This is a genomic window from Pseudomonas sp. MPB03, assembly GCF_046605385.1.
Classification (GTDB): domain Bacteria; phylum Pseudomonadota; class Gammaproteobacteria; order Pseudomonadales; family Pseudomonadaceae; genus Aquipseudomonas; species Aquipseudomonas zanjanensis.
Genome location: NZ_CP176770.1, coordinates 6,095,001 through 6,151,380, shown reverse-complemented (window position 1 = coordinate 6,151,380; position 56,380 = coordinate 6,095,001). Strand labels below are relative to the sequence as shown.

Annotated in this window: 51 protein-coding genes and 1 rRNA gene (2 of these 52 only partly in view); 25 read left to right on the top strand and 27 right to left on the bottom strand. The window is 60.2% G+C overall.

Translation table 11 applies throughout. From position 1 onward, the window contains the following. The 3 genes from rpoD to rpsU form a co-directional block, all read right to left on the bottom strand. Positions 1-669: the 5' end (the start) of an RNA polymerase sigma factor RpoD gene (rpoD, locus tag ACLH0I_RS26885; protein ID WP_250962129.1), read on the bottom strand. Its footprint begins 1,179 nt before the window's first position; the window shows 669 of its 1,848 coding nt (coding positions 1-669); it begins with the start codon at positions 667-669; its stop codon lies beyond the left edge, outside the window. Positions 670-736: 67 nt separating this feature from the next. After that, the gene (dnaG, locus tag ACLH0I_RS26880) at positions 737-2,695 is read right to left on the bottom strand and encodes a DNA primase (protein WP_024616738.1); all 1,959 of its coding nucleotides are present in this window, start codon (positions 2,693-2,695) and stop codon (positions 737-739) included. 478 nt (positions 2,696-3,173) lie between these two features. Beyond that, positions 3,174-3,389, bottom strand: coding sequence for a 30S ribosomal protein S21 (rpsU, locus tag ACLH0I_RS26875; protein ID WP_002551877.1), 216 nt, complete (start codon positions 3,387-3,389; stop codon positions 3,174-3,176). A 199-nt stretch (positions 3,390-3,588) separates the two neighbouring features. Here rpsU and tsaD point away from each other — a divergent pair, with 199 nt between their 5' ends. Next, a complete protein-coding gene (tsaD, locus tag ACLH0I_RS26870; RefSeq protein WP_186706959.1) occupies positions 3,589-4,614 on the top strand; it encodes a tRNA (adenosine(37)-N6)-threonylcarbamoyltransferase complex transferase subunit TsaD in 1,026 nt (341 codons plus the stop codon). Between the two features lie 8 nt (positions 4,615-4,622). Here tsaD and plsY read toward each other — a convergent pair whose 3' ends face one another. Beyond that, a complete protein-coding gene (gene plsY / locus ACLH0I_RS26865; protein ID WP_003206189.1) occupies positions 4,623-5,192 on the bottom strand; it encodes a glycerol-3-phosphate 1-O-acyltransferase PlsY in 570 nt (189 codons plus the stop codon). A 74-nt stretch (positions 5,193-5,266) separates the two neighbouring features. Here plsY and folB point away from each other — a divergent pair, with 74 nt between their 5' ends. Both folB and folK read left to right on the top strand, forming a co-directional pair. Next, positions 5,267-5,620, top strand: a complete 354-nt coding sequence (gene folB, locus ACLH0I_RS26860) for a dihydroneopterin aldolase (RefSeq protein WP_207965527.1) — start codon at positions 5,267-5,269, stop codon at positions 5,618-5,620. Then, positions 5,611-6,129, top strand: a complete 519-nt coding sequence (folK, locus tag ACLH0I_RS26855; protein ID WP_186729599.1) for a 2-amino-4-hydroxy-6-hydroxymethyldihydropteridine diphosphokinase — start codon at positions 5,611-5,613, stop codon at positions 6,127-6,129. The genes folB and folK overlap by 10 nt, the downstream gene beginning before the upstream one ends. A gap of 131 nt (positions 6,130-6,260) precedes the next feature. Here folK and ACLH0I_RS26850 read toward each other — a convergent pair whose 3' ends face one another. The 11 genes from ACLH0I_RS26850 to ACLH0I_RS26800 form a co-directional block, all read right to left on the bottom strand. Beyond that, on the bottom strand, positions 6,261-7,487 hold the full coding sequence (locus tag ACLH0I_RS26850) for a multifunctional CCA addition/repair protein (protein WP_411385791.1): 1,227 nt from the start codon (positions 7,485-7,487) through the stop codon (positions 6,261-6,263). A gap of 63 nt (positions 7,488-7,550) precedes the next feature. Continuing rightward, positions 7,551-9,116 (bottom strand): SpoVR family protein, encoded by a 1,566-nt coding sequence (locus ACLH0I_RS26845; protein ID WP_411385790.1) that lies wholly within the window; start codon positions 9,114-9,116, stop codon positions 7,551-7,553. Further along, entirely contained in the window at positions 9,113-10,384 is a 1,272-nt protein-coding gene (locus ACLH0I_RS26840) for a YeaH/YhbH family protein (protein ID WP_003206179.1), read from the bottom strand. Before ACLH0I_RS26840 ends, ACLH0I_RS26845 begins: the two co-directional genes overlap by 4 nt. Before the next feature lie 113 nt (positions 10,385-10,497). Continuing rightward, positions 10,498-12,420: a PrkA family serine protein kinase gene (locus ACLH0I_RS26835; protein WP_003177689.1), complete on the bottom strand. Its 1,923-nt coding sequence runs from the start codon at positions 12,418-12,420 to the stop codon at positions 10,498-10,500. A gap of 298 nt (positions 12,421-12,718) precedes the next feature. Then, positions 12,719-13,048, bottom strand: a complete 330-nt coding sequence (glpE, locus tag ACLH0I_RS26830) for a thiosulfate sulfurtransferase GlpE (RefSeq protein ID WP_250962136.1) — start codon at positions 13,046-13,048, stop codon at positions 12,719-12,721. Positions 13,049-13,080: 32 nt separating this feature from the next. Next, complete coding sequence (locus tag ACLH0I_RS26825) at positions 13,081-13,956, bottom strand: symmetrical bis(5'-nucleosyl)-tetraphosphatase (RefSeq protein WP_250962137.1); 876 nt, start codon at positions 13,954-13,956, stop codon at positions 13,081-13,083. Further along, positions 13,956-14,336: a Co2+/Mg2+ efflux protein ApaG gene (gene apaG / locus ACLH0I_RS26820; protein ID WP_250962138.1), complete on the bottom strand. Its 381-nt coding sequence runs from the start codon at positions 14,334-14,336 to the stop codon at positions 13,956-13,958. Before apaG ends, ACLH0I_RS26825 begins: the two co-directional genes overlap by 1 nt. Positions 14,337-14,452: 116 nt before the next feature. After that, positions 14,453-15,271 (bottom strand): 16S rRNA (adenine(1518)-N(6)/adenine(1519)-N(6))-dimethyltransferase RsmA, encoded by an 819-nt coding sequence (rsmA, locus tag ACLH0I_RS26815; protein WP_186706966.1) that lies wholly within the window; start codon positions 15,269-15,271, stop codon positions 14,453-14,455. Next, positions 15,268-16,257, bottom strand: a complete 990-nt coding sequence (gene pdxA / locus ACLH0I_RS26810) for a 4-hydroxythreonine-4-phosphate dehydrogenase PdxA (protein ID WP_411385789.1) — start codon at positions 16,255-16,257, stop codon at positions 15,268-15,270. The genes rsmA and pdxA overlap by 4 nt, the downstream gene beginning before the upstream one ends. Then, a complete protein-coding gene (surA, locus tag ACLH0I_RS26805) occupies positions 16,254-17,570 on the bottom strand; it encodes a peptidylprolyl isomerase SurA (protein ID WP_139197732.1) in 1,317 nt (438 codons plus the stop codon). The genes pdxA and surA overlap by 4 nt, the downstream gene beginning before the upstream one ends. Next, positions 17,551-20,349 (bottom strand): LPS-assembly protein LptD, encoded by a 2,799-nt coding sequence (locus tag ACLH0I_RS26800; RefSeq protein ID WP_411385788.1) that lies wholly within the window; start codon positions 20,347-20,349, stop codon positions 17,551-17,553. Before ACLH0I_RS26800 ends, surA begins: the two co-directional genes overlap by 20 nt. 130 nt (positions 20,350-20,479) lie before the next feature. On the opposite strand from ACLH0I_RS26800, the gene ACLH0I_RS26795 reads away from it, so the two are divergent. Genes ACLH0I_RS26795 through ACLH0I_RS26785 form a run of 3 tightly spaced genes read left to right on the top strand, consistent with a single transcriptional unit; the run spans position 20,480 to position 22,942 of the window. Continuing rightward, positions 20,480-21,505, top strand: coding sequence for an aminoglycoside phosphotransferase family protein (locus ACLH0I_RS26795; protein ID WP_250962142.1), 1,026 nt, complete (start codon positions 20,480-20,482; stop codon positions 21,503-21,505). After that, entirely contained in the window at positions 21,502-22,173 is a 672-nt protein-coding gene (murU, locus tag ACLH0I_RS26790; protein WP_250962143.1) for an N-acetylmuramate alpha-1-phosphate uridylyltransferase MurU, read from the top strand. Before ACLH0I_RS26795 ends, murU begins: the two co-directional genes overlap by 4 nt. Position 22,174: 1 nt before the next feature. Next, positions 22,175-22,942 (top strand): TerB family tellurite resistance protein, encoded by a 768-nt coding sequence (locus ACLH0I_RS26785; protein WP_250962144.1) that lies wholly within the window; start codon positions 22,175-22,177, stop codon positions 22,940-22,942. 77 nt (positions 22,943-23,019) lie between these two features. Here ACLH0I_RS26785 and ACLH0I_RS26780 read toward each other — a convergent pair whose 3' ends face one another. Continuing rightward, the gene (locus tag ACLH0I_RS26780) at positions 23,020-24,009 is read right to left on the bottom strand and encodes an alpha/beta hydrolase family protein (protein ID WP_411385787.1); all 990 of its coding nucleotides are present in this window, start codon (positions 24,007-24,009) and stop codon (positions 23,020-23,022) included. Between the two features lie 74 nt (positions 24,010-24,083). Between ACLH0I_RS26780 and ACLH0I_RS26775 the strand changes: the two genes are divergently transcribed. Then, a complete protein-coding gene (locus ACLH0I_RS26775) occupies positions 24,084-26,480 on the top strand; it encodes a PAS domain S-box protein (RefSeq protein ID WP_411385786.1) in 2,397 nt (798 codons plus the stop codon). A gap of 205 nt (positions 26,481-26,685) precedes the next feature. After that, entirely contained in the window at positions 26,686-27,315 is a 630-nt protein-coding gene (locus ACLH0I_RS26770; protein WP_003206156.1) for a response regulator transcription factor, read from the top strand. A 48-nt stretch (positions 27,316-27,363) separates the two neighbouring features. Here the strand turns inward: ACLH0I_RS26770 and ACLH0I_RS26765 are convergent, their stop codons facing one another. Then, complete coding sequence (locus tag ACLH0I_RS26765; RefSeq protein ID WP_250966064.1) at positions 27,364-28,311, bottom strand: IS110 family transposase; 948 nt, start codon at positions 28,309-28,311, stop codon at positions 27,364-27,366. Positions 28,312-28,835: 524 nt separating this feature from the next. On the opposite strand from ACLH0I_RS26765, the gene ACLH0I_RS26760 reads away from it, so the two are divergent. The 8 genes from ACLH0I_RS26760 (at position 28,836) to trpE (ending at position 37,811) form a co-directional block, all read left to right on the top strand. Beyond that, positions 28,836-29,960: an ABC transporter ATP-binding protein gene (locus ACLH0I_RS26760; protein ID WP_053125916.1), complete on the top strand. Its 1,125-nt coding sequence runs from the start codon at positions 28,836-28,838 to the stop codon at positions 29,958-29,960. A 49-nt stretch (positions 29,961-30,009) separates the two neighbouring features. Further along, positions 30,010-31,053: an ABC transporter substrate-binding protein gene (locus tag ACLH0I_RS26755; RefSeq protein WP_003206153.1), complete on the top strand. Its 1,044-nt coding sequence runs from the start codon at positions 30,010-30,012 to the stop codon at positions 31,051-31,053. A 202-nt stretch (positions 31,054-31,255) separates the two neighbouring features. Next, positions 31,256-32,503 (top strand): ABC transporter permease, encoded by a 1,248-nt coding sequence (locus ACLH0I_RS26750; protein WP_250962147.1) that lies wholly within the window; start codon positions 31,256-31,258, stop codon positions 32,501-32,503. A gap of 13 nt (positions 32,504-32,516) precedes the next feature. Beyond that, positions 32,517-33,341 carry an ABC transporter permease gene (locus ACLH0I_RS26745; protein ID WP_186706975.1) on the top strand — a complete coding sequence of 275 codons (825 nt, stop codon included), beginning with the start codon at positions 32,517-32,519 and terminating at the stop codon, positions 33,339-33,341. Between the two features lie 201 nt (positions 33,342-33,542). Then, the gene (locus ACLH0I_RS26740) at positions 33,543-34,691 is read left to right on the top strand and encodes an iron-containing alcohol dehydrogenase (protein WP_186706976.1); all 1,149 of its coding nucleotides are present in this window, start codon (positions 33,543-33,545) and stop codon (positions 34,689-34,691) included. A gap of 78 nt (positions 34,692-34,769) precedes the next feature. Beyond that, positions 34,770-35,444, top strand: a complete 675-nt coding sequence (gene rpe / locus ACLH0I_RS26735) for a ribulose-phosphate 3-epimerase (RefSeq protein ID WP_186706977.1) — start codon at positions 34,770-34,772, stop codon at positions 35,442-35,444. Further along, complete coding sequence (locus tag ACLH0I_RS26730; protein ID WP_186729591.1) at positions 35,441-36,259, top strand: phosphoglycolate phosphatase; 819 nt, start codon at positions 35,441-35,443, stop codon at positions 36,257-36,259. Before rpe ends, ACLH0I_RS26730 begins: the two co-directional genes overlap by 4 nt. Positions 36,260-36,329: 70 nt before the next feature. Then, the gene (gene trpE / locus ACLH0I_RS26725) at positions 36,330-37,811 is read left to right on the top strand and encodes an anthranilate synthase component I (protein WP_186706979.1); all 1,482 of its coding nucleotides are present in this window, start codon (positions 36,330-36,332) and stop codon (positions 37,809-37,811) included. 244 nt (positions 37,812-38,055) lie between these two features. Here trpE and estP read toward each other — a convergent pair whose 3' ends face one another. Beyond that, positions 38,056-39,963, bottom strand: coding sequence for an esterase EstP (estP, locus tag ACLH0I_RS26720; RefSeq protein WP_411385785.1), 1,908 nt, complete (start codon positions 39,961-39,963; stop codon positions 38,056-38,058). A gap of 407 nt (positions 39,964-40,370) precedes the next feature. Here estP and ACLH0I_RS26715 point away from each other — a divergent pair, with 407 nt between their 5' ends. Genes ACLH0I_RS26715 through ACLH0I_RS26700 form a run of 4 tightly spaced genes read left to right on the top strand, consistent with a single transcriptional unit; the run spans position 40,371 to position 43,561 of the window. Continuing rightward, positions 40,371-40,964 (top strand): aminodeoxychorismate/anthranilate synthase component II, encoded by a 594-nt coding sequence (locus tag ACLH0I_RS26715; protein ID WP_250962151.1) that lies wholly within the window; start codon positions 40,371-40,373, stop codon positions 40,962-40,964. Positions 40,965-40,973: 9 nt separating this feature from the next. Continuing rightward, entirely contained in the window at positions 40,974-42,023 is a 1,050-nt protein-coding gene (gene trpD, locus ACLH0I_RS26710; RefSeq protein ID WP_250962152.1) for an anthranilate phosphoribosyltransferase, read from the top strand. Next, positions 42,020-42,856, top strand: a complete 837-nt coding sequence (trpC, locus tag ACLH0I_RS26705) for an indole-3-glycerol phosphate synthase TrpC (RefSeq protein ID WP_411385784.1) — start codon at positions 42,020-42,022, stop codon at positions 42,854-42,856. The genes trpD and trpC overlap by 4 nt, the downstream gene beginning before the upstream one ends. 3 nt (positions 42,857-42,859) lie before the next feature. Then, complete coding sequence (locus tag ACLH0I_RS26700; RefSeq protein WP_411385783.1) at positions 42,860-43,561, top strand: biotin/lipoate A/B protein ligase family protein; 702 nt, start codon at positions 42,860-42,862, stop codon at positions 43,559-43,561. On the opposite strand, the gene crp is transcribed toward ACLH0I_RS26700, so the two are convergent. Beyond that, the gene (gene crp / locus ACLH0I_RS26695; RefSeq protein WP_186729587.1) at positions 43,558-44,202 is read right to left on the bottom strand and encodes a cAMP-activated global transcriptional regulator CRP; all 645 of its coding nucleotides are present in this window, start codon (positions 44,200-44,202) and stop codon (positions 43,558-43,560) included. The genes ACLH0I_RS26700 and crp overlap by 4 nt on opposite strands. A 235-nt stretch (positions 44,203-44,437) precedes the next feature. On the opposite strand from crp, the gene ACLH0I_RS26690 reads away from it, so the two are divergent. Beyond that, complete coding sequence (locus ACLH0I_RS26690; protein WP_003206127.1) at positions 44,438-44,860, top strand: OsmC family protein; 423 nt, start codon at positions 44,438-44,440, stop codon at positions 44,858-44,860. 129 nt (positions 44,861-44,989) lie between these two features. On the opposite strand, the gene coq7 is transcribed toward ACLH0I_RS26690, so the two are convergent. The 6 genes from coq7 to hemJ form a co-directional block, all read right to left on the bottom strand. Beyond that, a complete protein-coding gene (gene coq7 / locus ACLH0I_RS26685) occupies positions 44,990-45,637 on the bottom strand; it encodes a 2-polyprenyl-3-methyl-6-methoxy-1,4-benzoquinone monooxygenase (RefSeq protein ID WP_060740380.1) in 648 nt (215 codons plus the stop codon). A 75-nt stretch (positions 45,638-45,712) separates the two neighbouring features. After that, positions 45,713-46,051: a histidine triad nucleotide-binding protein gene (locus ACLH0I_RS26680; RefSeq protein ID WP_003316306.1), complete on the bottom strand. Its 339-nt coding sequence runs from the start codon at positions 46,049-46,051 to the stop codon at positions 45,713-45,715. An 83-nt stretch (positions 46,052-46,134) separates the two neighbouring features. Beyond that, complete coding sequence (locus ACLH0I_RS26675) at positions 46,135-46,923, bottom strand: SDR family NAD(P)-dependent oxidoreductase (protein WP_250962155.1); 789 nt, start codon at positions 46,921-46,923, stop codon at positions 46,135-46,137. A 62-nt stretch (positions 46,924-46,985) separates the two neighbouring features. Next, positions 46,986-47,951, bottom strand: a complete 966-nt coding sequence (locus ACLH0I_RS26670; RefSeq protein ID WP_411385782.1) for a DUF805 domain-containing protein — start codon at positions 47,949-47,951, stop codon at positions 46,986-46,988. Between the two features lie 51 nt (positions 47,952-48,002). Beyond that, positions 48,003-48,971 carry an NAD(P)H-dependent flavin oxidoreductase gene (locus ACLH0I_RS26665; RefSeq protein ID WP_411385781.1) on the bottom strand — a complete coding sequence of 323 codons (969 nt, stop codon included), beginning with the start codon at positions 48,969-48,971 and terminating at the stop codon, positions 48,003-48,005. 35 nt (positions 48,972-49,006) lie between these two features. Beyond that, positions 49,007-49,438, bottom strand: coding sequence for a protoporphyrinogen oxidase HemJ (gene hemJ, locus ACLH0I_RS26660; RefSeq protein WP_186706988.1), 432 nt, complete (start codon positions 49,436-49,438; stop codon positions 49,007-49,009). Between the two features lie 135 nt (positions 49,439-49,573). On the opposite strand from hemJ, the gene argC reads away from it, so the two are divergent. Together argC and erpA are read left to right on the top strand one after the other, a co-directional pair. Further along, positions 49,574-50,608 carry an N-acetyl-gamma-glutamyl-phosphate reductase gene (argC, locus tag ACLH0I_RS26655; RefSeq protein WP_122566710.1) on the top strand — a complete coding sequence of 345 codons (1,035 nt, stop codon included), beginning with the start codon at positions 49,574-49,576 and terminating at the stop codon, positions 50,606-50,608. A gap of 149 nt (positions 50,609-50,757) precedes the next feature. Continuing rightward, entirely contained in the window at positions 50,758-51,108 is a 351-nt protein-coding gene (gene erpA, locus ACLH0I_RS26650; RefSeq protein ID WP_003177727.1) for an iron-sulfur cluster insertion protein ErpA, read from the top strand. Positions 51,109-51,177: 69 nt separating this feature from the next. Here the strand turns inward: erpA and ACLH0I_RS26645 are convergent, their stop codons facing one another. Together ACLH0I_RS26645 and ACLH0I_RS26640 are read right to left on the bottom strand one after the other, a co-directional pair. Then, positions 51,178-52,269: an anhydro-N-acetylmuramic acid kinase gene (locus tag ACLH0I_RS26645; RefSeq protein ID WP_250962160.1), complete on the bottom strand. Its 1,092-nt coding sequence runs from the start codon at positions 52,267-52,269 to the stop codon at positions 51,178-51,180. A 2-nt stretch (positions 52,270-52,271) separates the two neighbouring features. After that, positions 52,272-53,690, bottom strand: coding sequence for a peptidoglycan DD-metalloendopeptidase family protein (locus ACLH0I_RS26640; RefSeq protein ID WP_411385780.1), 1,419 nt, complete (start codon positions 53,688-53,690; stop codon positions 52,272-52,274). Positions 53,691-53,902: 212 nt separating this feature from the next. Between ACLH0I_RS26640 and tyrS the strand changes: the two genes are divergently transcribed. After that, entirely contained in the window at positions 53,903-55,102 is a 1,200-nt protein-coding gene (gene tyrS, locus ACLH0I_RS26635) for a tyrosine--tRNA ligase (RefSeq protein ID WP_250962162.1), read from the top strand. 561 nt (positions 55,103-55,663) lie between these two features. After that, positions 55,664-56,380: ribosomal RNA gene (locus ACLH0I_RS26630) — 16S ribosomal RNA — on the top strand; it runs 820 nt beyond the window's last position.

The following is a 56,380-nucleotide window of genomic DNA, read 5'->3' as shown; positions in this document are numbered from 1 at the left end:
GAAACGCTGTGCGGCGATGACCGGATCCGGACCGCTTTCGGCTTCTTCCTCGTCGTCGCTGGCTTCGGCTTCGTCGTCATCGGTGTCGTCGTCGGCCTTGACGGCTTTCGCGTCGATCGGCGGCGGCACTTCGGCGGCAGGCGGCGCAATGCCGTCGTCCGGGTCGATATAGCCGCTCAGGACGTCAGACAGGCGGCCACCTTCGGTGGTGACGCGGGTGTACTCGGAGAGAATATGGTCAACCGTGCCAGGGAAGTGCGCGATTGCGCCCATCACTTCGCGGATGCCTTCTTCAATACGCTTGGCGATTTCGATTTCGCCTTCGCGTGTGAGGAGCTCTACCGTACCCATTTCACGCATGTACATGCGCACGGGGTCCGTGGTGCGACCAATGTCGGTCTCGACCGCTGCCAACGCTGCGGCCGCTTCTTCAGCGGCCGCCTCGTCGGTATCGGCGTCGGCCAGCATAAGGGCATCCTTATCTGGAGCAACCTCGAATACGTTGATCCCCATGTCGTTGATCATGCGGATGATGTCTTCCACCTGTTCCGGATCTGAAATATCCTCCGGCAGGTGGTCGTTGACCTCCGCGTAAGTCAGGTAGCCCTGCTCACGACCCAATAGGATCAACTCTTTGATACGAGACTGCTGTTGCGCTTTTCCGGACATAACACCCTATCCACTGAAGGTCTTGGCGGGCAAAAAACAAGCCGAGGATTATACCTGAGCTGTGACCTCACGCGCCAGTTGAGGTCGGGTTTGATGCGCAAACATTGCGGCTGAGTAAGTCGCGCAATTGGTTTTTCTCTTCGCTGGTCAACTCGCTCTGGCGAGCTTTTCGCAGAAGTTGTTCCAGGTTTCGCTCGCGTTGGCGGGCGGACAAGCTAGTAATGGTGTCGAAAAACTGTTGTTCAAGGTTGTCTCCCTCAATCAGCCATTCCTTCTCGGCCAGGGCCTTCAAGAGGCGTCCCTGCTCGGTACCGTGCCACCGTGCGATCAACTGGAAAGAGTTTAGCTTGGGGTTCTTCTGCACGGCTTCAAGGAGTGCCACCAGCAACTGTGTATTGCTGTGGTCCTCGGCAGCGAAGTGCCCTGCGTCCTCGACTTTCTCCGCCAGTTGCGGGTGATGCAGCAAGGTGCGCAGGGCGGCCAGTGTTGGTGGTTCGACGGCGGCCGGCACGCGCGGGGCACGTGGTTGGTCGCGATCGCCGCGCTTGCCGTTCTTGTCCCAGGGTTTCTTGTCCCATTTCTTGCCGCCACTGCCGGGTTTTTTCGGCGTCCATTCCTGTTGCGGCGCGTAATCCTGCTGGGGTTGATGATAGTCGGCGAAGTCGGGCATCGCGTCGTAATCGATGCCCGGGTCATACGCCGGCGGCGCCTCCTGGGGGGCGCTGTGCACCAGTTGGTTGACTGCTTCGCTGTTCAGGCCGGTGATCTCGGTCAGGCGCTGGCGCATGAGGGTGCGCAGGTTGGCGCCGGGCACCTTGTCGATCAGTGGCGCCGCGAGGGTGGCCATGTGGGCCTTGCCTTCGAGGGAGCGTGGATCGGCTTCTTCGGTCAGCTGCTGGAAAAAATAGTCGGCCAACGGTTGTGCGTGTTGGTTGATCCGCGCACGAAACGCGTCGGTGCCTTCGGATCGCACCAGGGTGTCTGGATCCTCGCCCTCGGGCAGGAAGAGGAAGCGTGCCCGGCGCCCATCCTGCAGGCACGGCAAGGTGGCTTCCAGCGCGCGCCAGGCGGCGTTGCGGCCGGCCTGGTCGCCGTCGAAGCAGAACAGCACGTTGGGCACGACGCGAAACAGGCGCTTCATGTGTTCTTCGCTGGTGGCCGTGCCCAGGGTCGCGACGGCGTTGCGCAAGCCTTGCTGGGCCAGGGCGATCACGTCCATGTAGCCTTCGACGACGATGATTTCGTCGAGGTTGCGGTTGTTCTTGCGCGCTTCGTACAGGCCGTAGAGTTCTTGGCCCTTATGGAATACCGGGGTTTCCGGAGAGTTCAGGTATTTCGGCTTGTCGTCGCCCAGCACCCGGCCACCAAAGGCGATGATCCGCCCGCGTGTGTCGCGGATCGGAAACATGACCCGGTCGCGGAAGCGGTCGTAACGCTTGCCGGTTTCAGCGTTTTCGATCAGCAGGCCGGCGTCGATCATGGCGCGTTGCTGCAGTGTATCGCTGCTTAAGTGCTTGTACAGGTTGTCCCAGCCAGGCGGGGCGAAGCCGAGGCCGAAGTCCCGGGCGATTTCGCCAGTCAGGCCGCGGCCCTTGAGATAATCCACCGCGGCCTTGCGCGCCGGATGGCTTTTGAGGGCCTGGCGATAGAAATCGGCCGCCGCCGTCAGTAGCGGGTAGAGCGGCGAATCGGTCGGTTGGCGCGGCTTGTGTTGTCGACCGCTTTCCTCCCGGGGAATTTCCATGCCCGCGGCTTTGGCCAGTTCTTCGACGGCCTGGGGAAAGTCCAGGTTGTCGTGGTCCATGATGAAGCCGAGGGCGTTGCCGCCAGCGCCGCAACCGAAGCAATAGTAGAACTGCTTGTCGGGGCTGACGCTGAAGGAGGGGGTTTTCTCTTTGTGAAACGGGCAGCAGGCGGTGTAGTTCTTGCCTGCTTTCTTCATTTGCAGGCGAGAGCTGACCACGTCGACGATGTCGGTGCGGTTCAGGAGGTCGTCAATAAAGCTCTGGGGAATCAGCCCGGCCATGGCGTTCTCATCATCACTGCGCGAAATAAGGACCCGAAATCGGCAGGCGTAACCGGGTCTGGGTTTGAGGCACGCTGAATCGGTGGCTCGACCGGGTCGTCTGCATCATCGCTGTCGGGAAGTGTATCTGCCGATAATCCACTGACGTTAATAACTATCAGTATTCGACTGTTTGAATGTGTTGCGCTGAGTCCGGTAACGGCCGGTCGGGCCGCGGATAGCTCATGAAGCGGGCACGCACGCAGGTGCCTTGGGCTGATCGTCGTTAGAGGAATCAGGGTGTGCTCGTCGGTAGCCTTGGAGGGCTCGTCAGGAAAGACGTGCACCGCTGGCAAAAGAGCCAGGTCTGACGCGGTGAAGCGGTTGTCTTGGTCGCGTCTGCGGCTTCGACGGTGAAGCATCAAGCGTTATTCCGCAAATGCCATAAGCCCGGCTTGAAGGCCGGGCTTGGCAGAAGCTTGCTACGGACGTCTGTGTATTAGTACAGACGTACGGCGCGGCGCTGTTCGCGCTGAACTTTCTTGGCGTGACGCTTAACAGCGGCTGCTGCCTTGCGCTTACGCTCAGAAGTCGGCTTCTCGTAGAATTCGCGGCTACGAACTTCAGCCAGAACACCGGCTTTTTCGCAGGAGCGCTTGAAACGACGCAGAGCTACGTCGAAGGGTTCGTTCTCTTTTACTTTGACGGCTGGCATCCAGAGCTACCTTCATTCATTACCGGGGTCAACATCCTCGCGGCAAAAGAGCACTTGAAGACGTCGGTTTTTAAGGGTTGCGGATGTTAACCCCTCAACGCTCGGAATGCAAAGCCTCTGATCGAAAACCGCTGGTCGGGGCACAAAGCGGCGACTATTATGCGCGCCTTCGAATTCAGCCTCTACAAGGCGCAAACCCATGCTAGTACTGGGATTAGAAACCTCCTGCGACGAAACCGGCGTCGCACTCTACGACAGTGAGCGCGGCCTGCTGGCCGATGCGCTGTTCAGCCAGATCGACCTGCATCGCGCCTATGGCGGGGTGGTGCCCGAGCTTGCCTCTCGCGATCACGTCAAGCGCATGCTGCCCTTGATTCGCCAGGTGCTGGCCGAGGCCGGCTGCGTGCCGACCGAGATCGACGGCATCGCCTACACCGCCGGCCCGGGCCTGGTGGGCGCGTTGCTGGTAGGCGCTTCCTGTGCCCAGGCGCTGGCCTTTGCCTGGGGTATTCCAGCCTTGGGCGTGCACCACATGGAAGGCCATTTGCTGGCGCCGATGCTGGAGTCGCAACCACCAGAATTCCCGTTCGTCGCTTTGTTGGTTTCGGGTGGCCATACGCAGCTCATCCGGGTCGATGGAATCGGCCAATACGAGCTGCTCGGCGAAACCCTCGACGATGCTGCCGGCGAAGCGTTCGACAAAACCGCAAAAATGATGGGCCTCAATTATCCGGGCGGGCCGGAAATTTCCCGGCTGGCGACGCAAGGGGTCGAGGGGCGTTTCGTGTTCCCGCGGCCGATGTGCGACCGTCCCGGCCTGGATTTCAGTTTCAGTGGGCTGAAGACCTTCGCCCTGAATACTTGGCAGCAGTGCGTCAGCGCCGGGGACGACAGTGAGCAAGCCCGTTGCGACATCTCGCTGGCGTTCCAGCAGGCCGTGGTGGAGACTTTGACCATCAAGTGCAAGCGTGCCTTGAAGCAGGCCGGGCTCAAGCGCTTGGTCATTGCCGGCGGCGTGAGTGCGAACAAGGCCTTGCGGACATCGCTGGAGAAAATGCTCGGCGACATGAAGGGCGACGTTTACTACGCCCGGCCGGAGTTCTGCACAGATAACGGCGCGATGATCGCCTTTGCCGGCTGCCAGCGTTTGCAGGCCGGCCAGCAGGAAAGCCTGGCGATCAGCGTGCAGGCGCGCTGGCCCATGGAGCAGTTGGCACCCTTGTGAAACGTTATTTAAAAATGCCGTTCGCGCCCGGCGAACAGGTCGCGTAGATTGCCGCGGTGACGCCAGACGATCAGGGCAACCAGCGCGGTCATTGGCAGCAAGGCCGCCGGTTCCTGCCAGGCCAGCAACGGCAGGGTCAGCGGTGTGGCGATCAGCGCGGCCAGGGAGCTGGTGCGGGTCAGGTAGAACGTCAGCAGCCAGGCACAGACAGCCAGCAGGGCGGCGGGCGGGTACAGGCCCAGCAACATGCCGGCGGCGGTGGCGACACCCTTGCCGCCACGAAAGCGAAAGTACAGCGGGAATAGATGGCCGATGACGGCACAGACGCCGATCCAGGCCTGTTGCTGCAACGAAAGCCCTGCAAGGCTGGCGATCAATACCGGGACAAGGCCTTTGCAGAGGTCGCCCAGCAGGGTCAGGATGGCGAGTTTGCGTCCGGCCAGGCGCAGCATGTTGGTGGCGCCGGCATTGCCCGAGCCACTCATTCGCGGATCCGGGCGACCGGTCAGGCGGCTGAGCAAAATGGCGAAGGACAGCGAGCCGAGCAGGTAGGCGAGAATCGCCAGTAACCAAAACATGCTAACTATTCCGGGCGAGGACGCCCTGATTCTAACGGGGCATCGCGCCCTTGTCGTGCTGCGGAGAAGAGTGCTTGGACAGAGTGTTTATCGAGGGCCTGGAAGTCGACACGGTAATCGGTGCCTACGACTGGGAGCGAGGCATCCGACAGTGCCTGCGGCTTGACCTGAGTTTCGCCTGGGACAACCGCCCGGCCGCCGCAGGCGACGACCTGACCCTGGCGCTCGACTACGCCAGCGTTTCTTCGCGCATCCAGGTGTTTGCCGAGCAAGCGCAGTTCCAGTTGGTCGAGACCTTTGCCGAACGGCTGGCCCAGGCACTCATGGACGAGTTCAAGATCACCTGGCTGCGTCTGAAAGTGACCAAGCCTGGCGCCGTACCGGCGGCCAGCGGCGTTGGCGTGGAGATCGAGCGCGGATGTCGCTGACTCAGGTTTTTCTCGGGCTCGGCAGCAATATCGAGCGCGAAACCCATTTATGCGCCGGTCTTGAGGCCTTGGCTGGATTTCTCGTGGACATGCGCTGTTCAGCCGTGTTCGAGAGCCAGCCGGTGGGGATCAAGAGCGGGCCGTTCTTCAATTTTGTCGTCTCGGCCTTCACGGATCTGCCGTTGATGGAATTGGACCGTCGCCTCAAGTTCATCGAGGCGGACAACGGTCGCTATGCGCCAGACCGCAAGGGATTGCCGCTGGATATCGACGTGTTGTTGTATGGCGAACAGGTCGGCAACTTCGACGGGTTGATCCTGCCGCGCGCGGAAATTCTCAAGAACGCCTTCGTCCTGTGGCCTTTGTCGTTGATGGCGCCGGATCGAATTCATCCGGGCGTGGGCAAGAGCTTCGCCACGCTGTGGGAAGAGGCGCAGATCGACCAAGTGCTGGCACCGGTGGCTTTCGAATGGCGAGGCCAGCCGCTCACACCATCGAATCTGTTGTGAGACGGCTGCCGTCATCGCGAGCAAGCTCGCTCCCACATTAGGATTTCAGCGTGCACCTATCTTGTGCTCAACGAGATCCACTGTGGGAGCGAGCTTGCTCGCGATGACGGCGGTTGACCTGAAAACGCCTGTCAGTTCGCCGCTTCCTTGTAGGCTTTCAACGCCCTGAGGCGCTCACGCTTGATTGCCTCTCCCAACTGAGGCCCCTTGAAACCCTTCTCCAGCAAAGGCTGCACCGCCACCGCGCGGGCCGCTGCCGCAGCGCCCCGCAGATACTCAGCCTGTGGATAACTTCGCTCTTCGAGCCCCTTGCGCCCCCGTGCATCCATCTCGCATGCCGCAATGAATTCCTCAAAGCGCTGGGGCCGACGGTAAACATCGAAACTTTGCAGCAGCTCAAGCAAAGTAGAGGCCTTCAGCTCAAGCGCACGGTGGCCATGGGTGTGGTACTGGCCAACCAGTAACGCCAGTTCCTGACAGTCTCGCGGTGCCTTGAAGCGTTCGCTGACGGCTTTGATCAGTTTCAGCCCCGTGTGCTCATGGGCGATGTGGCGCGGCCATTCGTGTTGGGGTGTCAGGCCTTTACCCAAGTCATGGAGCAGGCAGGCCCAACGGACCGTTAGCGGCTGTTGATGCAGTGCCGCTTGTTCCAGCACGCTCAAGGTGTGGACGCCGGTATCGATTTCCGGGTGATGGGTTTCAGGCTGCGGCACGCCGAACAGCGCGTCGACCTCGGGCATCAAGATCTTGAGCGCCGTGCAGTCGCGCAACACCTGGATAAATACCTGTGGTTGTTTTTCCATGAGGGCGCGGGAAATTTCTTTCCAGCTGCGCTCGGCCGTCAACGCCTCCAATTCGCCGGACTCACTGAGCTGGCGCATCAGTTCGAGGGTTTCGTCCGCCACCTTGAAACCCAGCGGCGCATAACGTGCAGCAAAGCGGGCAACCCGCAGGACTCGGAGCGGATCTTCGGCGAAAGCGGGGGAAACGTGGCGCAGCACCCGGGCTTCCAGATCGCGCTGGCCGTGGTACGGATCGGTCAGGTTGCCATGGTCATCTTCAGCCATGGCATTGATGGTCAAGTCCCGGCGAATCAGGTCTTCTTCTAAGGTCACTTCAGGGCTGGCATGGAACACGAAGCCGCCATAGCCGCGGCCGCTCTTGCGCTCAGTGCGGGCGAGGGCGTATTCCTCGCCAGTCTTCGGGTCGAGGAATACTGGAAAATCGGCCCCCACAGGGCGAAAACCCTTGGCGAGCATTTCCTCGGCAGTCGCCCCCACCACGACCCGATCGACGTCGGTGACGGGAATGCCCAGCAGGCGATCGCGAACGGCGCCGCCAACTTTATAGATCTGCATAAAAAACCTCCGTTGGTCCGACAGGATAACCTTTGCGTCGGACCTCTGGAGGCGAAAACGGGATCAAAGATGAATGACGGCCAAGTCCAGGCGGCCATAGTCGCCTTCGGCTTGTTCGCTTCTGGGCGGCACATGATGGGTTTTCATCACTTGGTCGCCTTGCAGGGTTTCCAGATGAATATCGAAACCCCAGAGCCGATGCAGGTGCTTGAGCACTTCATCGGTGGAGTCACCAAGAGGCTTACGGTTGTGGGCCTGGTGGCGCAGGGTCAGCGAGCGGTCTCCGCGGCGATCGATGCTGTAGATCTGCACATTGGGTTCGCGGTTACCCAGGTTGTACTGCGCCGCCAGGGTTTCGCGGATGATGCGGTAGCCGCTCTCATCGTGAATGGCAGGAACCACCAAGTCATCTTTCTGATCGTCATCAAGGATGCTGAACAGTTTCAGGTCGCGGATCACCTTGGGTGAAAGGTACTGCAGGATGAAGCTCTCGTCCTTGAAGCTGCTCATGGCGAATTTGATCGCGGACAACCAGTCCGAGCCGGCGATCTCAGGGAACCAGTGACGATCTTCCTCGGTAGGGTCTTCGCACATTCGCCGGATGTCGCGGTACATGGCGAAACCCAGTGCATAAGGGTTGATGCCACTGTAGTACGGGCTGTCGAAGCCCGGTTGGAACACCACGCTGGTGTGGGACGTCAGGAACTCCATCATGAAGCCGTCGGTGACCAGGCCTTCGTCGTACAGGTCGTTCATCAGCGTGTAGTGCCAGAACGTGGCCCAGCCTTCGTTCATCACCTGGGTCTGGCGCTGTGGATAGAAATACTGGGCAATCTTGCGCACGATGCGCACGATTTCCCGCTGCCACGGCTCCAGCAACGGCGCATGTTTTTCAATGAAATAGAGAATGTTCTCCTGGGGCTCGGCCGGGAAACGGGCATTGTCTTTTTCGTTGTACTTGTCGGCACCTTTGGGAATGGTGCGCCATAGATCGTTGATCTGTTTTTGCAGGTGCTCTTCGCGGTCCTTCTGGCGCCGACGTTCCTCCTCGGCGGAAATCGGATACGGCCGTTTGTAGCGGTCCACACCGTAGTTCATCAGGGCGTGGCAGGAGTCCAGCAGGTCTTCCACTGCGTCGATGCCGTGGCGCTCCTCGCATTGCATGATGTACTGCTTGGCGAACACCAGGTAATCGATGATCGAACTGGCATCGGTCCACGTGCGGAACAGGTAGTTGCCCTTGAAGAAGCTGTTGTGCCCGTAGCAGGCATGCGCCACCACCAAAGCCTGCATGCAGATGGTGTTTTCTTCCATCAAGTAGGCGATGCACGGGTCGGAATTGATCACGATCTCATAGGCCAGGCCCATCTGGCCGCGGCTGTAGGATTTCTCGGTACTGAGGAAATGCTTGCCGTAGGACCAGTGGTGATAGCCCAGCGGCATGCCGACCGACGCGTAGGCGTCCATCATTTGCTCGGCGGTGATCACCTCGATCTGGTTCGGGTAGGTGTCCAGGGCATAACGGTCCGCGATACGGCTGATTTCGCGGTCGTAGGCCTTGATCAGCTCGAACGTCCATTCGGAGCCGGTGGAAATGGGCTGGCGCTTCTGCTCTTTTTTGGCGGTCATGTCACTAACCTGCGCTGGAAGAGTTCACGGAAGACCGGGTAGATATCCCCGGCCGAGACCAGTTGCTGTTGGGCAAACGTGTCGGAAAATGCTTCGGCAATCCGTTCGTATTCGTACCACAAGGCCTGGTGTTCCCGTGGGGTAATTTCCACATAGGTGTAGTACTGGACGAACGGCATGATTTGGTTGATCAGGATGTCACGACAGATCGGTGAATCGTCGTTCCAGTTGTCACCGTCCGACGCCTGGGCCGCATAGATGTTCCATTCGTTGGCGGGGTAGCGCTCGGCCATGATTTCCTGCATCAGCTTCAGGGCGCTGGACACAATGGTGCCGCCGGTTTCCCTGGAGTAGAAAAACTCCTCTTCGTCCACTTCCCGGGCGCTGGTGTGGTGGCGGATGAACACTACGTCGATCTTGTCGTAATTCCGTTTCAGGAACAGGTACAACAGGATGAAGAAGCGCTTGGCGATGTCCTTGGTCGCCTGGGTCATGGAGCCGGAAACGTCCATCAGGCAGAACATCACTGCCTTGGAACTGGGGTTTGGCTGTTTCACCAGCAAGTTGTACTTGAGGTCGAAGGTGTCGAGGAACGGGACGCGATGGATGCGGGCGCTAAGCTTCTCGATTTCCGCTTCAAGGTCTTGGATATCGCCAAAATTGTCCGGTTCTTCGCGTTTGAGCCGAGCCAGTTCTTCCTTGGCTTCGCGCAGTTTTGCCCGGCTGCTGCCCGACAGCGCGATGCGCCGGGCGTGGGCGGAGCGAAGGGTGCGGATGATGTTGATGCGTGATGGGTTGCCTTCATTGCTGATACCAGCACGCACGGTCTTGAAGGTGTCGGTGCCGGTCAGGTTGCGCTTGACCAGGTTCGGCAGCTCCAGGTCCTCGAACATGAACTCCAGGAATTCCTCCTGGGTGATCTGGAAGACGAACTCATCCATGCCTTCCCCGGAGTTGCCGGCCTTGCCGGGGCCTTTGCCGCCACCTCCGCCCTGGGGACGGGGGATGTGCTCGCCACTGGTGAACTCCTTGTTGCCAGGGTGCACGACGGTCTGCTTGCCGCCGCGCCCATGGTGCAGCACCGGCTCGTCGATGTCGCGGCCGGGGATGCTGATCTGTTCGCCGTGTTCCATGTCGGTAATGGAGCGCCGGCTGACCGCCTCTTCAACGGCCTTCTTGATGTGGTCACGGTAACGCCGCAGAAACCGCTGGCGGTTCACCGTGCTTTTGTTCTTGCCATTAAGGCGTCGGTCGATCACATAGCTCATAGGCCCCTCCGGGGGAGCTTCAAGTCGTAAGCCTCAAGCCGTAAGAGGCGTGGCGTCGAGCCTTGGGCTCAACGCCGTTCCCTTGCAGTCTGTAGCTAGAAGCTTGCCGCTGCTTATTGCGATTTCCGGACCCGCAGGTACCACTCGGAAAGCAGTCGTACCTGTTTGTCGGTGTAGCCACGTTCGACCATGCGTGTGACGAAGTCGTTGTGTTTTTGCTGGTCCTCCTTGCTGGCCTTGGCGTTGAAGCTGATAACGGGCAGCAGGTCTTCGGTGTTGGAGAACATTTTCTTCTCGATGACCACCCGCAGCTTTTCATAGCTGAGCCAGGTTGGGTTCTTGCCGTTGTTGTTGGCCCGGGCGCGCAGCACGAAGTTGACGATTTCGTTGCGGAAGTCCTTCGGATTGCTGATGCCGGCGGGTTTCTCGATTTTTTCCAGTTCCTCGTTGAGGGCCACGCGGTTGAGTATCTCGCCGGTTTCCGGGTCGCGGTATTCCTGGTCCTGGATCCAGAAGTCTGCATACAGCACATAGCGGTCGAAGATGTTCTGGCCGTATTCGCTGTAGGACTCCAGGTACGCCGTCTGGATTTCCTTGCCAATGAACTCGATGTAGCGCGGCGCCAGGTACTCCTTCAAGAAGCGCAGGTAGCGTTCGCGGGTTTCGGCCTGGAATTGCTCCTGCTCGATCTGCTGTTCCAGCACATACAGCAGGTGAACCGGGTTGGCCGCGATCTCGTGTGGGTCGAAGTTGAAGACCTTGGACAGGATCTTGAACGCGAAACGCGTGGACAGCCCGTTCATCCCTTCGTCCACACCCGCGTTGTCGCGGTACTCCTGGATCGACTTGGCCTTCGGATCGGTGTCCTTGAGGTTTTCACCGTCGTACACGCGCATCTTCGAATAGATGTTGGAGTTTTCCGGTTCCTTGAGGCGCGACAGCACCGTGAACTGGGCCAGCATTTTCAAGGTGTCGGGGGCGCAATGAGCCTTGGACAGCGAACTGTTGAACAACAGCTTGTCGTAGATCTTCACCTCATCGCTCACTCGCAGGCAGTACGGCACCTTGACGATATAGATCCGGTCGATGAAGGCTTCGTTGTTCTTGTTGTTGCGGAAGGTATGCCATTCCGATTCGTTGGAGTGAGCCAGCAGGATGCCGGTAAACGGAATGGCCCCCAGGCCCTCGGTACTGTTGTAGTTGCCTTCCTGGGTAGCGGTCAGCAGCGGGTGCAGTACCTTGATGGGCGCCTTGAACATTTCGACGAATTCCATCAGACCCTGGTTGGCCCGGCACAGCGCACCCGAATAGCTGTAGGCGTCGGCGTCGTTCTGTGGGAATTCTTCCAGTTTGCGGATATCGACCTTGCCCACCAGGGCCGAGATGTCCTGGTTGTTTTCGTCGCCTGGTTCAGTCTTGGCGACCGCGATCTGGTTGAGGATCGAGGGGTAGAGCTTGACCACCCGGAACTGGCTGATATCACCGCCGAACTCGGCCAGGCGCTTGGTCGCCCATGGCGACATGATGGTATTGAGGTAGCGGCGTGGAATGCCGAAGTCTTCTTCGAGGATCGCGCCGTCCTCGGTGGCGTTGAACAGCCCCAGGGGCGATTCGAACACCGGCGAGCCCTTGATGGCATAGAAGGGCACTTTTTCGATCAGTTGTTTGAGTTTTTCGGCCAGGGACGATTTACCGCCACCCACGGGGCCGAGCAGATAAAGGATCTGCTTCTTCTCTTCCAGGCCTTGGGCGGCGTGGCGGAAATAGGACACGATCTGTTCGATGCATTCTTCCATCCCGTGGAAGTCCGCAAAGGCCGGATAGCGGCGAATCACCTTGTTGGAAAAGATGCGCGAGAGCCTCGAGTTGGTCGAGGTATCCAGCAGCTCCGGTTCTCCGATGGCCAGCAACAGACGCTCCGCAGCCGACACATAGGCACTGCGGTCCTGCTTGCAGAGTTCGAGGTATTCCTGCAGCGAGTATTCCTCTTGCCGCGTGGACTCGAAACGTTGCTGGAAGTGGCTAAAAATACTCATGACGTCACCTCGCTCGATACGTGGAGCCGGTGTCGGATCAATCAGTCGATGCTGGACAGCCCCTGGGGACCCAGTTGCCGTTTACCCCCCAGAATGCTTTCAGAATGCAGGTTCCTGAAAGCTGACTCCCGATGACCCGCGCGCCGGTGTACCGGCTCTCCCCTGTTTTGGATGGCCTGAGGCTAAGGATAGTTCGGAATCGCGGAGGTAAAGGTGGAATACGTAATTAGTTGTGGCAGACCGTTCGTCTGCCATCGCTCAAGCCCACGGTTCACGCGGGCTTGGCCGAGATAAAAAATTATTCGTGGGTGCCTTGGGCTGTTTCTGCAGGATAAGTCGTACGCCATAGCTCAAATCCGCCGTCGAGGCTGTAGACGTCGCTGAAGCCCTGGCTGATCAGATAAGCGGCTGCGCTCTGGCTGGAATTGCCGTGATAGCAGACCACGACGGTGGGCGCATCGAGGTCGGCGGCACGGATGAAATCGGCGAGGGAATGGTTATCCAGATGCTTGGAGCCACGGATATGCAAAGCGGCAAAAGTGGCCGGGTCGCGGACATCGACGACGACCGCGCCTTGCTCGCGCAGGGCTTGGGCCTGTTCCGGGGGGATGCGTTTGAATTCGGTCATGAGGGACTCCTGTAGCGTGGGCGCAACGCCGGTCAAACGGCGGTGCCGGCCGGCGATGGTGCTGTGACTGGGTGGTGGGTTCTGGCGTGGCCCTGTTCGTCGCAATCGCAGCGCAGTTGCTCGCCGGTGTCGATGTTCATCAGCGTCAGGGCGTTGCCCCACACGCAGCCGGTATCGAGGGCGAAGACGCCGGGTTCGTCGCATTGGCCTTCCAGCGCCGCCCAGTGTCCGAAAATGATCTTCAGGTGACGGGTCTTGCGCTCACTGTGCTTGAACCACGGGGCATAGCCGGGTGGTGCGGTCTCGATGCCTTCCTTGCCCTTGAGGTCTAGCTTGCCATCTCGGGTGCAGAAGCGCATCCGCGTGAAGTAATTGGTGATGACGCGAAGGCGGGCGCTGCCGGTGAGGTCGTTGTCCCACTTGACCGGCTCGTTGCCGTACATGCCATCCAGGTAGGGCGCGAACAAATTGTCGTCGCGTAATGCCTGTTCCACCTCGGCGGCGCACTTGAGCGCCTTGCGCAGGGACCACTGGGGCGGGATGCCGGCATGGACCATCGCCAGGTTGCGCTGCTCGTCGTAGTGCATGAGCTTTTGCTGGCGCAGCCACTCCAGCAATTCAACGCAATCGGGGGCGGCGAGGATTTCGCTCAAGGTATCGGATTTTTTCAGGCGCTCGATGTTCTGCCAGGTGGCCAGCAGGTGCAGGTCGTGGTTGCCGAGCACGCACACCACCGACTGGCGGATACCGTGGAGAAAGCGCAGCGTCTCAAGGGACTGCGGGCCCCGGTTGACCAGGTCACCCACCAGCCACAGGGTGTCTTTTTGCGGATCGAAGGCGACGCGCTCCAATAGACACTTGAGCGGCTCGAGGCAGCCCTGCAGGTCGCCGACCGCGTAGGTGGCCATTAGTGCAAGGCCCCGGGCACAGCCAGGCGAAAGGGCTTGATGACAGCATCGAAGCGTGTGCCGTCCTCGGCCAGCATCTGGTAGGTGCCCTGCATGGTGCCGACCTTGGTGGTCATCACCGTCCCGCTGCTGTAGCTGTGGCTTTTACCGGCGTCGATCAATGGTTGCTGGCCGACCACGCCTTCACCACGTACTTCTTCGACGTGACCGTTGCCGTCGGTGATGACCCAGTGCCGCGACAACAGCCTGGCCGGCAACGAACCGTTGTTGCTTACGGTAATACTGTAGGCGAAGGCGAAGCGGTCATGTTCGGGTTGCGACTGTTCTGCCAGGAAACGGGTGGTGACGCTGACGTCGACTTGGTAACGAGGATCAGACATGCAAATAAGGCCTTAAAAACGAAGCGGGACGCGGGCGCGACTCAGGAGATGAGTCTAGGCCAAGTATCGGGTAGTAGACCAGACTGGCGTACTGCCCGATAGCGCTCGACCTCTGTTCAGTTGGCGTCGGCTTGCGGGGCGGCCTGTTCGCTGAGCTTGTCGGCCAAGCGTACGAACGCCGCCAGGTCCAACTGCTCGGGGCGCAGGCTGCCATCAACGCCGGCGGCTTCGATTTCGGCGCTGCTGAGCAACAGTTTCAAGGTGTTGCGCAGGGTCTTGCGGCGCTGGTTGAACGCTTCGCGCACCACTCGCTCCAGCAGGCGATGATCCTTGGCCGGGTGCGGCAGGACGGCATGAGGCACCAGGCGAACGATGGCCGAGTCGACTTTCGGCGGCGGGTTGAATGCACCCGGGCCTACGTTGAACAGGTGTTCGACCCGGCAATGGTACTGGACCATGATCGACAGGCGACCCCAGTCGCCACCGCCAGGGCCGGCGGCTAGACGTTCGACCACTTCTTTTTGCAGCATGAAGTGCATATCGCGGATCAGGCCGGCATTGCTCAGCAGATGGAAGATTAGCGGCGTGGAGATGTTGTACGGCAGGTTGCCCACTACCCGCAGGCTGTTCGGCGCGGCGTTCAGGCTATTGAAGTCGAACTTCAGCGCGTCGCCCTGGTGCAGGTTGAAGTTGCTCTTGCCGGCGAACTGCTGGTTGAGGATCGGGACCAGGTCTTTATCCAGCTCCACCACGTCCAGTTGTGCGCCGCTGTCGAGCAGGCCCTCGGTCAGGGCGCCCTGGCCCGGCCCGATTTCCAGCAAGCGGTCGTCGGGCTTGGCCCGGATGGAGCGCAGGATGCGATCGATCACGCCGGCGTCATGCAGGAAGTTCTGGCCGAAGCGCTTGCGCGCGCGGTGTTGGTATTGCTCGGTCATAAATGGGTCTCGGCCATCTGGTAGGCGGTTTCCAGCGCGACTTGCAGGCTGCCGGTATCGATCTTGCCGCTGCCGGCCAGGTCCAGGGCGGTGCCATGGTCCACGGAGGTGCGGATGATCGGCAGGCCCAACGTCACGTTGACTGCTGCGCCGAAGCCTTTGTACTTCAGCACGGGCAGGCCCTGGTCGTGGTACATCGCCAGCACCGCATCGCAGTGCTCCAGATATTTGGGGGTAAACAGAGTGTCGGCAGGCAGCGGGCCACGCAGGTCCATGCCCTCGCTGCGCAAGCGCTCCAACGTGGGTTCTATGATGTCGATTTCTTCTCGGCCCAGGTGTCCGCCTTCGCCGGCATGGGGGTTGAGTCCACAGACCAGGATGCGCGGCCGGGCGATGCCGAATTTTTCCTGGAGGTCGGCGTGCAGGATGCGCGTGACCCGTTCCAGGCGTTCCGGGGTGATGGCGTCGGCGATGTCCCGCAAGGGCAGGTGAGTGGTCACCAGGGCCACGCGCAGGCCACGAGTGGCGAGCATCATCACCACTTGCGCGGTGTGGGTCAGATCCGCCAGGAATTCGGTGTGCCCGGAAAAGGCAATCCCGGATTCGTTGATCACGCCCTTGTGCACCGGAGCGGTGATCATGCCTGCGAACGCCCCATCCAGGCAGCCTTGGCCGGCGCGGGTCAGGGTTTGCAGGACGAACGCGGCGTTGGCCTGGTCCAATTGCCCGGTGACGACCGGGGCGCCCAACGGCGTATCCCAGACGTACAGGCTATTGGCGGGCGCTGGAATATCCGGCCAGGCCTGCGGCGTCACCGGCAACAGGTCGACGACCACCCCCAGTTGCGCGGCCCGCTCAAGGAGCAGGTCGCGACTGGTGATGGCAATCAGGGGATGCGGCTGGGGTTGCGAGGCGAGCAGCAGGCACAGGTCGGGACCGATGCCGGCTGGTTCGCCGGGTGTCAGCGCGAAACGCTTGGGTTTCACTGCGCTGCCTGGTCTGCACCAGGAAGTTTGATTTCAACGTAGGCTTCGTCGCGAATCTGACGCAGCCAGGTTTGCAGCTCTTCGTCGTATTTGCGGTTACGCAATACGGTCATCGCCTGCTGTTCGCGCGCCTGGGTGGTGCTGTCGGTGGCGCGACGGCCGAGGACTTCCAGTACGTGCCAGCCATAAGGGCTCTTGAACGGCTTGGACAGCTGGCCTTGCGGCGTATCAGCCATGACCTGGCGGAACTCGGGAACCAGGGCGTTTGGGTCCACCCAGTTCAGGTCGCCGCCGTTGAGGGCCGAGCCCGGGTCTTCCGAGAAACTCTTCGCCAGTTCGGCGAAGTCTTCACCCGCTTCGATGCGGTCGTAGAGTTTCTCCGCCAGACGCTTGGTCTCGGCTTCGCTGCGAATCTCGCTTGGCTTGATCAGGATGTGGCGAACATGGACTTCGTCACGGACCTGGGTTCCACCACCGCGTTTTTCCAGCACTTTCAGGATAATGAAGCCACCTGGGGTACGTGCTGGCTGGGTGATGTCGCCGACGGCCATGGCGCTCAGCTCGCGGTCGAACGGAGGCGGCAATTGAGCGGGCTTGCGCCAGCCCATGTCGCCGCCTTCCAGGGCGTTGTCGCTGCCCGATTTGGCAATGGCCATCTGGCCGAAGTCGGCCCCTTGCTTGAGCTGCTGGTAGACATCCATTGCCTGGCGATAAGCACTTTGGATGGCTTCGGAGTTGGCGCTTTCCGGGGTAGGAATCAGGATGTTCGCCAGGTGCAGCTCTTCGGAAAGCTGCATCTTGCCCAAGTCGGAGGCGAGGAAGTTTTTCACTTCCTGTTCCGACACCTGGATGCGTTCGGCGACACGGCGCTGGCGCACACGGCTGATGACCATTTCGCGGCGGATCTGATCGCGGGCGTCCTCGTAGGAGAGGCCGTCGCGAGCCAGGGCGGCGCGGAACTGGTCGATGCTCATGTTATTGCGCTGGGCAATGGTGCCGACGGCCTGGTTCAGTTCTTCATCGGTGATGCGGATGCCGGAACGTTCGCCGATCTGCAATTGCAGGTTTTCGACGATCAGGCGTTCGAGCACTTGCTGGTCCAGCACGCCTGGAGGCGGCAGGCCTCCGCCGCGCTTGGCGATGGTTTGCTGCACTTCATGGACGCGCTGGTCCAGTTGGCTCTGCATGACTACGTCGTTGTCGACGATGGCCACTACCTTGTCGATGGACTGTACCGCGGCGTTGGCTGCGGTACCCAGGAACAGCGCGCCCAACATCAGCGGGCGCAGACAATCAGAAAGCTTGGTCTTCACGTTCACGATAACCTTGGATGCCTTTGTCGAGGAAGCTCTCTACCTTGGCGCCGGTCAGGCCGCCGAGTCCCTTCAGAACAATTTGGAGGAAGATGCCGCGGTCGCCTTTTTCGTTTTCCGGGGCGGCTTGACTGAACTCTTCGTAGTCGACCCAGTAACGGTTGATCAGGCGCAGTTTCCAGCAGCAGTTGTCGTATTCGAAACCACCGAAGGCTTCCAGGGTACGGTTGCGGTTGTAGTCATACTGCCAGCGGCTGATGAGGTTCCACTGTGGCACGATCGGCCAGATGACCGAGAAGTCGTGCTGCTTGATCTTGTAGTAGTCCTTCACGTAGCCAGGTGTGCCTGGCGTGCCGTAGTCGCCACCGCCCACGGACCATTGACCCGTAGTCTGGTCGTAACGGACCTGGTCGTTGCGATAGCGATAACCGGCGTTGATGACCTTGTTCGGGTTGTCTTCTGGCTGGTAGTGGAACATCGCGCTGCCCGAGCGAGGGCTGTGGGTGTCCGGATCCCAGTTGTAGGTAGCCGTGGTGCGCCAGTCACGGTTCCAGCGGAATTCGTACTCCAGTGCGTATGGAGATACGTCTGACTTGGCATCTTCACGCGTGTTGAAGTCGATGCCTGGCAGTTGAACTTCGCGGTCCTTGAAGTAAAAGGCCTGGCCGACACTGACGCGCTGGCGCTCGAAACCGTTTTCCTGGATCCAGCGACTGGTCACGCCCAAGGACAGTTTGTTCTCGTCGCCGACACGGTCGGAGCCGGAGAAACGGTTGTCCCGGAACAGCGAGGAATAGCTGAAGGTGGATTCGCCGGTGTCGAAAACCGGAATGTCGCTTTGATCTTTCTCTGGGACATAGAGGTAGAACAGGCGCGGCTCCAGGGTTTGACGGTAGTTGCTACCAAACCACTGGGTGTCCCGGTCGAAGTACAGGCCGCTGTCGATGCTGGCGATTGGAACGCCGCGGCTCTGGCTGCCACTGTAGGTGCCCCGCAGGCGATCAGTCTCGGCATCTTGGTTCGAGATGTCGAGCTTGCCTCGACTATCCAAATCCAGGTCATATTGAGTGTACTGATATTTGAGCGACGGCTTGATGAAGCCATAGCTTGCTTCCATCGGTAGGCTCATAACCGGCGCCAGGTTCAGGCGATTGCCGTTAGCCCGTGCCAATCCGCTAACCTTGGTGTCCAGCCGGTCCTCGGTATTACCATCTTCGTCAGTGTAGACACCATTCCGCAAATTCCGATCAAACCGCACCAACTCCGTCTTGTAAGCGAAGTCCAGGCCATATGGGTGCTGAGGTAGCTGACCGATGAACGTGATCTGCGGCAAACGATTGTACGGCGTGATCTTCGAAATCGTCGCCATCTGGTAAGCCTGGGCATTCACTCGCGCCGTGTAGTTGTCACCGCGATAGCTGACCGCGCCTTGCTGGTTGACGTAGTTACTGGACTCGATACCAATCTGATCGCTTTCAAGGTCCTGGAAATAGTACGGATCGCTGATCTTGGTGTAGTCGACTTCCGTCAGCACGCGCGAATCGAGGCCGCCCTTGTGCTGCCAGTTGTACATGTAGCGAGTCTTGTCGTAGTCGCTCTGCCCGCTGCGCTCATCGTCTTCGTCGTTGAGGTATGCAGCACCGAACTGGCCTTCGCTGGACTTGGTCAGGTAGCGGAACTCGCCTTCCATCAGCAGGCCGCGCTTGGCCATGTAGCGCGGGTACAACGTGGCGTCGTAGTTCGGCGCCAGGTTGAAGTAGTACGGGGTGACCAGCAGGAAGCCGGTGTCGCTGCTGGTGCCGATGGTCGGCGGCAGGAAGCCGGACTGGCGACGGTCGTCGATCGGGAAATAGATGTACGGCGTGTACAGGACCGGGAAGTCCTTGACCCGCAGTGTCACGTTGGTCGCGGTACCGAAACCGGTGGCCGGGTTCAGGGTGATGTTGTTGCCCTTGAGTGTCCAGGCGTTGCTGCCCGGCTCGCACGTGGTGTACGTACCGTCCTTGAGGCGGATGATCGCGTTCTCGGCGCGCTTGGCGTACAGCGCGTTACCGCGGATGCGCGATTTGTGCATCACGTATTCGGCGTTGTCGACCTTGGCTTCGCCGGTGTCCAGCTGCACATCGGCGTGGTCGCCGACAATCAGCGCACCGTTGTCGCGAACCCGCACGTTGCCGCTCAGCTCGCCACGGTTCTCGGCCTGGTACAGGCTGGCCTCGTCGGCCTCGACCTGCATGCTGCCCTGGCGCATGACCACGTCGCCGGCCAGGGTCGCCACCTGTTCTTCCTGCTGATAGCGCGACGCCTTGGCGCCGAGGAAGGTGGGCGCATCGCTCTTGGCCGTCTTGTCATCCATGCCAGGACGCGTCGGCTCGATATAGGCACCCGCGCAGTAAGGACCAGTTTCAGCCAGTTGCGCCGGGGTGAGGTTCTCGCGTGGAACCCAATCCAGGTGGCTGTAGTCTGCACTTCGCGACTTCAGGCCACGGCCCTTGGCTTCGGTAACAAGCATCGGCTTTTCGCCGGCTTCCTCGCCCGAGCCGCTGTCGGCCGGAGCAGCGCCGCTGTCGGAAACCGCACTGCCATCATGCACGGGACGCGGCGGCAACGCGGCGGCCGGTGTCTTGGGTGCACAGTCCCAGGCACCCGAAGCGGAGACGGAGCAGTCATACTGCTGCGCCGCGACGACGAATGAAGAGGCCAGGGGTTGCAGGGCCAGCAGACTGCCGGTGACCAGCAACGGAAATTTTTTACGAAACGCGGGGGATTTCAATGCCATCTTATTAGTCCGGGCTTCCTGCGTGCCATCTGCCCGCGGTGTGGGCCGCACGCCTCTCGATGGTCTGAAAAAGATGCTGGATAATAAAGCATGACCCGCTTGACGGCTAGCGCCGTCGGAGACCCTTGCAATGCCCGACCAAGATGTACGCTTGCAACACCTGAAACTTTGGCTCGATGAACAGCTGCCGATCCTTTTCACTCAACAGGGCTGGGGGGCCGTACCCCCGGCCACGTTGACCGCCGCCAGCAGTGACGCGAGTTTCCGGCGGTATTTCCGCTGGGAAGGCGAGGGCCGCACTATGATCGTGATGGATGCGCCGCCGCCCCAGGAAAACTGCAAACCCTTCGTGGATATTGCTTTTTTGCTGGCGAAATCCGGCATCAACGTGCCGAAAATTTATGCCGAAGACCTTGAGCGCGGCTTTCTTTTGCTCAACGACCTGGGCAACCAGACCTATCTGGACGTGATCGACGGTGAAAATGCCGACGATTTATTCGCAGATGCCCTGCAAGCCTTGTTGGCTTTCCAGCAACTGCCAATGGTCGCGCCGCTGCCGAGCTACGATGTCGCGTTGCTGCGTCGAGAGCTGGAACTGTTTCCCGAGTGGTACGTCAAGCGCGAGTTGGGCATCGAACTCGATTCGGCCCAGCAGCAACTCTGGCAGCAAGCCACCGAGCTGCTGATCGACAGCGCCCTGGCCCAGCCCAAAGTGCTGGTGCACCGCGACTACATGCCGCGCAACCTGATGCTCAGCGTGCCGAACCCCGGCGTGCTGGACTTTCAGGATGCGGTCTATGGCCCGGTGACCTATGACGTGACCTGCCTGTTCAAGGATGCCTTCCTCAGTTGGCCCGAGGCGCGGGTGCGCGGTTGGCTGGAGCGTTACTGGCAGCAGGCCGGCGCCCTGGGTATTCCCGTCCAGCCGGATCTCGAGGATTTCCTGCGGGCCAGCGATTTGATGGGCGTGCAGCGTCATCTCAAGGTCATCGGGATCTTCGCGCGCATTTGCCACCGTGACGGCAAGCCACGTTACCTCGGCGATGTGCCGCGTTTCTTTGCCTATATAGAAGCGGTCATCGCCCGTCGTCCTGAGCTGGCACCGCTCGATGAGCTGTTTGGCAGCCTGCGGCAATCGGCCGGAGAAACGGCATGAAAGCGATGATCCTGGCCGCAGGCAAGGGCGAGCGCATGCGTCCCTTGACCTTGACCACGCCAAAGCCGTTGATTCGTGTGGGTGGCGTGCCCTTGATCGAATACCACTTGCGGGCGCTCGCCAAGGCCGGGTTCACCGAGGTCGTGATCAATCACGCCTGGCTCGGCCAGCAGATCGAAGATCACTTGGGGGATGGTTCACGGTTTGGCGTGAACATCCGTTTTTCCCCCGAAGGCGAGCCGCTGGAAACCGGCGGTGGAATCTTCCGGGCCTTGCCGCTGCTGGGCGATGACGCGTTTGTGGTGGTGAACGGCGATGTCTGGACCGATTACGATTTCAGCGTATTGCGCGGGCCGCTGGAAGGGCTGGCGCACCTGGTGCTGGTCGATAATCCCGAGCATCACCCGGGCGGCGATTTCACCCTGGTCGACGGAAAGGTTCACGATGGGCAAACACCTGCCGACAACCTGACCTATAGCGGCATCGCCGTCCTGCATCCGCAATTGTTCAATGGTTGCTCGGACGGTGCCTTCAAGCTCGCACCGCTGTTGCGCACGGCCATGGCCGAGGGGCGCGTCAGTGGCGAGCACCTGAAAGGGCATTGGGTCGATGTCGGTACCCATGAACGTTTGGCGCAGGTCGAAACCTTGATAGAAGCGAGCGGTTGATATGTGGTGGCCAGGGACTCTGATTGGAGCCGGGGCGGGCTTTGCCATAGCCAGCATCCCGGGGGCCATGCTCGGCGCGTTGTTAGGGCAGGCGCTGGACCGGCGCCTGAACCTGCAGGGTTGGGCGCAAATACGTGAGCGTCTGGGCGGACGCCCGGCGTTACGCAACGATGAATTATTGTTTGTGTTGCTCGGACGCCTGGCCAAATGCGACGGGCGTGTGGTCGATGGCCATATCCAGCAGGCTCGCCAGGAGATGCGGGCGCTGGACTTGAGCGAGTCGGCGCAACGCCGGGCCATCGCGGCGTTCAACCGGGGCAAGTCCGGCAACGATCGCTTGCGCGGCTATATGCGTCGCCTGGCCGCTCAGCCCCATGCGGCTGAAGGGGTGTTGCGCGCCTGTTGGCGGATGGTCTGGGCCGACGGACGCGCCGGTGTCGACGAGCGAGAACTGGTGACCCAATGGGGCCGCTGGTTGGGCTGGACGCCGCAACAGGTCCAGGCGTTGGCGGCTGACTACGAACCGCAGAAACTGTCGCGGCCCAACGCCGGCGTGACCTATCAGGAGGCCTTGCGCCTGCTGGGGGTTTCGGCCACCAGCGAACCGTCGCAGATCAAGCGCGCCTATCGGCGCCTGCTCAGTCGGCATCACCCGGACAAGATTGCCGGCAGCGGTGCGACGCCCTTGCAGGTGCGTGAAGCCACCGATAGAACCCGGGAATTGCATAACGCCTATCGGTTGATTCGGGAGCGACGGGATTTTCGCTAGCCGCGCAGGGAACAATTGTGGCGAGGGGATAAATCCCCTCGCCACAACAGTGCTTCACTTGAGGTGTGAGCCGGCCCTTACTCCGCCTTCTGCGGATCCAACCAACCCCGCACCCGCCGAAACAGCTGTTCCTGCTCCGCCGACCGGTTCGGCAGGGCCTTGAGGGACACTTGGCTGAATGTGGAACCTTTCAAGCGTTTGCTCCCCTGCAAGCGCTCCAGCGCCGCGTTGCGATCCAGCGCCTTATCCATGTAGAAAATATCGGCGGTCGCCAGTTTCAAGGTCGGGGTCAGTTCGGCCAGGCCAGGCTTGGCGGTGACTGGCGTCTGGGCGGCCACCATCACGAAGCGTTCGACTTGCGAGGGCTGTTTTTCACTCAAGTAACGCGCGGCCCAATAGGCGCCGGTGCCATGGCCCAGCAGCACGATGCGGCGTGCGCTTTGCTGTTCGGCGTAGGCCAGCGCCGCGTCGATGCGGGCGAAGATGCGCTCGGCGTCAGCGCTGGCGTGTTCTTCATCGGTGCCTGCAACGACTGGGTCCACTGCATCGGCTTCGCCGCCGGCGACTTGTTCGATCGGTGCCGAAGTGGTCGCGTCCGGTGCCGCTGCAACGGCGTCGGCCGGTTTGGTCTCGGGCGGCGCTTCCACCACGCGCGGTGCAATGACGTCGCTTTGCAGGTCCGGCAGGGTGATACTCAGGCTGCTCCACTGCGCGTCGGGCAGTTTTTTACGCAGTGGGCCGACGACTTGAGGCCAGTCAGCGGTTTCGCCGGCACCGGGGATTATGATGACCGCACCCCTGGGGTCACTGGTATTGGCCGGTTTCCACAGCGCCAGGAAGGTGTCGCTGCCGGTCTGCAACTGTTGCTGTTCCTGGGGCGGAACCTTTCGTTCAAGTGCCGCCGCTTCCTCCTGGCTACGCTCGAGCAAGGGCTGGCGCTCGACGGGTTTCTCCTCGGCAGGTTGCTCGGCGACGGGGGCCGTTTCGCTGGCCTGGACAGAAAAGGCACTTGGCAGGATCAGCGACAGGCACAATGCTGGCAATGCCAGGCGATAAACAAAGGGCATCGGATATTCCATGACCAGAAGTATTTCCGGCAGCCTAATGGGTTGGTCAGTATTTGTCAGTGCATGAGACTTCGATGATGCGTTTTTGCTGCCTGTGGGTTATCGGCTGTTTATGGCTTCCCTTGATGGCGTGGGCCGCGCCCGCGCCGTCGGCGCCAGGGGTGCAATTGAATGCAGGGCAGCGCCAGTGGCTGATGCAACATTCACAATGGCGGGTCGGCCTGGTCTTGCAGGCGCCTTATGCGCAATACGACCGGCGCTTGCAGCGGTTGTCCGGCACCAACGTCGAGTTGATGCAATGGCTGGGCAAGGCATTGAACGTCGAGCTGACCTGGCGCAATTTCCAGGACGTGGCGCAACTGGAAGCCGCGGTGCGCGCGGGTGAGGTGGACATCGCTCCCGGCCTGACCCAGTCCCCGGGCGGGCTCAAGCTCTGGCAGTTCTCCAACCCCTACATGCGTGTGCCGCAATTGATCGTCGGTGCGCAAAAGGGCGCCGAGGGGGTGGAGTTGGAAAAACTCGACGCCCAGGCCCGCGTCGCCGTGCGCATGCCCAGCGCCACGGCTGATTACCTGCGCAGCAACTACCCGACGCTGAATCTGCAAGGCGTGCCGCTGGAGCGCGAGGCCCTGCAATTGCTGCTGACCCAGCAGGCCCGATACGCGGTGGTCGACGAGGCGCAACTTGGACGACTGATGGTCGAACCCGAATTCGCCGAGCTGGCGGTGGTGGGCGACATTGGCCTGCCGCAGCTGCTGCGGGTCGCCACACGCCGGGATTGGCCGGAACTGGGCGAGATCATCGACAGCGGTTTGCAGGCAATCCCGGCCAAGGAGCTGGAGCAACTGCACAGCCGTTGGCTCAAGCCCAAATACCCGCGCCTGACCGAAACCCCGGGTTTCTGGCAGAACCTGACCCTGTTGATCCTGGCCTTGCTGCTCAGCAGTGTCGCCATCGTGTTCTGGCAGCGCCGCCAGCAACGCGGCCTGGAGCGCCGATTGCGTTCCGCGCGGGAAGACATCGCCCAGCGTACGGCCAGCGAGGAGGCCTTGCGCCTGACGCAGTTCTCCATCGACCAAAGCACGGTGGGCATCCTCTGGGTCAATTGGGACAGCCACGTGCGTTATGCCAACCGAGCGGCCGAAACCATGCTCGGCTACGCCTCGGGCGCCATTATTGACCGGCCCCTGATTGACTTCGAACCGGGCTTGCACATGGATCGCTGGCTGAACCTGTGGAAGCGCGCCCGGGCCAGTGAAGACGGACCGCAGAGTTTCGAGACCGAATGCGTGCGAGCCGATGGCAGCATCCTGCCGGCCGACGTTTCCCTGAGCTTCCTGCGTTTTCGCGACGCCGAATATTTGGTGGTCTACCTCAACGACGTGACCGAACGCCGACGTGCGCTGGCGGCGTTGCGCGAAAGCGAGGCGCGGTTGCAAGGCATCGCCGCCAATGTGCCGGGCCTGGTCTTTCGCCTGGAGCGGGCGCCGGTGACCGGCCAGATCGACTTCGCCTACATCAGCGAAGGCAGCGAAAGCCTGGTGGGCTATTCCCCTGCAACCCTGGCCCGCAGCGACACTGGGCTGCGCAGCCTGGTGCACCCGCAGGACAAGGCCGACTACCACCGTACCCAGGACCAGGCGCTGGATACCGACAGTGACTGGTCCTGGCAGGGCCGTATCCTGACCCGCGAAGGCCAGGAGCGTTGGGCCGAGATCAAGGCGATCACCCGTCGCCTCGAAGATGGCGCCTACGTCTGGGACGGTATCGTCTGGGACATCACGAACAGCAAGCGCATCGAGCTGGAGCTGGCCAGCTCCCGGGAGCAATTGCGCGAATTGTCGGCACACTTGGAGAGTGTGCGGGAAGAGGAAAAGGCCCGTATTGCCCGGGAAGTTCACGATGAGCTGGGTCAGATGCTGACGGTGTTGAAGCTTGAAACATCCATGTGTGAGTTGGCCTATGCGCAACTCGACCCGGGTCTGCAGGAGCGGCTTAACAGCATGAAGCGCCTGATTGCCCAGTTGTTCCAACTGGTGCGGGACGTGGCGACGGCGTTGCGCCCGCCCATCCTGGATGCGGGCATTGCTTCGGCCATCGAATGGCAGGCCCGGCGCTTCGAGGCGCGTACGCAGATTCCTTGCCTGGTGCAGGTGCCGGACAACCTGCCAACCCTGAGTGACGCCAAGGCCATCGGCCTGTTTCGGATTCTTCAGGAGGCGCTGACCAACGTGATGCGCCATGCCCAGGCGCATACCGTGGAGTTGACGCTGGTCCAGCAAGGTGCTGATTTATGTCTGACGGTCAGCGACGACGGTGTAGGATTTATTGCCGATACGAGCCGGCCCACATCCTTTGGTTTGGTCGGCATGCGCGAACGGGTGCTGATCATGGGTGGGCAATTGACCTTGGACAGCGAGCCGGGGGAGGGCACGACCCTGTCGGTGCGGGTGCCGTTGCAGGAGGCCTGATGGTCTTGGGTTGCCTGGGCTGGCGCCTTCGCGAGCAAGCCCGCTCCCACCTTGTATCGGGGTGGATTCAAGATGTGTGTTTACCGCCGATCCATTGTGGGAGCGGGCTTGCTCGCGAAAGCGGTGTATCGGCTTGCAAGGATGTCGAGCGTAAAGTAGCCATTGCGAACCCGTTCGCGATGAGATCCTGAATCTGGAGAGCAATGTGATCCGTGTACTGGTAGCCGAAGACCACACCATCGTCCGCGAAGGCATCAAGCAGTTGATCGGCCTGGCCAAGGATCTGGTGGTGGTAGGGGAGGCGAGCAATGGCGAACAATTGCTCGAGACCCTGCGTCACGTGCCCTGCGAAGTAGTGCTGCTGGACATTTCCATGCCGGGGGTCAACGGCCTGGAGGCGATCCCACGGATCCGGGCGCTGAACAATCCGCCGGCTATCCTGGTGCTGTCGATGCATGACGAGGCGCAAATGGCTGCTCGCGCGCTGAAAGTCGGCGCCGCCGGCTACGCGACCAAGGACAGCGACCCGGCCCTGCTACTCATGGCGATTCGCAAGGTAGCGGCCGGTGGACGCTACATCGACCCGGACCTGGCCGACCGCATGGTCTTCGAAGTCGGCCTCACCGATACGCGGCCGCTGCACTCGCTGTTGTCCGAACGTGAATTCTCGGTCTTCGAACGCCTGGCCCAGGGGGCCAACGTCAACGACATCGCCCAGCAACTGGCCCTGAGCAGCAAGACCATCAGCACCCACAAGGCGCGGCTGATGCAAAAGCTCAACATCACCTCGCTGGCCGAGCTGGTGAAGTACGCCATGGAGCACAAGCTGCTCTAACCCTCCACACGTTCCCCTGTGGGAGATTCTATGGTTGAGGGGAAGCCCTCAAGCCGCTTTTGGTTGGTATTCGCTTTGCCCTTTCAGCAGAGCGAATACGATCCGAGCAAGCTTGCGTGCCAGTATCACTAGCGCCTGGGTGGTAGCGAAGCCTTGAGCTCTTAGTTTTTCATAAAAGCCTTTCCAGGCAGGCGTACGGCTAGCCGACATGGCTGCGTTGTGCAAAAGCCGACGAACTTCCGGATCGCCTCGTTTGCTCAAGCTTCGGCGGTCGTCTTTTTGTCCTGATTGGGACACTCGCAAATCCATCCCCAAGAAGGCAATGAAGGCGTCTGCGTTTTTGAAGTCGCCCCGCTGAAACGCCGTAAGTAAGCGGGCTCCGGTCAGAAATCCGATGCCCTCGACCTTCAGGCAATGGTTCAGTTGACCTAGCAAACCAGCATTTTTCAGATGATCCTTGATCGTCTTCTCGATCAATGTCTCAAGCCTCTGCATGGCGGCGATTTGCTCGGCGAAAGCGGTCTTGAGCAGCGGCTCATTGGCCCAGCTTTGTACCAGGGCGACTCGAGCCTGAACCAACGCAGCGCGACGGCGGAAAAGGCTTAGAAGCTGGCGATACAACGGAGATGGCGGCGCCCATGGATGAAGCTCATGCCCTTCGTTCTTCAGGTAACGAGCCAGCAGCTTGGCGTCCAGCGCGTCGGTTTTGGCGCGTACTTTTACGCCTTTGCGGTAATGGTGAAGTTCATAACCGCCCACCATATAGATCGTGCAACCGGCCTCATAGGCCAGATCAGCAAAATCCAAGTGATAGATATTGGTCGACTCAATGGCGACATCGACGGGCCCCGGCAGTACTTTCAACCACCTTTTGATGGCCGCCTTGTCGTTGGGAATCGCTTCCAACACATCAAGCTCTGCGTGATAGATCACCAGCTCGTTCTTGGCGACATCCACGCCCACGATCGGCTTTGTGACAGAAACCGGCATTGCCATTGAAAATCCTCCGGGCTAAGGTTTGAACACTTGAAGGGGTCACCCAGAGGCGCAGGCTTGTCTCTATCGTCGATCCAGGCCGAAGCATTCTTTATCGGCGCTTGGGTGAAAGGAGGAGGGGCGAAATCTCCCACGGTCTGTACTGCGCGAACAGTCAGAATCGAGCCTTGTCCCTCCTCCTCCCTTCAAGTCCTACCATACAAGCGAGCTTGCTCGCGATTGAATCGGCCCATTCTGCATTGATGTTGGCTGATCTACCGCTATCGCGAGCAAGCTCGCTCCCACAAGGAAATGCGCTGACATACCTATTTGCGACACGCCCCAATACCGCGTTCGCCCCTGCTTGCAGCTCGCCGTTTGAAACTCGCCACTGTCCTTATCCAATCCCGCCATCCTTGTAGGGCAATCCCTACCCCGACTCTTCCATCCGGCTGAGGCGATTCTCTCCTGCCCCCCGATTTGCGCGGCCCCCAGGCTCCACTAGGCTTGATTCACAAGCAGTCATCAAAACAAAAGGTGCGGGTATGAGCCAGGTCGATTCAAGCGCGGGGGCCAGTGATGTGCTGGTCAGCTTTCGTGGTGTGCAAAAGAGCTACGACGGCGAGAACCTGATCGTCAAAGACCTCAACCTGGACATTCGCAAAGGCGAATTCCTGACCCTGCTCGGGCCCTCCGGCTCCGGCAAGACCACCAGCCTGATGATGCTCGCCGGGTTTGAAACCCCAACCGCCGGCGAGATCCTGCTGGCCGGGCGCTCGATCAATAATGTGCCGCCGCACAAGCGCGACATCGGCATGGTGTTTCAGAACTACGCTTTGTTCCCGCACATGACCGTCTCCGAGAACCTCGCCTTCCCACTGACTGTGCGTGGCTTGAACAAGAGCGACGTAAGCGATCGGGTCAAGCGCGTCCTGAGCATGGTCCAGCTGGACAGCTTCGCCCAACGCTACCCGGCGCAATTGTCCGGCGGCCAGCAGCAGCGGGTGGCCCTGGCCCGGGCGCTGGTGTTCGAACCGCAGCTGGTGCTGATGGACGAACCCCTCGGCGCGCTGGACAAGCAATTGCGCGAACACATGCAGATGGAAATCAAGCACCTGCACCAGCGACTTGGCGTGACCGTGGTCTACGTGACCCACGACCAGGGCGAAGCCTTGACCATGTCCGACCGCGTGGCGGTGTTCCACCAGGGCGAGATCCAGCAAATCGCCCCACCACGCACCCTGTATGAAGAGCCGAAAAATACCTTCGTCGCCAACTTCATTGGCGAAAACAACCGTCTCAACGGTCGCCTGCACAGCCACACCGGCGATCGTTGCCTGGTGGAGTTGGCGCGCGGCGAGAAAGTCGAGGCCCTGGCGGTGAACGTCGGCCAGCCTGGCGAGCCGGTGACCCTGTCGATCCGTCCGGAGCGGGTGAGCCTCAACGGTGTCAGCGAACAATGTGTCAACCGCTTCTCAGGGAGGGTGGCGGAATTCATCTATCTGGGCGACCACGTCCGGGTTCGCCTGGAAGTCTGCGGCAAGAACGACTTCTTCGTGAAACAGCCGATTGCCGAGCTCGATCCCGCGCTCGCCGTCGGGGACGTGGTTCCGCTTGGCTGGCAAGTCGAGCATGTGCGTGCGCTCGATCCCCTTTTAGAGGCGAATTGATCGCCCCCTGCTGTACCAACACCAACCCTGCACGTGGAGAGAACAATAAATGTTGAGATCCCTGAAGTTCACAGCCCTGACACTGGGCATGATGGGTGCGGCAAGCGCGATGGCGGCGGGCCCGGACCTGACCGTGGTGTCTTTCGGCGGGGCGAACAAGGCGGCTCAGGTCAAAGCCTTCTACGCACCGTGGGAAGCGGCCGGCAACGGCAAGATCGTGGCTGGCGAGTACAACGGCGAAATGGCCAAGGTCAAGGCCATGGTCGATACCAAGAGCGTTTCCTGGGATTTGGTGGAAGTCGAGTCTCCGGAATTGTCCCGTGGTTGTGACGAAGACATGTTCGAGCAACTCGACCCGGCCCTGTTCGGCAAGGCCGAGGATTACGTCAAGGGCGCTATCCAGCCTTGCGGCGTAGGTTTCTTCGTATGGTCGACCGTGCTGGCCTACAACGCCGACAAGCTCAAGACCGCACCGACCAGCTGGGCGGACTTCTGGGACACCAAGCAATTCCCAGGCAAGCGCGGCCTGCGCAAAGGCGCCAAGTACACCCTGGAATTCGCCTTGATGGCCGACGGCGTTGCACCGAAGGACGTCTACAAGGTGCTGGCCGGCAAAGATGGCCAGGACCGTGCGTTCAAGAAGCTCGATGAGCTCAAGCCGAACATCCAGTGGTGGGAAGCCGGCGCCCAGCCGCCGCAGTACCTGGCATCGGGTGACGTGGTCATGAGTTCGGCCTACAACGGCCGGATCGCCGCGGTACAAAAAGAAAGCAACCTGAAAGTGGTGTGGAACGGCGGTATCTACGACTTCGACGCTTGGGCCATTCCTCGCGGCCTGGACAAGACCCGCGCGGAAGCGGCGAAGAAATTCATCGCCTTTTCGGTGGCACCGCAGCAGCAGAAGACCTACTCGGAAAACATCGCCTACGGCCCGGCCAATACCCAGGCAGTGCCGTTGCTGGCCAAGGATGTCCTGAAAGACATGCCGACCACCCCGGAAAACATCGCCAACCAGGTGCAGATCGACGTCAGCTTCTGGGCTGACAACGGCGAGCAACTGGAGCAGCGCTTCAACTCCTGGGCTGCGAAGTAACCCGACGGTCTGAAACTGGACGAGATTCATGTGGGAGCGAGCTTGCTCGCGATAGCGGTCTGTCAGGCACATCAATTTTGAATGTGCCGCAGCCATCGCGAGCAAGCTCGCTCCCACAGGCTCTTTCATCGACCCGGGTGTTTCAAAAGAACAGAGGCGGCTCGCCGCCCCTGTAACGATAAAAAGATTTGCGGAGTTCGCCATGGCCATCGCCGTTCCACTGAACGCGGGCACCAGCCCCACCCTCAAGCAGCGGCTCAAGCATGCCGAGCGGGTCAACCGCTGGAAGGCCCAGGCCTTGATCGCGCCGCTGGTGCTGTTTCTGTTGCTGGTGTTTCTGGTGCCAATCGTGGCGCTGCTGTTCAAAAGCGTCAGCAACCCGGAAGTGGTGGGCGCCATGCCGCGCACTGTCGTCGCTGTCGCGGCCTGGGACGGACGCGGTCTGCCGGGCGAGCCGGTGTACAAGGCTGCCACTGAAGACCTGGCCGAAGCCCGCAAGAATCAGACCCTGGGGGATTTGTCCAAGCGCCTGAACATGGAATTGGCCGGCTACCGCAGCTTGCTGACCAAGACCGCTCGGGCGTTGCCGTTTGCCACCGAGCCGGCTTCCTATAAAGAAGCCCTGGAAAACCTCGATGAGCGTTGGGGCGACCCGGCGTACTGGCAGGTGATCCGCCGCAACACCAGTAACGTTACCCCGTATTACCTGCTGGCGGCCGTCGATCACCGCATCGATGACCTCGGCGAACTGGCCCCGGCCACCCCTGACCAGTCGATCTACCTCGACATTTTCGCCCGCACCTTCTGGATGGGCCTGGTGATTACCGCGATCTGCCTGGTACTGGCCTATCCGTTGGCCTACCTGCTGGCGAACCTGCCATCGCGCCAGAGCAACCTGTTGATGATCCTAGTGCTGCTGCCGTTCTGGACGTCGATCCTGGTGCGGGTCGCGGCGTGGATCGTGCTGCTGCAATCGGGTGGCTTGATCAACAGCGCGCTGATGGCCATGGGTGTCATCGATAAACCCCTGGAACTGGTGTTCAACCGCGTCGGTGTGTACATCTCCATGGTTCACATCCTATTACCGTTCATGATCCTGCCGATCTACAGCGTGATGAAAGGCATCTCGCCTACTTACATGCGGGCGGCGATTTCCCTGGGCTGCCACCCGTTCGCCAGTTTCTGGCGGGTGTACTTCCCGCAGACCTACGCCGGTGTCGGCGCCGGTTGCCTGTTGGTGTTCATCCTTGCCATTGGCTACTACATCACGCCGGCGCTGCTAGGCAGCCCGAACGACCAGATGGTCAGCTACTTCGTCGCGTTCTACACCAACACCAGCATCAACTGGGGCATGGCCACGGCGCTCGGCGGGCTGCTGTTGCTGGCGACCATCGTGCTTTATCTGATTTACAGCTGGCTGGTGGGCGCCAGTCGCCTGCGCCTGAGCTAAGGGGAGATCGAAAATGGTGAGTCCTTACATGTCCCCCATTGAGCGGGTGTGGTTCTACAGCCTGCGCATACTCTGCGGGTTGATCCTGTTGTTCCTGATCCTGCCGGTGCTGGTGATCATTCCGCTGTCGTTCAACTCCGGCAGTTTCCTGGTGTACCCGCTGCAAGGCTTCTCGCTGCAGTGGTACCACGATTTCTTCGCCTCGGCCGAATGGATGCGGGCGCTGAAAAACAGCATCATCGTGGCCCCGGCGGCGACCTTGCTGGCGATGATCTTCGGCACGCTCGCGGCCATCGGCCTGACCCGCGGCGACTTCCCCGGAAAGGCGCTGGTGATGGCCTTGGTGATCTCGCCCATGGTGGTGCCGGTGGTGATCATCGGCGTGGCCAGTTATCTGTTCTTCGCACCGCTGGGGATGGGCAACAGTTTCTTCTCGCTGATCGTGGTCCATGCGGTGCTGGGTGTGCCGTTCGTCATCATCACGGTGTCGGCGACCTTACAGGGGTTCAACCACAACCTGGTCCGCGCCGCCGCCAGCCTTGGAGCATCGCCACTGACGGCGTTTCGTCGGGTGACCCTGCCGTTGATCGCCCCCGGCGTGATCTCTGGCGCACTGTTCGCCTTCGCAACATCGTTCGATGAAGTGGTGGTGACGCTGTTCCTGGCTGGCCCTGAGCAGGCAACCCTGCCACGGCAGATGTTCAGTGGTATCCGCGAAAACCTCAGCCCTACCATCGCTGCGGCGGCGACGTTGCTGATTGCGTTCTCTGTGGTCCTGTTGCTGACCCTGGAATGGTTGCGCGGGCGTAGCGAGAAGCTGCGCACTGCCCAAGTCTGACGGCCCGCGTTGATCCCTGTGGGAGCGGGCTTGCTCGCGAAAGCGGTGTAACAGTCGACACAGATGTTGGATGTTCCACCGCATTCGCGAGCAAGCCCGCTCCCACATTGGGTTTGCGTGTATTCATAAGCTGAATGGCAGACAACCCTCAATACCGAGCTATCCTTGTGCCAGCCCACACTCGAATAAGAGGCCGCGCACATGAGTCTTTCCTCATTCAAGATCGCCCATAAACTGATCACCGGGGCCGCTGCCATCGAGCAACTGGCCGCCGAGCTGACGCGACTGGACGTCGACAATCCGCTGATCGTGACCGACGCGGCGCTGGTCAAGTCCGGCACCGTGGACTTGGCCCTGCAGCACCTGGGCGGGCGCGACTACGAGATTTTCGACCGGGTCATGCCGGATCCGGAAATCGCCATCGTCGAAGACTGCATGCAAGCCTACCGCGACGGCGGCCACGATGGCCTGATCGGCCTGGGCGGCGGCAGTGCTATCGACATCGCCAAATGCGTGGGCGTCTATGCCGGTTATCACGGTGAATTGCAGGACATGTTCGGCGTCGATCAGGTGCCGCGCAAAGGCCCGCCCATGATTGCCATCCCCACCACGGCCGGCACCGGTTCGGAAGTCACCAACGTGGCGATCCTCTCTGACAAGGCCGCGCAGCTGAAAAAAGGCATCGTCAGCGATTTTCTGTTGCCGGACGTGGCGCTGGTCAGCCCGCAAATGACCCTCACCTGCCCGCGCAGCGTCACGGCCGCCAGTGGCGTCGATGCGCTGGTGCACGCCATCGAGGCCTACCTGTCGCTCAATGCTTCGCCGATCACCGATGCCCTGGCCATCGGCGCAATCAAACTGATCACCCGCGCGCTGCCCAAGGCCTATGCCAATCCTAACCATCTGCAAGCCCGAGAAGACATGGCCACGGCCAGCCTGATGGCCGGCATGGCCTTCGGTAATGCCGGGGTCGGGGCGGTGCATGCGCTGGCCTATCCGTTGGGCGGGCGCTTTCATGTGTCCCATGGTGTCGCCAACGCCTTGTTGCTGCCGTATGTGATGGCTTGGAACAAGATGGCCTGCGTCGAGCGCATGCGTGATATCGGCGAGGCCATGGGCATCCGGACCGCTCATTTGAGTGATCTTGAAGCGGCCGACGAAGCCGTGGAAGCCATGGTTGCGCTGTGCGCCGCCGTGCAGATTCCCCAGGGCCTGAGCAGCCTGGGGGTGACCGAGGACGTGATCCCGTCCATGGCGGTGGAGGCGGCGGGGATCGAGCGCCTGATGCGCAACAATCCGCGTCAACTGAGCGCCGCCGATATCGAGAAGATCTACCGCGCGGCGTATTGATCGACTGTCACGGTGGGCGCGCCAAATCTTGAGGTATACAATGCGCGCCATCGTGATTTCGCTCAAAACAGGTGCGTCATGCAGCCCTTCGCTATTGCTCCGTCGATTCTCTCCGCCGACTTCGCCCGCCTGGGCGAGGAAGTGGACAACGTTCTGGCCGCCGGGGCCGACATCGTGCACTTCGATGTCATGGACAACCACTACGTGCCCAACCTGACCATCGGCCCGATGGTCTGCGCGGCGCTGCGCAAATACGGCATCACCGCGCCGATCGACGCGCACCTGATGGTCAGTCCGGTGGACCGCATCGTCGGTGACTTCATCGAGGCGGGCGCCACCTACATCACCTTCCACCCGGAAGCCACGCTGCATGTCGACCGCTCCTTGCAGTTGATCCGCGAAGGCGGTTGCAAGGCTGGCCTGGTGTTCAACCCGGCGACACCCTTGGACGTGCTCAAGTACGTGATGGACAAGGTCGACATGATCCTGCTGATGAGCGTCAACCCTGGCTTCGGCGGGCAGAAGTTCATCCCGGGCACCCTCGACAAGCTGCGCGAAGCCCGTGCCCTGATCGACGCCTCGGGCCGTGACATCCGCCTGGAAATCGACGGTGGCGTGAACGTGAATAATATCCGTGAAATCGCCGCGGCTGGCGCCGACACCTTTGTCGCCGGCTCTGCGATCTTCAACGCACCCGACTACCAAGAGGTGATCGCAAAAATGCGCGCCGAACTGGCCCTGGCGCGCCCATGAGCGGCTTCGAGCAGCTCTTCCCCGGCAGCTTGCCGCGTCTGGTGATGTTCGACCTCGATGGCACCTTGGTCGATTCGGTCCCGGACCTCGCGGCAGCCGTGGACACGATGCTGCTCAAGCTTGGACGCCCGCCCGCCGGCATCGACGCGGTGCGCCACTGGGTCGGCAACGGCGCGCCCATGCTGGTGCGCCGGGCCCTGGCCAACGACATCGATGCCCAAGGCGTCGATGAGGCCGAAGCCGAGCAGGCGCTGGCGTTGTTCAATGAAGCCTACGAAGACAATCACCAGCTGACAGTGGTCTATCCTGGCGTGCGCTCTACCCTCAAGTGGCTGAAAAAGCAGGGCGTGGAAATGGCACTGATCACCAACAAGCCGGAACGCTTCGTGGCGCCGCTGCTGGACCAGATGAAAATTGGCCGCTATTTCCGTTGGATCATCGGTGGCGATACCTTGCCACAGAAAAAACCTGACCCGGCCGCGCTGTTCTTCGTGATGAAAATGGCCAACATCCCGGCTTCCCAATCTTTGTTTGTCGGCGACTCGCGCAGCGATGTGCTGGCGGCCAAGGCGGCGGGGGTCAAGTGTGTGGCGTTGAGTTATGGCTACAACCATGGCCGGCCCATCGCCGAAGAATTCCCGACGCTGGTGATCGACGATTTGCGCCTGTTAATTCCCGGTTGCCTGGACCCGGCCGCTGAGATAACGTTGCCCGACGCTGTTCAATCCTCTTCTGGAAACGCCATCGTGGTGGTCACTCGCAAACTCTGGATGAAAGTCATGAAGGCCTTGGCCCGCTGGCGTTGGCGCACCTGACATGATCCTGGCCGGTTATCCGGCGCGTTTGCATACCTGACTGTCAGCTCCTCTTGCCACGAGGCATCCCATGATCCGTGAAGAATTCCTGCGTCTAGCCGCTGCCGGCTACAACCGCATCCCCCTTGCCTGCGAAACCCTGGCCGACTTCGACACACCGCTGTCGATCTATCTCAAGCTCGCCGACCAGCCCAACTCCTACCTGCTCGAATCGGTACAGGGCGGCGAAAAGTGGGGCCGATATTCCATCATTGGCTTGCCGTGCCGTACGGTGCTGCGGGTCCATGACCATCGCATCAGCGTGACCCACGACGGCGTCGAAATCGAAAGCCTCGAAGTCGAAGATCCGCTGGCCTTCGTTGAAACCTTCAAGGCCCGCTACAACGTGCCGACCATCCCCGGCCTGCCGCGTTTCAACGGCGGCCTGGTGGGGTATTTCGGCTACGACTGCGTGCGCTACGTGGAAAAGCGCCTGGGCACCTGCCCGAACCCCGATCCGCTGGGCGTGCCGGACATCTTGCTGATGGTCTCCGACGCGGTGGTGGTCTTCGATAACCTCGCCGGCAAGATGCACGCGATTGTCCTCGCCGATCCGTCCCGGGAAGATGCCTACGAGCAAGGCCAGAAAAGCCTGCAGGCGCTGTTGGAAAAACTCCGCCAGCCGATCACGCCGCGCCCCGGCCTGGACTTCAGCAAGCAGTCGGCGGCCGACCCGGTGTTCCGTTCCAGCTTCACCCAGGACGATTACGAACGGGCCGTCGACACCATCAAGGAATACATCCTCGCCGGCGACTGCATGCAGGTGGTGCCGTCGCAACGAATGTCCATCGACTTCAAGGCCGCGCCCATCGATCTCTATCGGGCGTTGCGTTGCTTCAACCCGACGCCCTACATGTACTTCTTCAACTTCGGCGACTTCCATGTCGTGGGCAGTTCGCCGGAAGTGCTGGTGCGGGTCGAAGACAACCTGATCACCGTGCGCCCGATCGCCGGCACTCGCCCTCGTGGCGCCACGGAGGAGGCTGACCGGGCGCTGGAAGAGGACCTGCTGTCGGACGACAAGGAAATCGCCGAGCACCTGATGCTGATCGACCTGGGGCGCAACGACACCGGGCGGGTCTCGGAAATCGGCTCGGTGAAGCTCACCGAGAAGATGGTCATCGAGCGCTATTCCAACGTGATGCACATCGTCTCCAACGTCACCGGCCAATTGAAGGCCGGGCTGACGGCGATGGATGCCTTGCGGGCGATCCTGCCTGCGGGCACTTTGTCCGGCGCGCCGAAAATCCGCGCGATGGAAATCATCGATGAGCTGGAGCCGGTCAAGCGTGGGGTATACGGCGGGGCGGTGGGGTATTTCGCCTGGAACGGCAACATGGACACCGCGATTGCCATTCGCACCGCGGTGATCAAGAACGGCGAACTGCACGTGCAGGCCGGCGGCGGTATCGTCGCCGACTCGGTGCCGGCATTGGAATGGGAAGAAACCCTGAACAAGCGCCGCGCGATGTTCCGCGCCGTGGCGCTGGCCGAGCAGACCTCGAACGACTAACAGGCCTGCAATAAACAACTGTGGCGAGGGAGCTTGCTCCCGCTCGACTGCGCAGCAGTCGCATCTATTTGATGGGCCCGCTTCGCAGGCCAGCGGGAGCAAGCTCCCTCGCCACAGGTCCTTCAGACAACTCGATCAAAAATGTGGGAGCGAGCTTGCTCGCGATGAGGCCGTCACCTTCAACAAATAGGTTGGCTGACAGTCCGCTATCGCGAGCAAGCTCGCTCCCACAGGTTCCCCTCGATCAGAAGTCCAGGCTGACCCCCAGGCTCACCCCTTGCTGGGTCATGTCATCGTCCTTGCGCAGTGTATAACCGCCCCGCAACGCCAGGTCCTGCGTCAACTTGTGGCTGACCCCCAGGCTCAGGCGATTCAGGTGGCTCTGTGGTGTGTAGCCTTCCAGTGTGAAGTCATTGGCCGGCAGGCTGTTGAGGGCGATGTTGACCTTTTGCGTGTCGTCTTCGTACTCCCGTTCGTGGGCATATTCGCCAAACACCTGGGTCTGCCGGGTGATGTTGTATTTGCCCTGCAAGCCAATGCCCAGGCGTTTCGAATCGCGGGTCTGGTCATCGAAGGTCAGGGCCGTGGAGCGGTTGCTCTTTTCCGAATAACCATCCACTTCCACCTTCGCATAATCAGCGCTGATAAACGGCGAGAGGTGCCATTCGCTGCCCGGCTGGGCGATGTCGTAGCCCACCCGCGTGCTGAATGCCCAGAGATGGCCGTCCGTATCGCCTTTCTCCTGCGCTTCGTTGACGCCCAGGTCGAACTTGCGCTCCAGGTTGTCGTAGTCGAGCTTGCCGCCGGTCAGCGCCGCGTCGGCCCACCAGCGGTTTTGCTGGAACTGGGCAAAAGCCGTCGCCAGGTAGCTGTTGAGCTTGTACGTCGAATCGTTATCGCCTGCGTCCATGTCCTGGCGGTAGAAGCCGGCGGCGACACCCACGCGCCAAGCCTCGTTGAGGCGATAGCTGCCGCCCACGTTAAGGCTGTAGCCGCTGCCGTCGGCGCTGGCGCCGCTGCCTTGGCTGTCCATGTCCAGGTGCTGGCCGCCACCGGCGACGATGGCTCGCCACTGGCCGATCGCCTGCCAATCTTCCCAGTCCGATTGCCACTGGCTGCGCAATTCATCCTGGTGAGCACGCAAGGTCGAGTGGGCCATTTCCGGCAGCAGCGTCAGCTCCCAGGGCGCCGCGAGCAGGGAAAAAGCGTAGTCGGCGATCAGTTTCTGCCCGGTTTCGGTGGGATGGACCGCGTCGTTGTAGATCAGCTTGCTGGGATCCGGCGTGGCACTGTTGATGCCATAGGTGGCGTTCTCCGTACAGCCGTTGCCACTGAAGCAGGTTGCGGTGAGGTTCTCGCCGGTGGCGAGGCCGAATCGTGCCGGGTCGGCGAAGCTTTCCTTCAGCAAAAGCGGAATGTTCAACGGAATGATTTCGGCGTCGATGCCTTGCAGTCGCGTGATCAGTTGTTGGTTGAACTGGTTGCCCAATTGCGAAAAGGTGTCCTGCAAGGGGCCGCCATTGAGAGCCGGGGTCAGACCCAGGTCGGGCAGCAGCCAGACCATCACATAGCGGGCACCGGCCGTTTGCAGCACTTGCACGCTGTCGGCCAGGCGGTCGGCGGCGGCGTTTGCTTGGGCGGTGTTCAATACCCGGCCTTGAAGGAAGTCGTTACCACCACCGGAAAGGTAATACAGCGCATTTGGATCGGCACGCAGGCCATTGGACTGCAAGTAGCCGGGACGGCTGCGCTCGCCGGTGTCGGACACGCCAGTGATCGATTCGAGGATCTGGTCGGTGCGATACCCGCCTACCGCCCAGTTATTGCCATCTGCCAGCCCCTCGCCGGCGCGGACCGCCGACGTGGAAGCGGCGGTCTCGTCGGCGGAATAGCCCAGGCGCCCACCGAGCAATTGGGTGGAGTTGGCCGAATAGGCTTCGCCGCTGCCGTCGGTGTAGATCGGACCGGTTCGGTTGGTGTAGCGCTCGGTCGAGCCGGGTGGGCCGTTCGGGTCGGCGAACTGGCCGGCGTCGTTGAGGCTGTCGCCGAACACGATGAACTTGGAATACGGGTTGGGGGCGGCGTTCGCCTGGGCGCAGGCGAGCGCGAGCAGGCAACCGGCAATCGGTACGAACAGCGTCTTCTTTATCATATGAAAGTCCGTTTTGATCTTATTTTTGTTAGAAAACGAAACGACAGTACCAAAATCTTTCGGCGTTTTGCCATCTATCCGGAACGTCGTGATTGTTTCAAAGCCCTTCGGGATCGCTCATATTGCGTGCTCCGCCCAGCTAAGCTACTGTGCCGGGACGTATGAACGAGACTTCCCCTGTGTCGATTGTCAGCAAACTTCTGGATCAAATGATCAAGGCACACGCCCGTTGGCGTTGGCGCGCCTGACGATTCTCCGCCGGCCTCGCCGGACCTGTACCGATTTGCCTTCTTTACCCGCTGTAGAACCGCTTCGCCGGGGCAATCACCTCGCCAAGCGCAGCAGCGTGCGGGTCACTCGCTGAAGGCTGTGTTTAAAGTCAGTGAATTCAATAGGTTGCTTACGCCATGTTGCTGATGATCGATAACTACGACTCTTTTACCTACAACGTTGTGCAATACCTTGGCGAGCTGGGCTCCGAGGTCAAGGTCGTGCGCAACGACGAACTGACCATCGCCCAAATCGAAGCCCTCAAGCCTGAGCGCATCGTGGTTTCCCCTGGCCCTTGCACGCCGACCGAAGCGGGCATTTCCATCGACGCCATCAAGTACTTCGCCGGCAAGCTGCCGATCTTGGGCGTCTGCCTGGGGCATCAGTCGATCGGCCAGGCATTCGGTGGCGATGTGGTGCGCGCCCGGCACGTCATGCACGGTAAGACTAGCCCGGTATTCCACGAGGACAAGGGCGTATTCGCGGGATTGAATCATCCGCTTACCGTCACCCGCTACCACTCGCTGATCGTCAAGCGCGAAACGCTGCCCGACTGCCTCGAGTTGACGGCCTGGACCCAGCTTGAAGACGGCTCGGTGGATGAAATCATGGGGCTGCGCCACAAGACGTTGAATATCGAGGGTGTGCAATTTCATCCCGAGTCTATTCTCACCGAGCAGGGGCACGAGCTGTTCGCCAACTTCCTCAAACAAACCGGCGGCACGCGCTAAGGACTTTTCATGGATATCAAGACAGCCCTGAGCCGTATCGTCGGCCATCTCGACCTGAGCACCGACGAGATGCGCGACGTGATGCGCGAAATCATGACCGGCCAATGCACGGATGCGCAGATCGGCGCGTTCATGATGGCCATGCGCATGAAAAGCGAGAGCATCGATGAGATCGTCGGTGCCGTTTCGGCGATGCGTGAGCTGGCGGACAAGGTCGAACTCAAGACCCTGGACGGCGTGGTCGATGTGGTCGGCACCGGTGGTGACGGCGCCAATATCTTCAACGTGTCCACCGCCTCGTCGTTTGTCGTTGCGGCGGCCGGTTGCACCGTTGCCAAGCATGGCAACCGCGCAGTCTCAGGCAAGAGCGGCAGTGCCGATCTGCTGGAGGCGGCTGGAATTTACCTGAACCTGACACCGGTTCAAGTGGCGCGCTGTATCGACAATGTCGGCATTGGTTTCATGTTTGCCCAGACTCACCATAGCGCCATGAAACACGCTGCCGCGCCGCGCCGTGAGCTGGGCCTGCGTACGCTGTTCAACATGCTCGGCCCGCTTACGAATCCGGCCGGCGTGAAGCATCAAGTGGTGGGAGTGTTCAGCCAGGCGTTGTGCCGGCCTTTGGCCGAGGTCCTGCAACGCCTGGGCAGCAAGCATGTGCTGGTGGTCCATTCGAAGGATGGCCTGGATGAATTCAGCCTGGCGGCGCCCACATTCGTGGCCGAACTAAAAAATGACCGGATCAGCGAGTATTGGGTCGAACCTGAAGACCTCGGCATGAAGAGCCAGAGCTTGCATGGCCTGGCGGTCGATGGTCCGGCCCAATCGCTGGAGTTGATCCGCGATGCCCTGGGTCGCCGCAAGACCGAGAATGGCCAGAAAGCCGCTGAGATGATCGTGCTCAATGCCGGCGCCGCGTTATACGCCGCCGACCACGCCAGCAGCCTCAAGCAAGGCGTGGAACTGGCCCATGATGCACTGCACACTGGCCTGGCCAGGGAAAAACTCGAAGAGTTGGGTGCATTTACCGCCGTATTCAAAGTGGAGAACGAAGGATGAGCGTGCCAACGGTTCTGGAAAACATTCTGGCTCGCAAGGCTGAGGAAGTGGCTGAGCGTCGCGCTCGCGTCAGTCTGGCCGAGCTGGAAAACCTGGCGCGTTCAGCGGATGCGCCGCGCGGCTTTGCCAAGGCGCTGATCGATCAGGCCAAGAAAAAACAGCCGGCGGTGATTGCCGAAATCAAGAAGGCGTCCCCCAGCAAGGGCGTGATCCGTGAACACTTCGTTCCGGCCGAGATCGCACGAAGCTACGAGAAGGGCGGCGCGACCTGTCTCTCGGTGCTGACCGACGTCGATTTTTTCCAAGGGGCCGACGACTACCTGAAGCAGGCGCGGGCAGCGTGCAAGTTGCCGGTGATCCGCAAGGATTTCATGATCGACCCGTACCAGATCGTCGAGGCTCGGGCCCTGGGCGCCGATTGCGTGCTGTTGATCGTTTCCGCCCTGGACGACGTGAAAATGGCCGAGCTGGCGGCAGTGGCCAAGAGTGTCGGGCTGGATGTGTTGGTGGAAGTCCATGACGGCGACGAGTTGGAGCGAGCCCTGAAAACCCTCGATACCAAACTGGTCGGGGTGAACAATCGCAACCTGCACACCTTCGAAGTCAGCCTGGAAACCACTCTGGACCTGTTGCCGCGCATCCCACGGGATCGCCTGGTCATCACTGAAAGTGGCATCCTCAATCGGGCCGATGTCGAGCTGATGGAAGTCAGCGATGTTTACTCATTCCTGGTGGGCGAGGCATTCATGCGGGCCGAGAACCCGGGGACGGAATTGCAACGGCTGTTCTTTCCTGAACGAGGCCTGCCGGTGAGCGGCTCGACGCTGGACTGATTCATGTCGCCTGTGATGTCCCTCACCGTCGAAGCGGGCCTGCAAGCCGAACAGGATCTGTTGGCCAGCATCTGCGCGGGCGACGCCGAGTTTGGGCTGCTGTTCTGGCAGCCCAATGACCGCGCGCTGGTCATGCCGCGCCGCTTGAGTCGCCTGCCGGGGTTCGAGCACGCCAGTGAAGTATCGGCCGCCCATGACTGGCCTGTCCTGCTGCGCGAAACCGGCGGTGAGCCGGTGCCGCAGTCGGCCGCTACCGTCAATATCGCCTTGGTCTTCGCGCCACCGCGCAGCGAAGGTGACCATGGCCGCATCGAAACCGGATATCGACGATTGTGCGATCCCATTTGCCAGTTGTTGGATGAGTTGGGCGGGGTGGCTTCGCTGGGCGAAGTGGAAGGGGCCTTTTGCGACGGGCGCTTCAACGTCAACCTCGACGGTCGGAAAATGGTCGGCACCGCTCAGCGCTGGCGCCAGAGCAAGGGCGGTCAGCGTCCGGTGGGCCTGGTTCATGGCGCGCTGTTGCTGGAGAACGAACGCGAGTCCATGGTCGCGGCGGTCAATCGCTTCAATGAAGCCTGTGGCCTGGAGCAGCGAGTGCGTGCCGAGAGCCACATCGCCCTGCATGAAAAATTCCCGGCGCCTCACGCGTTGGAGCGACTCGAAGCGTTGTATCGGCAAATGCTGACCCAACTGCTGGGCGCTTAACGCGTTCCGAACACCACCATGGTCTTGCCTTTGACGCTGACCAGGTTGCGCTCTTCCAGGTCCTTGAGTACGCGACCGACCATTTCCCGCGAACAACCGACAATCCGACCAATCTCTTGGCGGGTCACCTTGATCTGCATGCCGTCGGGGTGGGTCATGGCATCAGGCTGCTTGCACAACTCCAGCAGGCAACGTGCGACACGTCCGGTGACATCGAAAAACGCGAGATCGCCGACCTTGCGGGTGGTATTGCGCAGGCGTTGTGCGATTTGTCCGCTGAGGACGTAAAGAATGTCCGGGTCTTGCAGGGACAGTTCTCGGAATTTGGCGTAGCTGATTTCCGCAACTTCACATTCAATCTTGGTCCGCACCCAGGCACTGCGTTCCTGTTCCTTGCCCGCCTGTTCGAACAACCCCAGCTCGCCGAAGAAATCTCCGGAGTTGAGATAGGCGATGATCATTTCCCGACCGTCGTCATCTTCTATCAGGATGGTAACCGAGCCCTTGATGATGAAAAACAGCGTGTCGGAACGATCACCTGCACAAATGATGTTGTGTTTGGCTGGATAGCGGCGGCGCTGACAATGCATCAAAAGTTTGTCGAGATTCTTGATCTTGAGCGTGGGAGTAATGGCAACCATGGTTGTATCCCGAAAGACTGCGCAGTGTTGTGATTTGGTTTTGTGATGAGGGCGAATGGCTATCGCTAAAAGCTGGCCATACGCCAGCGAATTCGCGCCAGCTTAACAGAGGCGTCTTGAATAGATTCGAGAATTTACCTACAGGCTGACAGGAAGAGCTTCCTAAGACGGAGAGCCGTCATGAGGAGGTGCTGTGCTAAGCTGGCGACCCTTTTTTAACAGTGGAGTCTTGGCGATGAAGGCACGCATCCAATGGGCTGGCGAAGCCATGTTCCTCGGTGAGTCAGGCAGTGGTCATGTGGTCGTCATGGACGGCCCGCCAGAGGCCGGTGGCCGGAACCTGGGTGTTCGGCCGATGGAAATGCTGCTGTTGGGCGTGGGCGGTTGCAGCAACTTCGACGTGGTCAGCATTCTCAAGAAGTCCCGCCAGGCCGTCGAAAGCTGCGAAGCGTTCCTCGAAGCGGAACGCGCCACTGAAGACCCAAAGGTGTTTACCAAGATTCACATGCACTTTGTGGTGAAGGGGCGAGCCCTGAAGGAAGCCCAGGTCAAGCGCGCCATTGAGCTGTCTGCCGAGAAGTACTGCTCGGCTTCGATCATGCTCGGTGCCGCCGGGGTCGAAATCACCCACGATTATGAAATCATCGAGTTGGGTTGAGTCGCCATTCAAGGGCTTGCGATTTGCTGCACTGAAATTGTCGGATAGAAAAAAGGCGACTCCCCGTTGGGAAGTCGCCTTTTTTAGTTTCCGAGGAATAAGGATGGGTTATCCAGATCCCAATCACCGTCAAATCCGATAAGTGCTCTTGGTCATGACCTTGGCCAGCAGGCTCATGCCGAATTTCACCGGGGCCGGGAAACGGAAACCACCGGCGTCAAGCGCACTTTCGGCATGGTGTTCTTCATCCACGCGCATCTGCTCGAGGATCGCCCGGGATTTCTCATCCTCAGCCGGCAATTGCTCCAGGTGCTCGTTCAAGTGCTTGCACACTTGATGTTCGGTCGCCGCGACGAAGCCGAGGCTGACTTTGTCGCTGATCAGCCCGGCGACGGCGCCGATCCCGAACGACATCCCATAGAACAGCGGGTTCAGGACACTGGTGTGGCTGCCCAGTTGGCGAATCCGTTGTTCACACCAGACCAAGTGATCGATTTCTTCCTCGGCGGCATGTTCCATTGCCTCACGCACCTGCGGCAGCTTCGCTGTCAGCGCCTGGCCCTGATACAGCGCCTGGGCACAGACTTCGCCGGTGTGGTTGATACGCATCAATCCAGCGACGTGGCGGGTTTGCTCGTCACTCAATTGCGCGTCCGGTTGCACGATAGCCGGTGATGGGCGGTACGGCTGGCCACTGAAGGGCAGCAGGGTGCGCATCGCGGTGTCGGCTTGCAGCAACAGGCGGTCAATCGGCGAGTAGTGACGTTGGGTAGTCATGCTTACCTCCGGGAAAAATCACAGCGGCCAGTTTAACCCAATCGGCCGCCGAAGATTTGCGTTGGGTCAGGGGTATCAGCCCGGCGGCCAGTTCATCTGGCGCTGACCCAGCACATGCATATGAATGTGATAGACCGTCTGCCCACCCAGTTCATTGCAATTCATCACCACGCGAAAACCTTCTTCACAGCCCAATTCCAGCGCCAGGCGCTGGGCAGTGAACAGAATGTGCCCGGCCAGGCCCTTGTCTTCTTCGGTAAGGTCATTGAGCGTGCGGATCGGTTTCTTTGGAATGACTAGAAAGTGCACGGGCGCCTGTGGGGCGATGTCGTGGAAGGCCAGTACCTGGTCATCCTCGTAAATGATCTTCGCCGGAATTTCCCGGTTGATGATCTTGGTAAACAGAGTATCCACAGCTGTTTTCTCCGTTGGGTTCGTTGAGGTCGAATGCCTCGAAGGCCTCGATCGAGGTGTCTTGGCTGTTCAGCTTGAGGGTATCAGTGCGGGCAGTAAGCCTTGTTGACCATGCCGGCGATAGTCCGGACCAGCCACCGTGATCCCAGCCGCGGCAGTACGGCCAGCCAGCGGTTGCGGCGTCCGGGAATGATGATGGCGCGGTTTTTGTCCAGTGCGCGCACGGCGTACAGGGCGACTTCTTCCGGGCTCATCAGCGATTTGCTGGCGACGAGTTTTTGTTCGTCCATCTGCGCCTTGGAAAAAAAACCGGTTCGGGTCGGACCAGGACAAAGTACCGAGACCTTGATCGCGCATTTCTTCAATTCAACCCGCAGGGCTTCGGAGAAGTGCAGCACATAGGCCTTACTGGCGTGGTAGGTGCTCATCCAAGGACCGGGCTGGAACGCGGCGACCGAGGCAACATTGAGGATCTGGCCGCCGCCAAGCAGCGCCATGCTATTGCCAACGGCATGACAAAGCCGTGTCAGGGCAAGGATGTTGACTTCGATCAGGTCCTGCTCGGTCATCCAGTCCTGGCCCAGGAACGGCCCGCTGGTGCCGATGCCAGCGCAATTGACCAGCAGGTCGATCTGCCGTTCACCTTCCTCCAGTTCCAGCAAAAAGCCTGAAAGCCTCAGCGGTTCGCCCAGGTCGCAAGCCCGGAACAGTACCTCCACGCCAAACCGCTGGGTCAGTTCGATTGCAATGCTTTCCAGCCGATCACGTTGTCGAGCCACCAGTATCAAGTTGCGGCCGCGCCGGGCCAGCGCTTCAGCCATGGCCAGGCCGATGCCGCTGGAAGCGCCAGTGATCAGTGCGTAACGGGTCATGCAGTTCTCCATCGCAACAGCCCGCCGCCAAATGACTGGGCTGTCACCGGCATGAAGCGCGCTTATTGTTCCTCTTCTTCTTCATAGTCTACAGAAGGCGGAGCGGGCTCGGCTGCCTCAACGGCGGGCTCTTCAGCGGTTTCGCTGCTGGACTCGCTGCTTTCGTAGCTGCTCAGGCTGCTGGTGTCGTAGTCCTCCTGGAGGGCTCCGAAGATACCTGCAAACGTGGCGATGAAAATCAATACGATCATCACGAGCCAGAGCGAGGCCAACAGCTTGACCCCCGTGGTATTGCGCGGGGGTGGCGGGCCATATTGGTTTGCACCGGTATTGCCTGGCGCGATGATGAGGATGAACGGGAAGATGCTGCCCACGAAGGGAACCAGGTTGATCAGCCACAACCACCCCGACCAACCGAGGTCATGCAGGCGCTGGACGTTGAACTGGATGCTCACGAAGGCAAAGGCAAGCACAACGACCGTGGCGAGCAGGCCGCCGACAATGAGCGCCGCTATCGAGTCGGAAGCCAGCAGCCAGGTCGAGGCGAGCCAGAAGCCCACGCCAACCAAGGGCAGCAGGGCCAGGGTCAACGCCATGGTCCAGGCCAGGTAGCGCAGGCGCCCGATACGGCCATCGAAGCTGAAGGGCTTGAGGGTGCTGTACTCGGCAAGTGCTTCACCGACTTCGGCGCGGGGAGGCGCGTAGGGCGAGGCGGGTTCGACGATCGAATCGGGGTGGCGTCCACTCGGTTGCCGCGGCGCGTCCTGTACTTCGCCAAGGCTCAATTGGACGGTGGGTTCGGCTTCGATCCTGGCGTCGATTCCGCTCTTGTTGAGCGCTTCGAGGTACTGCTGCGCCTCGTTCTGGGACAGGTCGCTTTTCAGGGCCACCTTGCGACCGGTGAACAGTCGTTCAATGGCGCTGACATCACTCTTGAACAACTCGGCGAGGTTGAGTTTGGCGGTGGTGGTATCGACGCCCGGCATCACGCCGCCGTCGAACACGATATTGAAACGGGTTTCGCTCATGCCCGGCATCCTTGTCTCTGAAAGTTAAGTAGTTGTTTTGTTTGGGCTGGTTCAGCGCGGCCATTGCCCGCCAAGCTGTGCCGCCCGGGCTTGTGCTTGACGGTATTCTTCATCCAGGCGCGCCACCAACTGATCGACGCTGGGCAAATCATCGATTCCACCCACGCCCTGGCCGGCGGACCATACGGTTTTCCAGGCCTTGGCTTCATCGTTCAGCGGTTTGAGTTTCGAGCCAAAATCCACCTCGCCTTTGTTCTGCAGGGCGGCGAGATCGAAACCGGCATTCTCCAGGCTCTGGCGCATGAAACTCGCCGGCACCCCGGATACAGCAGGAGTATGCACGATGTCCGCGGCTCTGGATGTGAGCAACATCTCTTTATAAGCGTCAGGTGCGTGGCTTTCGCTTGTACCGATAAATCGCGTACCGAAGTAGGCCAGATCCGCGCCGAGCAATTGTGCGGCCAGAATCTGATGGCCGTGGTTCAGGCATCCTGCAAGCAGCAGGGTCTTATCGAAAAACTGGCGGATCTCGGCAATCAGTGAAAACGGGCTCCAGGTCCCGGCATGCCCGCCTGCGCCGGCGGCAACGGCGATCAAGCCATCGACACCGGCTTCGGCGGCTTTTTCGGCATGACGCCGGGTCGTCACGTCATGGAACACCAGCCCGCCATAACCGTGCACCGCGTCCACCAGTTCTTTCACCGCGCCCAGGCTGGTGATGACAATCGGCACCTTGTGTTCGGTGCAGATGGCCAGGTCGGCTTGAAGCCGCGGGTTGCTGTGGTGGACGATCAGGTTCACGGCGTAGGGCGCCGGGTTTTCCAGGGTCGCCAGGCCTGCTTCGATTTCTTCCAGCCAGGCCTTGAAGCCGCTGCTTTCGCGCTGGTTCAACGCCGGAAAGCTGCCGACGATGCCATTGCGGCAGCAGGCCAGCACCAATTGGGGATTGGAAATCAGGAACATGGGCGCCGCCACGACGGGCAGGCGCAAGCGTTGTTCAAGCAGAGCGGGCAACGACATTGGAAGTACCCCGGATAATGAATGCTGATTGGAGATTAGAACGGTCGGACGACGACCAGAATTACGATAGCCAGCAATATCAGAACCGGCACCTCATTGAACCAGCGATAAAAGACATGGCTGCGGGTGTTTTCGCCACGGGCGAAGCGTTTCACCTGTGCGCCGCACATGTGGTGGTAACCGATCAACAGCACGACCAGGGTCAACTTGGCGTGCATCCAGCCTCCCTGAGTGAAGTAGGCTCCGGCGTTGAGGCTCAGCAGCCAGATGCCGAATATCAGGGTGGCGATCATCGCCGGGCCCATGATGCCGCGGTACAGCTTGCGCTCCATGACGCTGAAGCGCTCTTTGCTGACGCTGTCCTCGCTTTGGGCGTGATAGACAAACAGGCGAGGCAGGTAGAACAGGCCGGCGAACCAGCAGACCATGCTGACAATGTGAAGTGCTTTGAGCCACAGATAGAGCATTTTTAGTTATTCCAAGAAATCACGGTAGCCCGATAGTAGAGGTTAGAGCGGCCGCACGTCACCTTGACGGTTGTCGCCACGCCCTGCGGCCCCTATCATCGACGGCTTTCCAGTGGGTTCGTTGAGGGCAGGGTTATGGTCAAGGTCGGTATTGTCGGCGGCACGGGTTACACCGGTGTCGAACTGCTGCGTCTGCTGGCACAGCATCCGCAGGCTGAAGTGGTGGTCATCACCTCCCGATCCGAGGCCGGCCTGGCCGTCGCCGACATGTACCCGAACCTGCGAGGCCATTACGACGGCCTGGCGTTCAGCGTTCCGGACGTCAAGACCCTCGGTGCCTGCGACGTGGTGTTCTTCGCCACGCCCCACGGTGTTGCTCACGCCCTGGCCGGCGAACTGCTGGCCGCCGGCACCAAGGTCATCGACCTGTCGGCGGACTTCCGCCTGCAGGACGCCGATGAATGGGCCAAATGGTACGGCCAGCCCCACGGTGCGCCGGAACTGCTTGAAGAGGCGGTCTACGGCTTGCCGGAAGTCAATCGCGAGAAGATCAAGCAGGCACGACTGATCGCTGTACCGGGTTGCTATCCGACGGCGACACAGCTGGGGTTCTTGCCGCTGCTGGAAGCCGGCCTTGCCGATGCTTCGCGCCTGATCGCCGACTGCAAGTCCGGTGTCAGCGGTGCCGGGCGTGGCGCCAGTGTCGGCTCGCTGTATTCCGAGACGTCGGAAAGCATGAAGGCGTACGCGGTCAAAGGGCATCGCCACTTGCCGGAAATTCGCCAGGGCTTGCGCCGGGCAGCGGGTAAGGACGTCGGCCTGACCTTCGTGCCGCACCTGACCCCGATGATTCGTGGTATCCATTCCACCCTGTATGCGACGGTCGTCGATCGTTCGGTGGATCTGCAGGCGCTGTTTGAAAAACGTTATGCCAACGAACCGTTCGTCGACGTGATGCCGGCTGGCAGTCATCCGGAAACCCGCAGCGTGCGCGGTGCGAACGTTTGCCGGATCGCCGTGCATCGTCCGCAGGACGGTGATCTGGTGGTGGTGTTGTCGGTCATCGACAACTTGGTCAAGGGCGCGTCCGGCCAGGCCGTGCAGAACCTGAACATCCTGTTCGGGCTGGATGAGCGTCTGGGGCTGTCCCATGCGGGGATGTTGCCGTAATAGCAGCAACAAGCTTTATGTTGGCGGCTACAAGCTTGAGGCTTGTAGCTCGCCGCTGCTCTTCTAAATAGTTGACCAATTTTCTAGGAGAAGCGGATAATGCCCGCCATCACGCATTATGGCGGCGTAAGCGCCGGGAGATATTCAGCATGAGCGTCGAAACCTTCACCCCCACGGCTTTGCAATTCACCCACGGTGCCGCGCACAAGGTGAAGAGCCTGGTCGATGAAGAGGGCAATGATCGTTTGAAGCTGCGCGTATTTGTTACGGGCGGCGGTTGTTCCGGTTTCCAGTACGGCTTCACTTTCGATGAAGAAGTGGCCGAAGACGACACCATTGTCGAGCGCGAAGGGGTCAGCCTGGTGGTCGACCCGATGAGCTTCCAGTACCTGGCAGGTGCCGAGGTGGATTATCAGGAAGGTCTGGAAGGCTCGCGTTTCGTGATCAAGAACCCTAACGCCACCACGACCTGTGGGTGCGGCTCTTCGTTCTCGATCTGAAGGCTTCAGTATAAAAAACGCCGCAGTGCCTTGGGCCCTGCGGCGTTTTTTTGTCCGTGATTATTGGATTCAGGCCGGGTAGATGGCGCCGAGTACGCGCAGGCCACGGGCGCCCGTGACACTTGGGCGGTTACCTGGAATACCTTCAAGACAGCAATGGGCGAGCCAGGCGAACGCCATGGCTTCGACCCAGTTCGGATCCACGCCATATGCCGCCGTGCTGCTGACGGTGGCCTCTGGCAGCAATTCAGCCAGGCGCTTCATGAACGCCTGGTTGTGCGCGCCGCCGCCGCAGACCAGCAACTCTTGAGTATTCGGCTGGGCATGCTGCAGTGATTCGACGATGGTCAGGGCGGTCAGTTCGAGTAACGTCGCCTGGACGTTTTCCGGGGCGAAGGCCGGCAACTGCGACAAATGCTGGCTCAGCCACGGCAGGTTGAATACTTCACGACCGGTACTTTTCGGACCCTTGGTGACGAAGAAGGGGTCGCTGAGCAGTGCCTTGAGCAAGGCTGGCTCGACTTTTCCGCTGGCAGCCCATTGACCGTCGCGATCGAAATGCTCGCCGCGTTGTTGATGAATCCAGGCATCGAGCAATACGTTGCCTGGGCCGCAGTCGAAACCGGTGACAGGTTTTGCGGGCTCTATCAGGCTGAGATTGCTGAAGCCACCGACATTCAGCACGGCACGATGACCGGCTCGTGCTTCGAACAATGCTTCGTGAAACGCCGGGACCAGTGGGGCGCCTTGCCCACCAGCGGCGACATCGCGGCTTCGGAAATCGCTGACGACGGTGATGCCGGTCAATTCGCTCAACAGTGCCGGGTTGCCAATTTGCACAGTAAACCCACGGGCCGGTTCATGGCGGATGGTCTGGCCGTGGCTGCCAATCGCCCTGATGTCTTCAGGCTTGAGTTTCTGTTCGTTGAGCAAGGTATGGATACCCTGCGCGGCCAGCTTTACCCAGCTTTGTTGGGCAATGGCGGAGCGGGCGATCTCATCGGGCCCGCTGCTGCACAATTCGAGCAATTCGGTGCGCAGAACGACGGGCATGGGGATGTAGTGCGTGGCGATCAATTTGATGGCCGGGGTCAGTTCGATCAGTGCGATATCCAAGCCGTCCAGGCTGGTCCCGGACATCACACCGATATAGAGCGCCATGCTTAGCGCTTGCTCGAGGCCAGCATGGTGGCTTTCTCTTGATCCATGCGAGCCATCAAAGGTTGGCTTTGGGCCAGGAAGCGTGCGCGCTCGCCCTTGGCGATCGGATCGGCCATCGGCAATTTCTGGCCAAGTGGATCGACATGAACGCCGTTGACCTGGAACTCATAGTGCAAGTGCGGGCCGGTGGAGAGGCCGGTGGTGCCGATGTAGCCAATCACCTGGCCTTGCTTGACGGTGCCGCCAGTCTTCACGCCTTTGGCGAAGCCCTGCATGTGCCCGTACAGCGTGCGATAGGTATTGCCGTGCTGGATGATCACGGTATTGCCATAACCGCCGCGACGGCCTGCCAGCAGCACCTTGCCGTCGCCGGCTGCCTTGATTGGCGTGCCACGAGGGGCGGCGTAGTCGACACCTTTGTGGGCGCGAATCTTGTTCAGGATCGGATGCTTGCGACCTGCGGAGAACTTCGAGCTGATACGGGCGAAATCAACCGGTGTACGGATGAATGCCTTGCGCATGCTGTTGCCGTCGGCGGTGTAGTAGCTGCTGTTGCCTTGCTTGTTGGTGTAGCGCACCGCGGTGTACGTCTTGCCCCGGTTGGTGAAGCGCGCGGAGAGAATCGGGCCGTTGCCGACGCTCTTGCCATTGACCACTTTCTGCTCGTAGATGACGTCGAATTCGTCGCCCTGGCGAATGTCCTGGGCGAAGTCGATGTCGTAGCCGAAGACGCTGGCCATATCCATGGTCAGGCTATGGGAAAGGCCTGCGCGCGCAGCGGACTGGGACAGCGAACTGTTGATGACGCCGTGGACGTAGGCCGAGCGAACGGTAGGCTTGGCGGTGACGCGGTTGAATACATAACCCTTGTCATTTTTGGTCAGGGTAATGCTTTCCAGATCACTCAGCTTGGTGTGCAGGTTGGTCAGCTGTCCGTCTGGATTGAGTTCGAATTCGAGTTTCTGGCCGCGTTGCAATTGAGTGAATTGCTTGGCTTGTTTGTCGCTGGCCAGGACTTCATGGACCGAAGTCGAAGGCAGGCCAACCTTTTCGAAGAGTGTGGAGAGAGTGTCGCCCTTGGCAACAATCACTTCGCGATGGTCCGGTCCTTTCTTTTCTTCTGCCACAGGCGCTTCTGCCTGAGCGGCGGCCTGGGCAGGGTCTTGCGGGCTGTTTTCAATTTGTGCAAACGGAGAAGCGGCCGGTTCGTTTGTGGCTTGAACGGCTTCGGCGGCGTCTTGTTCTTGTGTCAGTTGTTCAGCAGGGCTTTCCAGTTCAAGACTCAGAGTCGTCTTTTTGGCTTCAACATCGCTGGAGGGAAACACCAGGAGCGCCAGGCTAAGGAGGGCTGCGATGCCACTTGCGGCAAGCAGGTGGGTCTTCGGGTAAAGCGGCGGCGCTTTAGACGGTTCTGTGGTCATAAGTAATTTTGGCTTTTGAAAAAATGAATTGGAAAAGATGAATGACATGATGAAGATGAAATAACTGTATAAAATATAACCAAAACCCCTGCGAAGCAAGCCCGCGAACGCTCTGTTCTGTGGATTAGCGTCCTTGCGCCTGGCAAACCTTGTATTTGGTGCGCGATCTTGTATGGTTGGGGCCCTTTGAATCTGAGCCTTACGGGTCTGTTATGAAGTCGGTTGAAGAGCAGCTAGCGCTGATCAAGCGTGGTGCGGAAGAACTGTTGGTCGAGTCCGAACTGATCGAAAAGCTCAAGCGTGGGCAGCCGCTGCGTATCAAGGCTGGCTTCGACCCGACGGCGCCCGATCTGCACCTGGGTCACACCGTGCTTATTAATAAGCTGCGCCAGTTTCAGGATCTGGGCCACCAGGTCATCTTCCTTATAGGGGACTTCACCGGCATGATCGGTGACCCGAGCGGCAAGAGTGCTACGCGCCCGCCGCTGACCCGTGAGCAGGTCCTCGATAACGCCGAGACCTACAAGACCCAGGTATTCAAGATTCTTGATCCGGCCAAGACCGAAGTGGCTTTCAACTCCACTTGGATGGATAAGATGGGGCCGGCGGATTTCATTCGCCTGACGTCTCAATACACCGTGGCTCGCATGCTTGAGCGCGATGATTTCGACAAGCGCTATACAACCAATCAGCCAATCGCTATCCATGAGTTCCTCTATCCGCTTGTACAGGGTTATGACTCGGTTGCGTTGCGCGCGGACGTTGAGCTCGGCGGCACCGATCAGAAATTCAACCTGTTGATGGGGCGTGAGCTGCAGCGCGGTTATGGTCAAGAGGCGCAGTGCATCCTGACCATGCCATTGCTGGAAGGGTTGGATGGCGTGAAGAAGATGTCCAAATCGCTGGGCAACTACGTGGGCATCCAGGAAGCGCCAGGCGTCATGTACAGCAAGCTGGTCTCCATTCCTGATGCGCTGATGTGGCGCTACTTCGAGCTGTTGAGCTTCCGGTCCATGGATGAGATCAATGCGTTCCGTGCTGATGTAGAGGCTGGGGCTAATCCGCGGGACATCAAGATCAAGCTGGCCGAAGAGATCGTTGCTCGTTTCCATGGTGAAGAGGCAGCTGCCAACGCTCACCGTGCGGCGGGTAATCGTATGAAGGATGGCGAGCTGCCGGATGACTTGCCGGAGATCGAGCTGGTTGCTGCCGAGGATATGCCGATTGCGGCCGTCCTTAATAAAGCAGGCCTGGTCAAGAATGCGGCGGTGGCACGAGATCTCCTTGGTTCGGGCGGTGTGCGTGTAGATGGTGAGGTTGTGGATCGCACCTATATATATGAGCTGGGCTCTACTCATGTATGCCAGGCCGGCAAGAAGGCTTTTGCGCGTATTACGCTTAAATCCGAATAAAGCTGAAATTAAGGGTTGACGGCAGATTCTGGAAGTCTATAATTCGCCCCACTTCCGGCGCAGTCGAAACGGAAAACTCCTTGAGATTCAATGAGTTAAGTAGGTTTCGAAGGTGTTGGGCTTCAGTTCATCGAGGCCCGGAAGGAGCAGATAGAGCGGTGATGTTTGGCTCTATCGGCGGTTCGATCTTCTCGGTCGAAAGCGGTGAAAAAGAGGTGTTGACAGCAGCGAGTAACGCTGTAGAATTCGCCTCCCGCTAACGAGAGATCGGAAGCGCAAGTGGTTGAAGTTGTTGATGTTTCCGAAGCGAAACTTTGAAAACTTCTTAAAATAACCGCTTGACAGATACACGGGGCGCTGTAGAATGCGCGCCTCGGTTGAGACGAAAGACTCAGCCAACCGCTCTTTAACAACTGAATCAAGCAATTCGTGTGGGTGCTTGTGGAGTCAGACTGCTAGTCAACAGATTATCAGCATCACAAGTTACTCCGCGAGAAATCAAAGATGTAACCAACGATTGCTGAGCCAAGTTTAGGGTTTTCTCAAAACCCAAAGATGTTTGAACTGAAGAGTTTGATCATGGCTCAGATTGAACGCTGGCGGCAGGCCTAACACATGCAAGTCGAGCGGTAGAGAGGTGCTTGCACCTCTTGAGAGCGGCGGACGGGTGAGTAATGCCTAGGAATCTGCCTGGTAGTGGGGGATAACGCTCGGAAACGGACGCTAATACCGCATACGTCCTACGGGAGAAAGCAGGGGACCTTCGGGCCTTGCGCTATCAGATGAGCCTAGGTCGGATTAGCTAGTTGGTGGGGTAATGGCTCACCAAGGCGACGATCCGTAACTGGTCTGAGAGGATGATCAGTCACACTGGAACTGAGACACGGTCCAGACTCCTACGGGAGGCAGCAGTGGGGAATATTGGACAATGGGCGAAAGCCTGATCCAGCCATGCCGCGTGTGTGAAGAAGGTCTTCGGATTGTAAAGCACTTTAAGTTGGGAGGAAGGGCATTAACCTAATACGTTAGTGTTTTGACGTTACCGACAGAATAAGCACCGGCTAACTCTGTGCCAGCAGCCGCGGTAATACAGAGGGTGCAAGCGTTAATCGGAATTACTGGGCGTAAAGCGCGCGTAGGTGGTTCGTTAAGTTGGATGTGAAAGCCCCGGGCTCAACCTGGGAACTGCATTCAAAACTGTCGAGCTAGAGTATGGTAGAGGGTGGTGGAATTTCCTGTGTAGCGGTGAAATGCGTAGATATAGGAAGGAACACCAGT

Coding starts and splice junctions, on each gene's coding strand:
- dnaG (WP_024616738.1), bottom strand. CDS start 2,695: ATGGCCGGGCTGATTCCCCAGAGCTTTATTGACGACCTCCTGAACCGC.
- rpsU (WP_002551877.1), bottom strand. CDS start 3,389: ATGCCAGCCGTCAAAGTAAAAGAGAACGAACCCTTCGACGTAGCTCTG.
- tsaD (WP_186706959.1), top strand. CDS start 3,589: ATGCTAGTACTGGGATTAGAAACCTCCTGCGACGAAACCGGCGTCGCA.
- plsY (WP_003206189.1), bottom strand. CDS start 5,192: ATGTTTTGGTTACTGGCGATTCTCGCCTACCTGCTCGGCTCGCTGTCC.
- folK (WP_186729599.1), top strand. CDS start 5,611: ATGTCGCTGACTCAGGTTTTTCTCGGGCTCGGCAGCAATATCGAGCGC.
- ACLH0I_RS26850 (WP_411385791.1), bottom strand. CDS start 7,487: ATGCAGATCTATAAAGTTGGCGGCGCCGTTCGCGATCGCCTGCTGGGC.
- ACLH0I_RS26845 (WP_411385790.1), bottom strand. CDS start 9,116: ATGACCGCCAAAAAAGAGCAGAAGCGCCAGCCCATTTCCACCGGCTCC.
- ACLH0I_RS26840 (WP_003206179.1), bottom strand. CDS start 10,384: ATGAGCTATGTGATCGACCGACGCCTTAATGGCAAGAACAAAAGCACG.
- ACLH0I_RS26835 (WP_003177689.1), bottom strand. CDS start 12,420: ATGAGTATTTTTAGCCACTTCCAGCAACGTTTCGAGTCCACGCGGCAA.
- glpE (WP_250962136.1), bottom strand. CDS start 13,048: ATGACCGAATTCAAACGCATCCCCCCGGAACAGGCCCAAGCCCTGCGC.
- ACLH0I_RS26825 (WP_250962137.1), bottom strand. CDS start 13,956: ATGGCCACCTACGCGGTCGGCGACCTGCAGGGCTGCCTCGAGCCGCTC.
- apaG (WP_250962138.1), bottom strand. CDS start 14,336: ATGTCTGATCCTCGTTACCAAGTCGACGTCAGCGTCACCACCCGTTTC.
- rsmA (WP_186706966.1), bottom strand. CDS start 15,271: ATGACCGAGCAATACCAACACCGCGCGCGCAAGCGCTTCGGCCAGAAC.
- ACLH0I_RS26800 (WP_411385788.1), bottom strand. CDS start 20,349: ATGGCATTGAAATCCCCCGCGTTTCGTAAAAAATTTCCGTTGCTGGTC.
- ACLH0I_RS26795 (WP_250962142.1), top strand. CDS start 20,480: ATGCCCGACCAAGATGTACGCTTGCAACACCTGAAACTTTGGCTCGAT.
- murU (WP_250962143.1), top strand. CDS start 21,502: ATGAAAGCGATGATCCTGGCCGCAGGCAAGGGCGAGCGCATGCGTCCC.
- ACLH0I_RS26785 (WP_250962144.1), top strand. CDS start 22,175: ATGTGGTGGCCAGGGACTCTGATTGGAGCCGGGGCGGGCTTTGCCATA.
- ACLH0I_RS26780 (WP_411385787.1), bottom strand. CDS start 24,009: ATGCCCTTTGTTTATCGCCTGGCATTGCCAGCATTGTGCCTGTCGCTG.
- ACLH0I_RS26775 (WP_411385786.1), top strand. CDS start 24,084: ATGATGCGTTTTTGCTGCCTGTGGGTTATCGGCTGTTTATGGCTTCCC.
- ACLH0I_RS26765 (WP_250966064.1), bottom strand. CDS start 28,311: ATGGCAATGCCGGTTTCTGTCACAAAGCCGATCGTGGGCGTGGATGTC.
- ACLH0I_RS26760 (WP_053125916.1), top strand. CDS start 28,836: ATGAGCCAGGTCGATTCAAGCGCGGGGGCCAGTGATGTGCTGGTCAGC.
- ACLH0I_RS26755 (WP_003206153.1), top strand. CDS start 30,010: ATGTTGAGATCCCTGAAGTTCACAGCCCTGACACTGGGCATGATGGGT.
- ACLH0I_RS26750 (WP_250962147.1), top strand. CDS start 31,256: ATGGCCATCGCCGTTCCACTGAACGCGGGCACCAGCCCCACCCTCAAG.
- ACLH0I_RS26745 (WP_186706975.1), top strand. CDS start 32,517: ATGGTGAGTCCTTACATGTCCCCCATTGAGCGGGTGTGGTTCTACAGC.
- ACLH0I_RS26740 (WP_186706976.1), top strand. CDS start 33,543: ATGAGTCTTTCCTCATTCAAGATCGCCCATAAACTGATCACCGGGGCC.
- rpe (WP_186706977.1), top strand. CDS start 34,770: ATGCAGCCCTTCGCTATTGCTCCGTCGATTCTCTCCGCCGACTTCGCC.
- ACLH0I_RS26730 (WP_186729591.1), top strand. CDS start 35,441: ATGAGCGGCTTCGAGCAGCTCTTCCCCGGCAGCTTGCCGCGTCTGGTG.
- trpE (WP_186706979.1), top strand. CDS start 36,330: ATGATCCGTGAAGAATTCCTGCGTCTAGCCGCTGCCGGCTACAACCGC.
- estP (WP_411385785.1), bottom strand. CDS start 39,963: ATGATAAAGAAGACGCTGTTCGTACCGATTGCCGGTTGCCTGCTCGCG.
- ACLH0I_RS26715 (WP_250962151.1), top strand. CDS start 40,371: ATGTTGCTGATGATCGATAACTACGACTCTTTTACCTACAACGTTGTG.
- trpD (WP_250962152.1), top strand. CDS start 40,974: ATGGATATCAAGACAGCCCTGAGCCGTATCGTCGGCCATCTCGACCTG.
- trpC (WP_411385784.1), top strand. CDS start 42,020: ATGAGCGTGCCAACGGTTCTGGAAAACATTCTGGCTCGCAAGGCTGAG.
- ACLH0I_RS26700 (WP_411385783.1), top strand. CDS start 42,860: ATGTCGCCTGTGATGTCCCTCACCGTCGAAGCGGGCCTGCAAGCCGAA.
- crp (WP_186729587.1), bottom strand. CDS start 44,202: ATGGTTGCCATTACTCCCACGCTCAAGATCAAGAATCTCGACAAACTT.
- ACLH0I_RS26690 (WP_003206127.1), top strand. CDS start 44,438: ATGAAGGCACGCATCCAATGGGCTGGCGAAGCCATGTTCCTCGGTGAG.
- coq7 (WP_060740380.1), bottom strand. CDS start 45,637: ATGACTACCCAACGTCACTACTCGCCGATTGACCGCCTGTTGCTGCAA.
- ACLH0I_RS26675 (WP_250962155.1), bottom strand. CDS start 46,923: ATGACCCGTTACGCACTGATCACTGGCGCTTCCAGCGGCATCGGCCTG.
- ACLH0I_RS26670 (WP_411385782.1), bottom strand. CDS start 47,951: ATGAGCGAAACCCGTTTCAATATCGTGTTCGACGGCGGCGTGATGCCG.
- ACLH0I_RS26665 (WP_411385781.1), bottom strand. CDS start 48,971: ATGTCGTTGCCCGCTCTGCTTGAACAACGCTTGCGCCTGCCCGTCGTG.
- hemJ (WP_186706988.1), bottom strand. CDS start 49,438: ATGCTCTATCTGTGGCTCAAAGCACTTCACATTGTCAGCATGGTCTGC.
- argC (WP_122566710.1), top strand. CDS start 49,574: ATGGTCAAGGTCGGTATTGTCGGCGGCACGGGTTACACCGGTGTCGAA.
- erpA (WP_003177727.1), top strand. CDS start 50,758: ATGAGCGTCGAAACCTTCACCCCCACGGCTTTGCAATTCACCCACGGT.
- ACLH0I_RS26645 (WP_250962160.1), bottom strand. CDS start 52,269: ATGGCGCTCTATATCGGTGTGATGTCCGGGACCAGCCTGGACGGCTTG.
- ACLH0I_RS26640 (WP_411385780.1), bottom strand. CDS start 53,690: ATGACCACAGAACCGTCTAAAGCGCCGCCGCTTTACCCGAAGACCCAC.
- tyrS (WP_250962162.1), top strand. CDS start 53,903: ATGAAGTCGGTTGAAGAGCAGCTAGCGCTGATCAAGCGTGGTGCGGAA.